The following is a 57,671-nucleotide window of genomic DNA, read 5'->3' as shown; positions in this document are numbered from 1 at the left end:
AGCCTCGGACGAACCGGTCAACCTGTACAAGAACAACACCGATTCGAAGGGGGCGTCCTACGGCACCCACGAGAACTACCTCGTCGACCGTTCGGTGGAGTTCGACGCCCTCGTTTCGGGGCTGATCCCGTTCTTCGTCACCCGTCAGATCCTCTGCGGGGCCGGTCGGGTGGGAATCGGGCGCGAGGCCGAGACCGCGGGCTTCCAGATCTCTTCGCGTGCGGACTTCTTCGAAGCCGAGGTGGGCCTCGAGACCACTCTGCGCCGACCGATCGTCAACACCCGCGACGAACCCCATGCCGATCCCGCGAAATATCGCAGACTGCATGTCATCATCGGCGACGCGACGATGGCCGAACCGGCCACACTGGTCCGCTTCGGCTCGACTTCCCTGGTCCTCGGCCTCATCGAAGCCGGACTGGCCCCCAGGATCGAGCTCGCCGACCCGCTGCAGTCGCTGTGGGACGTCAGCCATGACCTCAGTCTGAGCACGAAGCTGCCTCTGTCCGACGGCACCTCGATGACGGCTCTCGAGATCCTGGACATGTATCACGTCGCCTGCCTCGAACACGCAGGCGACGACCCGGACACTCGCGAGGTCCTCGGCGAATGGAAGCGGCTCCTCAACGGCTTGGCCACCGATCCCCGCAGTCTTGCCGACTCGATCGACTGGGTCGCCAAATGGGTCCTGCTCGAAGGCTACCGGCAGAAGGAGAACATCGAGTGGGACCACCCGAAGCTTGCCCTGGTCGACGTCCAGTACCACGATGTGAGGCCGGAGAAGGGGCTGTTCCACAAGCTGGAGAAGGCCGGACGGATCCGGAGGACGACCACCGACGAAGAGGTCGCCGCGGCTGTGCGCAGCGCACCCGACGGAACCCGCGCCTACCTGCGGTCCTTGGCCGTGACCCGATTCTCGGACTCGCTGGTGGCAGCGAGTTGGGACTCGCTGGTCCTCGACGCGGGGGAGTACGGGATCGTGCGTCTGCCGATGGGCGAACCTCTCAAGGGCAATCGCGAACTCCTCGAAACCAGACTGGCCGATGTGCACGACGCGGAAGCGCTGCTGCGTGCGCTCGGAGTGGATAGACTGACAGCGAAGAACGAGAAAGAGGTGTGAGATGAGTTCCCAGGAGCAGGTGAACAAGGACCACTCGGCCGGCGGCGGAGAGCCACCGGCTGGCCCGCCCGAGGCTGTGCAGGGTCAGGTCAACACGCAGAACGTCGACTCGATCCTCGACGAGATCGACGGCGTGCTGGAATCGAACGCGGAGGAGTTCGTGCGCAACTTCGTCCAGAAGGGCGGCCAATGAGATGTCGGGGTTCTCTCCTGCATTTCTGAGTTCGACGAGCCATTCCTTCGTCGTCCTCGCCCGGGCGGGGACGACGATGCAGCGGTGCTCGACCGGAGCGCCAACCGTCACCGCACCTTCAGACGACTCGGAGACCCCGCGATGACCCGACTGTGGGAGGGCTGATGGCCAGGATCTACGGACTCGAGACCGAATACGGACTCGCTCATTCGGCCGGCGCGGGCGACCGCCGCATCGGCCCGGAGGAGATCGCCAGATATCTGTTCCGGCCCATCGTCGAATGGGGACGCTCATCGAACGTGTTCCTGCCCAACGGCTCCCGTCTCTACCTCGACGTCGGGTCCCACCCCGAGTACGCCACCGCCGAATGCGACAACCTGACGGACCTGCTCGTTCAGGACCGCGCCGGCGAATCCCTGATGATCGACCTGCTGGATCAGGCACAGGCGAGCATCGAGGACGACGGCCTCGGCGGTCGCATCCACATGGTCAAGAACAATACGGATGCGGCGGGGAACTCCTACGGCTCCCACGAGAACTTCCTGATCCGCCGCAACCTCGACTTCAACCGCCTGACGACGGTGCTGCTGCCGTTCCTCGTCTCCCGCCAGCTGCTCGTCGGCGCCGGTGCCATCATCCCCGCGCAGTCCTCGATCCAGCCGGACGCGGAGGTCAACCGGTCAGAGATGATGTTCGGACTCTCGGGCCGCTCCGATGTGATGTGGGAGGGACTGTCCTCGGCCACGACACGATCACGTCCGATCATCAACGCCCGTGACGAACCGCACGCCGACGCGGAGAAGTACCGCCGCCTCCACGTCATCGTCGGTGACTCCTCGATGTCGACGGCCACCTCGGCGCTCAAGATCGGCTCCGCCGTCCTCATCCTCGATCTCATCGAACAGGGCGCACGTATCCCTGAACACGGACTGCGGCACCCGGTCCGCGACATCCGCCTCGTCGCCAGGGATCTCACCGGATCGGTGCCGCTCGAACGCACGGACGGGACGACGATCACGCCGCTGAACCTGCTCACCGACTACCGCGACCGCGCTCAGCGCCTCGTGGAGAACGGCGACCACAGCCTCGGCGACGATGGGATGGCCGAATACGTCATCGACCTGTGGTCCCGGATGCTCGAGGCCGTCTCGGCTCAGGACTTCTCGACCGTCGACCACGAGATCGACTGGGTGATGAAGAAGGCCCTCGTCGACCGGGCGATGGCGCGCGGCATCGACGATGTCACCGATCCGCGGATCTCTCGGCTCGACATCGCCTACCACGACATCACCCCGAGCACGGGCCTGTTCCCCAAATTGGAGCGGTCGGGGATGGCCAAGAACCTGGTCTCGGGCGAAGCCCGCGAACGTGCCAAGGACATCCCACCGGCGACGACCCGAGCGGCTGTGCGCGGTGAATTCGTCCGAGCCGCGCACGAGGCACGTCGTGACTACACGGTCGACTGGGTGCATCTGCGGCTCAACGACGAATCCGGTCGGGCCGTGGCGCTGAAGAACCCCTTCGAACCGACGCACCCGCAGGCGCAGGCACTCATCTCCGGCCTGTAAGATCTCAGTGATCCGGTCTTGAACGAAAGGAACCACGTGCGCTCAAAAGTGCTCGCCGTCATCGCGGCCGCCACCCTGGCACTGTCCGCCTGCGGGCAGGGGGACGAGGCGGAGGACACCGCAAGTGCCCCGGCATCCGTCGCACCTCAGGACGCGAAGTCGAGCAGCCTCGACGACGTCACGGTCGAGGGCGAGTTCGGCGAGAAGCCGAAGGTCAGCTTCGAAGCGCCCCTGGTCGTGGACGAGACCGGCAAATCGGTCATCAGCGAGGGCGATGGGGACACGGTCGCAGACGGTGAGCAGGTCACCGCACAGATGACCCTGGTCTCGGGCACCAGCGGTGAGGAGATCGAGTCGAGCTATGATTCGAAGTCCCCGGCCGGTTTCCCCATGGACAAGGGCCAGATCTCCGAGGAACTCTACAATGCCCTCATCGACACCAAGGTCGGTTCGCGGGTCCTCATGTCCCTCAACGGCAGCGCACAGCAGGGCCAGCCGGCGCAGACCCTCGTCTACGTCATCGACATCGAGAAGACCACCAAGCCGCTGACACATGCAGAGGGCGAGAAGGTCGACCAGTCGGACAACCCCGTCACCGTCACCCGGGCCGACAACGGCGAGCCCTCCATCTCGAAGCCCAAGGGCAAGGCCCCGAAGGAGCTCGAGACCTACACGACGATCGAGGGTGAGGGTCCGAAGGTCAAGGAGGGCCAGAGCGTGGCCGTGCACTACTCCGGCTGGCTCTGGGACGACAATTCGAAGTCCTTCGACTCCAGCTGGCAGGATGGACGCGGGCCCTTCGCCGTCGACCCGGTCGGACAGGCCCAGGTCATCGACGGCTGGAACGAAGGCCTGGTCGGGACCAAGGTCGGCAGCCAGATCGTCCTCGTCGTCCCACCGGACAAGGGGTACGGGGAACAGGGCAGCCCGCCGAACATCCCCGGCAACGCCACCCTCGTGTTCGTCATCGACGTCCTCTCCGCCCAGGGCTGAGACGCGACGAGCACCACAGAACCAGAAGATAGGGAGACACCATGAGCAAGCAGAAACCAGAAGTCGACTTCCCAGGCACCGAGGCTCCGACCGAGCTCGAGATCGTCGACGACATCGTCGGTGACGGCGCCGAGGCGGGCCCCGGGGACACCGTGAGCGTGAACTACGTCGGCATCGCCCATTCGACCGGTGAAGAGTTCGATGCCTCCTACAATCGGGGCGCCCCACTCGAGTTCCGTCTCGGGTCCGGCATGGTCATCTCCGGTTGGGACCAGGGAATCCAGGGCATGAAGGTCGGTGGCCGGCGCACCCTGCAGATCCCACCGCACCTGGCCTATGGCGATCAAGGTGCCGGCGGCGTCATCATGCCGGGTGAGTCCCTGATCTTCGTGTGCGACCTCGAGGACGTACGCTGAGGCCTGACCGAACGTAGGCCGTCGAGACTCAGATCTCGACGGCCATTCTGCCCGCCGATGCGGCAGCGAGGAACGCTGCCGCATCGGCGGGCAGTCTGCGTCCCATCGTCGACAGGCTGACGGGCGTGGACTTGAGCTGGGACCACAGACCTTCGAGACTCACATCGATCTGCTCATGCATGTGCAGCAGCGGCAGCTGGGAGGCGACGACCTCGGCCACGGCGGACGGGTCGGGGTCCATCTCACTCAGCTCCACCTCGGCGAGGGTGGAGAAGTCCGGGACAGCGACCCTGACTCCGGGGCGGGCGATCTCGGCCAAGGAGGTCAGCGAGTGGTGGGAGATGCCGAAGTGCCTGCCGCGGGCATCGGCATTGGACATGCGCAGAACGCCGACGGGGATCCCGTCCAACAGGGCGGCCGCGTTGAGATGGTCACCGGTGACGAGGCCCGAATAGCCGTACTTCGTGCCGGTGCCGAGATTTCCCGGCCCCTGCGCGACGATGGTGATGTCGGCATTGAGCACATGCTTGGCCGCCAGCAGACCGGTGTGGACCGTCACGGCCTCGAGATCGGCGCCCCAGGACTGACCGGTGCTGATGGTCCCGTAGAGCCAGCCGGCCTCCTTCAGCCCCGCCGCGGCCTGTGAGAAGCTCGCGGGCAGGGCAGCCCCGTCGCTGAGCACATAGGCGATGCGCAGCCCCGGATCGACAGCGCGGATTCCGGCGATGATCGCCGGCAGAGTCGAATGCAGATCGGCCACGATCACGGGCATCCCATGAAGTGAGTCCTCGCCGGCGAGGGTCTCATGATGCTCGGACTCCTGATCGTCGACGCCGAGAACCATCGTCTGCAGAGGCGAATACCGGTCCTTCACCAGATGCCCCGGCCCCTCGGGCGGATCGGCGGGAAGCGCATCGGGCAGAGCCACGACCAGGCCGAAACCGCCGGTGCCCAGGCGTTTGGCCAGGGCCGAGACGTTGAGCAGGACGGTGTCACCGACGCGGGGATGACCGACCGCCTCGGTATAGGCGACGGCTCTGATGGCGGTGATCGTCGTCGACGGCAGCGGCCGGCCAATATCGGCCTCGACCTCTGTGTATCCTGGCCGGGTGGAACGAATCGTCGTCACGATTCCTCTGCGCCAATGAATCATGGTCCCAAGACTATCGCCCGCGTTAGGTTACGGTGGAATTGTGAATACACCCCGCCCCAGCAGACAGAGGCAGCAGACCGAACGCCTGATGAACCTGCTGATCGCTCTGAGAGCCGCCCGTGGATGGGTCTCGCGCAAGACCCTGATGGGGGCCATCGACGGGTACGCGGATCTCGACGACATCGCCTTCGACCGCAAGTTCTCCCGTGACAAGGAGCTCCTACGGCACATGGGGATCACGATTGCGACCCGTGCCGAGCACGACGCCTACTCCGACGCGGGGGAGACCGGCTACCGGATCTCCGCGGCCGACTATGCGATGGACGATGTCGAGCTCACCACCTCCGAAGCGGCCGCCGTGGCGGTGGCCGCGCAGTTCTGGTCGGACACCGAGCTCGGCGAGTCCAGCTCGCAGGCACTGACGAAGCTGCGCGCCCTGAGCATCGACCTCGCCGAGGCGGGACCGGGGCGCGTCGAAGCGAACCAGGGGCCCGCTGCCCGCAAACTGGGCAGCGCGAACTTCGCCACCGCGCTCCACCACATCAACGCCCGTGAGGCGATCGGCTTCAAGTACCACAAGCCCGGCCAGAGCCCCCGCAAGGTCAAGCTCGAACCCTACGCCCTACTCAGCCGCGGCGACCGGGTCTATCTGCTCGGCCACGACATCGACCGCGGCGCCGAACGCACATTCCGGCTCTCCCGCGTCGAGGGCAAACTGACGAAGCTCAGCGGTCGTGACCCGGGCGACTACGAGATCCCCGCCGACTTCGCCCCGCACGTGACTCTGAATTCGAGCGCTGAGATGGCAGTCGTCGCCGAGGCGAAGCTGCGCATCCGTGCCCACCGAGCCGACCCGCTGCGACGCCGACAGGTCCGCGCCGAGGGCGACGCGACCATCGTCGAATACACGGACGCGGCATCGCTGGCCGCGGAGATCGTGAGCTTCGGCAACGTCGTCGAAGTCCTCGCACCGGAGGAGCTTGCCCAAGCCGTCGAGGACCGGCGCCGCACGGTCAGGGAATCACTCGAACGACTCGGAGGTCGCAGTGTCCTCAGCGCGTGAACGACTCACCCGGCTGCTCAGCCTGGTTCCCTACCTCGACGCCCATCCCGGAGCGGACCTCGAGGAGACGGCTGCCTACTTCGCGATCGACTCCGATACCCTCATCGATGATCTGCAGCTGCTCTTCGTCACGGGCCGGCCCGGTCATATGCCCGATGACCTCATCGATGCCTCGTGGGAGGGCGGGAAGATCTTCGTCTCCAACGCCGAAGAGGTCTCCGTGCCCGTGAGGCTCAGCGCGGAGGAGGCAGGAGTCCTCGTCCTCGCCCTCGACCTCATCGACACTTTGCCCGGACTCGATACCGAAGCGGTGCGCACGGCGGCTGCGAAACTGCGGCGCGCGGCGGGGGAGAACCTGCACACGCCGGTCGAAGTCAGCCCGATCCCCGCAGACGAAGAGCTCATGGCGTTCTTGAGACAGGCGATCGATGGGCAGTCGGCGGTGACGATCGACTACTACGTCGGTTCCCGGGACGAGCTGACCACACGGACCATCGCCCCCAGCAGGCTGGTCCCCGGCGCGGACTGGTATGTGGACGCCTGGTGCTACGCGGCCCAGGCTCCCCGCCGATTCGCCCTGAGCCGCATCCGTTCCTGGGCCTCCGCCGCCCATCCGCCCCTGAAAGTCGGCGAATCGGGCACCGAGCCGAGAGAGGTCACGATGACCCTGTCCGCGGCCGGAGCATGGCTGGCGGATGAACTGGAGCTGAAGGAGCGTGAATACTCGGACAACGGCGAACCGAGCGTGCGAATCAGGTTCCTCGTGCATTCCGTGGACTGGTTGAGTCGGTTCCTGCTCTGCCATGCCGATGTCATCACCGACATCGACGACAGCGAAGCGGTGGAGGCCGCTGCCCTGCGATTGGGCTGAGACCTGCCTTCGAGGACCGGTGAAGTCGGGCGTCGAGGATGAAAGGCTCACTGACACAGCGTAGAATCTTTCAGAGCAGACAACAGTCAAGGAGTTCCCATGAAACCGAGTTTCGTGCAGATCGCGATCGTCATCCTCATCATCGTGATCATTTTCGGCGCGCCCAAGCTGCCGGGACTGGCCAGAAGCCTCGGCCAGTCGATGAAGATCTTCAAGTCGGAGGTCAAGGATCTGCGCAAGGACGACGATGAGGAGCCCAAGACCACGGAACCGGGCGAACTCAACCGCGAGGCCACCGAGAACGACACCTCGTCGACCGCATCGAACGGGTCGAGAGCCGAGGCTGTTCGAGATTCCGAGCAGCCTGCGAAGGATAAGCAGGATCCGCAGTCTCACGAGAAGTGAAGGAACACGACGACGGGCGATCGTTCTCAGGACGCAGGAAGAACCCCGAACGGAAGATGCCCGTGGTCGGGCATCTCGTCGAACTGCGCAATCGCTCCTTCATCGCGGCGATCGCGATCATCCTCGGTGCCGTCGGTGGCTGGTTCCTCTACGATCCGGTCCTCGACATCCTGCAGGAGCCCATCCGCAACATCCGCGCCTCGGGCGACCGCACGGCTGAGATCAACTTCGCCGGAGTCGCGTCACCATTCGATCTCAAGATCAAGCTGGCGTTCTTCATCGGCATATTCATATCCTGCCCGATCTGGCTCTACGAACTGTGGGCCTTCATCGTTCCGGGACTGACCAAGAAGGAGAAGCTGTACTCGGTCGGCTTTCTGGGCGCGGCGATCCCGCTGTTCCTGGCCGGATCGACCATGGCCTTCTTCGCCCTGCCCAACGCGGTCAAAGCACTGACGTCGTTCACCCCGCAGGGCGGGACGAACATCATCCCGGCTCAGGACTATCTCAGCTTCGTGATGGTCATCATCGTGGTCTTCGGCCTGGCCTTCGTCCTGCCCGTCCTCATGGTCGGTCTCAACATGCTGGGGATCCTCTCTGCAGTCAGGATCCAGAAGTCATGGCGGGTGATCGTGATGATCGTGTTCCTGTTCGCCGCCATCGCCACACCCACCCCCGACGCACTCTCGATGTTCTTCCTCGTGATTCCGATGATGACGTTGTTCTGCGTGGCCTGGGTGATCTGTGCGCTCAACGACGGCAGACGCAAGAAGAGACTCATCGCTCAGGGCCTGTGGGTCGACCCCGACGATCCGATTGACTGAAGGAAACATGACTGAATCCGCGAACCCGATCGACTCCACGGCGTCCACCGAAGCTCTCAGCCCCTCAGCGGCCTATGCGAGATACAAGGACAGGAAGACACAGGCGCAGACTCCGCTGGGACGATTCAGCGCCAGGACCGACTTCGAGCTCGACGATTTCCAGGTCGAGGCGTGCACTCAGCTGCAGGAGGGCAAGGACGTCCTCGTCACCGCCCCCACCGGTGCGGGAAAGACCCTGATCGCCGAGTTCGCCGTCGAGCTGGCCAGGGACGAAGGCAAACGCGTCTTCTACACCACGCCGATCAAGGCGCTGAGCAATCAGAAGTTCGCCGATCTCATGGACGTCCACGGTGTGGAGAACGTCGGTCTGCTCACCGGTGATACGTCGATCCGGCGGGATGCGCCGATCATCGTCATGACCACCGAAGTTCTGCGCAACATGCTCTACAACGACCTGTCCGGGCTGTCCGACCTCGGCTTCGTGGTTCTCGACGAGGTCCATTACCTCGCCGATCGCTTCCGCGGACCGGTCTGGGAAGAGGTGATCATCCACCTGCCCGACCGTGTGCAGATGGTGTCGCTGTCGGCCACCGTGTCCAATGTCGAGGAATTCGGCGCCTGGCTGAGCGAGGTGCGCGGTCCCACGACGGTCATCTCGACGACACATCGGCCGGTGCCGCTGGTCAATCATGTCCTCGTCGGCCACCGCATGTACGATCTGTTCACCCACCACGACTCCGACCGGATCGATCCGGCGCTCAATCACGCGACACGCACCCACGGAGGCCCACGGTCGAAGCGCGAGCGAGCGACCCGCGCGCGATTCCGCAGACCCAGTCGGACCCAGGTCGTGTCGTCCCTGTCCGAGACCGGAATGCTGCCGGCGATCATGTTCATCTTCTCTCGGAACGCCTGTGATGAGGCGGTGGAGCAGTATCTGACTTCGGGCATCGACCTGAACTCCCGCGATGAGAAGGTCATCGTCAACGCCGAACTCGAGAAGCTGCGCGATGAGCTCGCCAGCGAGGACCTGGGCATCCTCGGTTTCCATTCGTTCCGCGAAGGTCTCCTCCTCGGCGTGGCCGCCCACCACGCGGGAATGATCCCGCAGTTCAAACAGCTTGTCGAGGACCTGTTCTCGCAGGGCATCGTCAAGGTCGTCTTCGCGACGGAGACTCTGGCCCTGGGCATCAACATGCCGGCACGCACCGTCGTGCTCGAGAAGCTCGTGAAGTTCAACGGGGAGGCCCATGTCTCGATCACGCCGGGGGAGTACACGCAGCTGACCGGGCGCGCGGGTCGGCGCGGCATCGACCAGATCGGTCACGCCGTCGTCGTCTGGCATCCCAGCTTCGAGGTCAACGAGATCGCCGGTCTCGCCTCGAATCGCTCCTACGCGCTGAACTCGGCATTCGGCCCGACATACAATATGACGGCGAACCTGTTGTCGCGGATGAGCTCCGCAGAGGCCGCAAAGGTCCTCGAAACCTCGTTCGCGCAGTTCCAAGCCGACAAGGCCGTCGTGGGGCTGGCGAAGAAGGTGCGCAAGAACGAGTCGACGATCGAAGCCTACGAGAAGTCGATGCAGTGCGAACTCGGGGACTTCGCCGAGTACGCTCGGCTTCGACAGGCGATCAGCGACACACAGAAGCAGGAGACGCGGACCAAATCGAAGAACCGGCAGCGTGACATCGTCGAATCCCTGAGCGCACTCAAGATCGGCGACGTCGTCACGCTGCCCGCGAAGCGAGTCGAGGGCGCGGCCGTCATCATCGCCCCCATGAGTTCCCGCGACGGCGGGTCACGACTGCCGACGGTGCTGACCGAACAGGGCAAGGTCTGGCATCTGCGACCCCACGAGGTGACCGAACCGCTGGCGGCACAGGGCCGGGTGCGGGTGCCGAAGAAGTTCAACCACCGGCAGGCCGGCGATCGCAGGCAGCTGTTGGCCATCCTCAGCGACGCCAAACACGACGGCAGGGTCGACCCCGACGCTCACTGGGAATCCGCGCCGAAGTCCTCCAGCGTCAGCTCGAGCGTGGCGGAGATGACCGCACAGATGCGCGCCCATCCCTGCCACGACTGCCCGGACCGGGAGATGCACGCCCGGTGGGCCAACCGCGCGGCCAAACTGGTCAAGGACAACGACTCTCTCATCGCCCGGATCGAGGGCAGAACGACATCCATCGCACTCGTCTTCGAACGCGTTCAGGACGTGCTGCGCACACTCGGCTTCGACCCGGAGCACTCCGATATGCTGCGTCGGATTTACGGGGAGCGGGACCTCCTGGTGGCGCTGACCATCCGGGCGGGTCTGTGGGACAAGCTCGTCGAACCCGAACTCGCGGCATTCGCCTCGTGCTTCGTCTTCCAATCACGGCGCGGTGACACCCTCCATCCCGAACGGGCACCGACCCGCGACCTCAAGGTCAACGGCGATGAGGCGGTGACGATCTGGCGCCGACTCTTCCAATTGGAGGAGCAGCAGGCTCTGTCGACGACGCAGGAGCCCGACCGGGGTCTGTTCAAGCCGATGTACCGCTGGACCGAAGGCAAGAATCTCGCCGAGTCCCTGCGCGGAACCGACATCGCCGCGGGCGACTTCGTGCGCTGGGCCAAACAGAGCCTCGACCTCCTCGGTCAGGTCGCCGAGGTCACCGAACCGGAGACTGCTGTGCGCATTCGCCGCACCATCGAAGCGATCCGCCGCGGAGTCGTCGCCGACTCCTGACCGCGGCCCGCCTCAGACGTCAGTCACGGAGGCGGGACCACGAAGCCCTCAGCGCTTGACCTTCTTGACGATGTTCTCGATGTCGGAGCCGAAAGCGCTCTCCGTGGTCAGATAGGTCCACGTCGAGGAGGGTCGTTTGAGCCCGTGCGAGGCCAGGTCGATCCCGGTGTCTGTGAACTCCGCCTCCTCGACCGTCGACGCCGAATCTTCGACGACATCCGACCAGAACGACGAGAAGATGCGGATCGACTCCGCATTGAATGCCTCGTGCGGCTTCTCCCTCGCAAAGGTGCGCAGATGGATGCCTTCGCGCAGATCGTTGAGGAAAGCGAGATGGTCGACCCAGCGTGCGTCGAGATGGAAGAGCATGACCTCGCGCAGCGTCGAGTCGACGAGGTCCTGCGGATGCTCCTCGGCCAGGTTCGCGGCGACTTCCGAGAGCCGGTCCTTGAGCTCGTCGATCGCCGCATCGTCGGTCCGCAGCTCCCGGCGTCGGGTGAGGACGAGTTCACGCTGTTTGGCCATGAGCTCGTTGAACTTCCACGTGTCGCGGTGCAGGGCCGTGTTCTGTCCCTCGGAGATGCGCTGGGCGTGCTCGACGAGCCCCAGAGCACGCTTCGACTCGATCCATCCCGTCTCATCGCCTTCGGAGACGAACCGTTGGATCTCCGGGACACGGGTGAGCAGTTCGTCCTCGAGACTGGTGAAGAACACCGATGTCCCCGGATCACCCTGACGCCCCGCACGGCCGCGCAGCTGGTCGTCGAGACGTGAGGACAGATAGCGGCCGGCCCCGATGACCAGCAGTCCACCGGCATCGGCGACCGATGCGTCGGCCAGGCGGATATCGGTTCCCCGCCCGGCCATCTGGGTCGAGACGGTGACGGCGCCGGGAGCGCCGGCGGCCGCGATGATCTCGGCCTCGAGTGAGTCGTCCTTCGCATTGAGGACCTTGACCTCGATGCCGCGATCGACGAGCCGAGCCGCCAGGGACTCGCTCTCCGCCACCGAGGAGGTGCCGATGAGCACCGGCCGGTCCTTGGCATGGTTGTCGGCGACCTCTTCGACGATCGCACGTTCCTTCGACTCCTGGTACGTGTAGAGCCGGTCGGGTTCGTCGGAGCGGATGACAGGCAGATGCGTGTCGACGGGGACGATCTCGAGGTTGTAGAACTCTCGCAGGTCATCGCCGACGGCCAGTGCGGTTCCCGTCATTCCGCAGACGGTCTCGTAACCGTGGATGAGCTCTTCGACGGTCATCTGGTCGAGGATCTCACCGCTTTCGGTGGTGCCGACTCCCTCCTTGGCCTCAACTGCCGCCTGCAGACCGTCGGGCCAGCGCTGCAGTTCGGCCACACGCCCCCGGGAGGCTGAGATGAGTTTGACCCGTCCGTCGACGATGAGATAGTCAACATCACGCTTGACCAGTGATTTCGCGTACAGTGCGAGATTGACGGCGGCGAGTTCGGACGCGTCTTCACCGAAAAGTTCGACGCCGAGCTCGGCTTCGACCCGGTTGATTCCCGCGTCTGTGAGGGAGACCGCCTGGTGATCCTGGCTGATCTCGTAGTCGATATCGGGGCTGAGCGTTTCGACGAGCACCGCGATCTGGGCATTGGCGTCTTCGACGCTGGCGGATCCGGCGAGGACGAGCGGGACGCGGGCCTCGTCGATGAGCACCGAATCGGCTTCGTCGACGATGACGACGTCACGGTCCGGGATGCGGATCTGGTCGTCATCGGTGACGAACCGGTCGCGCAGGACGTCGAAGCCGACCTCCGTCACCGAGGCGTAGAGGACTTCGGCGCCGTAGGCCTCCCGCCGTTCGGCCTCGGTCTGGGCTCCGGAGATGGATGCCGACTGCACACCGAGGAGGTCGAAGACCGGCTTCATCCAGGTCCGGTCACGCACAGCCAGATAGTCGTTGACGCTGACCACGTGGACCCGTCGACCCTGCAGCGCATATCCCGCGGCCGCCAGAGCGCCGACGAGGGTCTTGCCCTCACCGGTGGCCATCTGCACGACGCTGGCCTGCAGGAGCCCGACGAGCCCCTTGAGCTGCGTGTCATAGGCCCTCTCATCCAGGACGCGGTCCGCGGCTTCGCGCGCCAGGGCACAGTAGCGGACGAGGTTGTCCTGCACAGAGCCCGTCGTGAAGATCTCGGCCGCGGCCTCCGTCAGATCGCGGTCATCCAGCTCCGCGAACTCACGGCTCGCGGCCGCCAGATCGTCGGCGGCCCTGTCGAACCATCCCGTGGCTTTGTCAGCCTGAGCGCCGGGTCGGTTGAGCAGACGGGAAAAGAAACCCATTATCGTCCTTCGTCGAGTGATGGTCGCAGTTGATTCTAACGTTCAGGACAGGGGCCAGGCATCATCGACGATCGCCTCGGCGTTGCCCTTGCTGCGCAGCCAGGCCTGCAGATCAGCGGCCTGGACGCGTTTCCAGTCGCCCTGTGCCGCCATGATCTCGTCCCGAGTGAGGCTCGCGATCTCCGGCGCATTCTCGGCCAATGCCCGGGCAATGTCCAGCGCGGCCAGAGCGTCCGCGGCAGCATCGTGGGCATCGAGCAGACTCACCTTCCACCGTTTCGCGGTCTCGACCAGGGTCCTCTTGCCTCGCCGGAACTTCTCGACGCGTTTGTCCAGGACGAAAGTGTCGACGATCGTGGGCAGCAGCGCGACGAGGTCGATGTGGGGGTGGTGCCGGGTGACCTCGGCGGCCATGACGCTGAGGTCGTAGACGATGTTGTGACCGACGACGACCGCACCTTCGGACCTGAGCTCGTCGAGGACCGTGCAGAGTTCGCCCACCACATCGGCGGCCGGCGCACCGTTGGCCTGGGCGAACTCGGTGGTGATCCCGTGGACTGCCCTGGCCGGTTCGGGGATCTCGACTCCCGGGTCGGCCAGCCAGGTGCGGACCTTGTCGGCGGATTCGACGAAGGCAGCGGTCACGATCCTCGCGGTGGCCGGGTCGACCCCGGTGGTCTCCAGGTCGAATCCGACCAGTCGTGACCGTGACCAGGGAGCGGCAGCGGCCGCCTCCGGCCGCTGCGCAGGTGCAGGCGCCGGAGTCCGGTCCGCGTCGATGGGCGCCGATCGCTGCAGGGGAGCGGAGCGAGTCAGGGGTGCGGAAGCGTCGGCGGACGGTTCGCCACCGGCCGTCTCGAGCGCGGTCAGGAGGTTGTCCACGGAACGCCGCACGTTCTGCCCTCGCACCGCGGCCTCCACCGAGGTGCGGTCGAGCGGCCCGGGCACGGTTTCGAGATCGAGTCCGTGGGCGACATCGGTCAGGCAGCGCATGACCTCGATCGTCTTGTGCAGTGTCTCCTCTTCTGCGATCAACGTGTTCGCCCGCTTGGGGCTGAGCCCACCGGTCTTCACGCCTGCCTTGGCGGCCTTGACGATCGATTCGAGGGACCCGAAATTCGTCAGCAGCGTCGCCGCGGTCTTCTCACCGATGCCGGGCGCACCGGGAAGTCCGTCGGAGGGATCGCCGCGCATGGCGGCGAGCTCACGGTAGCGGGTGCCGTCGGGCACACCATAGGCTTCGGGCAGTTCGGCTTGAGTGATGGCTTCCCACTCCCCGCCCTTGCGCGGACGGAGCACGCTGACATCGGAGGCCGAGTCGATGAGCGCGAGAAGGTCACGGTCGGGGGAGACGATGACCACAGGGGATGTGGACTCCGCGGCCATGGTGGCGATCACGTCATCCGCCTCGGTGCCGTCCACCTCGGCGATGGGGATGCCTGCAGCGCTGAGGACCCGGGTCATGATGGGCAGCTGCACCGCCAGCTCGGGCGGGATCTCCGTGCCCGCCTCGGTGTCCCTGACGCGGGCTGCCTTGTACTCGGGCATGATCGCGGTGCGGAACGCCGGGCGCCAATCGGCGTCCATGGTGGCGACGACGCGGGGTGAGTCGAAGCGGCGGACCATCTGTGCGATCGCGTCGAGGACGCCGCGCACGGCATTGACCGGCTGGCCTTCGTCGTTGACGATCGAATCGGGCACCGAATAGAAGGCACGGTAGTACAGGGCTGGCGTGTCGATCAGAACCAAGGGCTTCACACTCGATGACGATACCCGACGCCGCTGACGCGAGTGCAAAGACTCGGAACTGGGAGGTGTAGCCTGTCGGCTGTGACTATGTACTTTGGTGGAGATGTGTACAGCAGTGTCGACCCCTTTGCGACTGCCCTGGGTACGAAGGACGGGAAGGTCTCGTTCATCGGATCGGATGAGGCGGCGCAGGCGCTCGACCCCGATGCGATCGACCTCGACGGGGACTTCCTCACCCCCGGCTTCGTGCATGCTGGGCTGCGCCTCGGCGCCGACGCGCCCAGCGGGGACCGACTGATCGAGCTCGGATTCACCCACGTGCACATCCTCGGCAGCTCCGAGGCGGTCGAACGGTTCCGTGCACACGCGCCGCAGAGTCTGACGGTCATCGCCTACCCGACGATCGAAGTCTCGTCGACGGATTCCTCATCGCCCGAATCGAGGCCGAGCAGGGCGAGCATCACCGCCGACGACTTCCTCAACGCCGACGCGATGCCCGAGACATCCCTCTACATCGATGTCGACTCGAACCGGCGCCTCGCCGAGGTGCTCGACCGGCTCGAGGACAACGCCGCGTCGGCCCAGCGCAACGGCTATCGGCTCCTGTTGGATTTCGGCGTCGATGATGAACTCGTGACGCGTCTCGGCCACTCGGGGATTGCGATCACGCTCGACCCCGCACTGCCGCAGCCTGCGGCCGAGATGCTGTCGGCCGGGGCCCAGGTGTCCTGGACCCATTCCCAGGAATCACCCTGGGCCAGCGTTCGCTCGGCGGTCGTCGGCGAACACGGAATCGGCGCCCGGGCGGCATTCAACGCGGCGACCCGATTCGCTCATCGAGCTGCCGGAGATCCTGACGGGGGAGTGCTGGCACCCGGAGCAGAAGCGGACTTCGTCCGTTGGCAGGTCGAACGACTCGTCGTCCAGGTCGCCGACCCGCGTGTCGCAGCCTGGAGCACCGACCCGCGGTCGGGCACACCCGGACTGCCGGAGCTCTCACCCGAGGTGGCCCTGCCCACCCGCATCCCGGTTGACGAAGACGACTGAATGCCGAACAGGCAGTCGCCCAGGGGGCCGCTGAGATCAAGACGACACGCCGAAAATCAGGATTTTTCTTGGCTCTGCCTCGCGCCTGACCTGCAGATTTGAACATATTCCCAGGTCAGGGTCATTTTGCAAAGTGTGCAGCTGCCACTAGATTCTCTGTTGACATCCCACACCAGCTGGGATGGAGTCGGCACCCCCGTCATTAGATAACTCGTTTCGCAACGTGGTCCGAAGGCGGGGGTGTCGGCTCATATTTTCACCCTGGCGCGGCGTAATGTGGTGGCCGTGGTTTCCAAGACACTGGTGGTCATCCCGACCTACAACGAACGCCTCGCTCTGCCCGTGACGCTGTCCGGACTGTTCGAAAATCAGCCCGAGGTCGACGTCCTCGTCGTCGATGACGGGTCGCCCGACGGAACCGGGGAATGGGTCGAAGAGCAGTCCCGCACCGATCCGCGTCTGCACGTTCTTCATCGCAGCGCGAAGTCGGGTCTGGGTATGGCCTACATCGCCGGATTCGAATGGGCGCTGGAGCGCGAATACGACATCGTCTGCGAATTCGACGCCGACGGATCGCATCGTCCGCTCGACCTCGGGCAGGTCTTGGCCGTCGCCCGGTCCGGTCGCGCCGATCTCGTCATCGGCTCCCGATGGGTCAGAGGCGGGGCGATCGTCGACTGGCCGCGGTCGCGGTTCCTGCTCTCCCGGGGCGCCAACATCTACGTCAACGCGGTGATGGGCCTCGGGGTCAAGGACGCGACAGCGGGGTTCCGTGCCTATTCGCGCAGAGTGTTGGAGGCCCTCGACCTCTCTGGTGTGCAGTCCCAGGGGTACTGCTTTCAGATCGACATGACCTACCGCACCGTGGAGGCGGGCTTCCATGTGGCCGAGGTCCCCATCGTCTTCGTCGAGCGCGAACTGGGGGAGTCGAAGATGAGCGGTTCGATCATCTCCGAAGCGTTCACGAAGGTCGCGGGGTGGGGATTGGTCAGGCGACGGAGGCAGGCGCGAGACGTGCTCGCGCGGATCGCCGCGCGCCGGTCGGCGACATGACAAGCTCGTCGGTCACCTGATGCGGAGACGAAGAGCGGGGTGCAGGTCCGATGACCTGCACCCCGCTGGCTGAAGCTCGAAGCTTCGGCCGATCGGTTCTCAGCCCTGGGCGGGAACCTCACCGCGGCGCACCGCGAGGCGCTCGTCGAGCAGAACCTGGAGCTCGTCGAAGGACCGGCGCTCGAGCAGCATGTCCCAGTGGGACCGCACGTGCTTTCCGGGCTCACCGTCGGCTTCGTTCACACCTACGCGGACCCCGATGCCGTGGAGGCCGGAGTCCCAAGTGGAGGGCACCTCGGCCTCGATCGAGAAGGGAACCTTGAATTTGGTCCCGTCCTCGCATTCGAATTCGACCATCTGACGAGGCGCCGGCTCGACGCCCTCTTCCGATTCCAGGCTGCGCGAGCCCAACTGTGTTCCGCGGAGACTGCGTTCGCTCATATCTCTGACCTTCCGACTCGACTGCAGACGTCTGCTACGGATCAACAGTCTACCGTGTGCGGCTATTCCCGGCACTCAGGTCCGTGCCGCGGCTTCCCGGAGCCCCAGCGCGACGTCATCGGTGACGATGGCATCGACACCGCGCTCGAGGAGCGCACGCATGTCCTGAGCCTCGTTGATGGTCCACACGTGCACCTGCAGCCCCGCCCGATGAGCCCGCGATACGAGCTCCCGGGAGGCGACCGGGACTCCCTTGTACGACATGGGCACCTGCAGTGCGTCCACGCCCGGAGGCGGGGGACAGGCGCCGGATCCGGCCGGGGCGAGCAGGCCGCCGAGGACGAACAGCGCGGTCTCGGACACTCCCGTCGAAGTCCGCACTCCCGGCAGCCCCGAGCGCAGCCTCCGCAGAGTCGACGAGGAGAATGAGGCGAGGCGGATCCGGTCCTCAGCGCCGAGCATGCGCACGACCCGGATCATCGGGCCTATGCTGTGGGCGGCCTTGACGTCGATGTTCCACCGCGCCTGCGGAAGACGCTCGAAGAGGTCGGTCAGGCGCGGCAGGCGTCCACCGGCGATCAGCTCGACGGAATCGAGTTCGTCGGCACTGAGATCCCTGATGCGGTGGGGGCGGCCGGCGATGCGGTCGAGGTCAGCATCATGGGCGGCGAAGAGGATGCCGTCGGCCGAGGCATGGACATCCGTCTCCATCCACTCCACGCCCGCCCGGTGCGCGGCGGCGAAGGCCTCGAAGGTGTTCTCGCTCATGCCGGGCCACAGTCCGCCTCTGTGCGCGATGATGTCTGCCTGGGAATTCATGGTCCAATCCTATGTTGCTGTTGACCTGGCGGGCCGGGTCGACAACGATGGTGTCATGAGCCGAACACACGATCCGATCGAACCCGACTACGTCATCGATTCCACGAAGAGGACGCCGACCGAGAAGGTGCGCTCCGCTGCCACGAAGGCATACGGTGCCGCCAGCAGCAGCGTGAAGAGCGCACGCGAGGCGACATCGGGTCCGCGACTCATCGAGGCCACGGAGTCGACCGTGAAGAAGGCGCTGGGCAATGTCTCCCATGCGATCGACGATGCCGTGCGCAGCGGCAAGGTCGAACGTGCCTTCGACAAGGCGCAGGACACCGTGACCACCGGTGCCGACGGCATGCGCAGGTGGGTCACCCGCAAGTCGGAGTGATCGTCTTCCCACCGCTGCGGCGCACTCTGGCGAGTGTGCCGCATTGCATTTGTAACAGTTCCTTAATTAGACTGTGTTCAGGTAACGATCCGATAACTTGGAGCCGACGGTGAGCTGCTGACGTTCAATGCCGCTCCGTGTTGCCGAGAACTCTGACTACGAGGACTGACAGTGGGAAAACATTCTTCACCCCGTTCGAAAACGACGGGCTCGCTCTTCTCTGCGCTCAAAGCACCGAAGAGGAAATCCGGACGGCATTCTCCGCAGCGAGCGGTGAACACGGCCGGGGGAGTGCTCTCATCGGTGCGCTCTCGCCCGGTCCTCTCCGCATTCATCGTGCCCACCGTCGCAACGGCCGCGGTCGTCGCGTCGAGCCTGGCGATGGTTCCCGACAGCACGAGCGGCGGCCAGCAGGTGGTTGCAGAGTCCCCGGTCGTCTCCGAAGCAGAGGTGACGCAGTCATCGGATGAGTTCCTCGCCAAAGCGAAGAAGCAGGCGAAGGAGAAACCGGGCGAAATGTCGATCGAGACGAAGACCGAGACCCCGAGCCCCAAACCCGCCGAGTCCGAGAACAAGGACTCTTCTTCCGAGAAGGCCTCGACCGACGGCTCCGACACGACGAATTCGAACGACAGCGATGAGCCCTCCAAGTCCGGGGACTCCGCGGGCCAGTCCGGGTCGTGCCCCATGTCCTACTACGGTGGTGGGGACGGCTTCGACGGACAGCAGACAGCCAATGGCGAGACCTTCGACACCAACAAACTGACCGCGGCCCACAAGACGCTGCCCTTCGGCTCGAAGGTGAAGATCACCAACGAGGCCAACGGCAAATCCGTGACGGTGCGCGTCAACGACCGTGGACCGTACCACGGCAACCGCTGCTTCGATCTGTCCAAGGCGGCCATGGAAGCCGTCGGAGGCGTCGGCACCGGCCAGATCACCGGCAGCTACGAAGTCCAGTGACGCCGTCGACCGGCGATCAGGGCGGATTCGACGACGGGACCTGACGTGCGACCTCGGACGCTTCCATCGACTGCTCCTCGGAACACGTAAGCGGACGCTGACAGACCGGATGGAGCGTTCGAACTCGCACCTGGGAACGGGGCGAACACTACGACGTCGACGATATCGATGGGCCTCGGCCCGATTCCTGGTCATTCATGGCGGCGAAGAAGGCCGACCCGGGCGCGGACGCGCGGGACTTCCGCTGAAACCGGATTCGCATCGGACCCACTCCTCGCAGTTTCACCTTGGCAGGCCGCCGATCCCTGGCTACGGTGATCACACAGGTGGAACTTTCGAAGGAGTGCAGCATGTCCGATCTCGCATGCGATGTCGTCATCGTCGGAGCCGGCCCGACCGGCTTGAGCGCCGCTCGCAGGCTCAAAGCCGAAGGCAGGGAGGTCCTCGTCCTCGAAGCCAGGGATCGTGTCGGCGGTCGGACATGGACCGATCGCATCGATGGCCAGATGTACGAAATCGGTGGCCAGTGGATCTCACCCGACCAGTCGGCACTTCTCGAACTCGTCGATGAACTCGGCAAAGAGACGTATCAGCGTCACCGTGACGGTGACAGCGTCTACATCGCTCCCGACGGCACACGCACCGTCTACAGCGGCGACATGTTCCCGGTAGGGGAGTCGACCCAGACCGAGATGGAACGTCTGATCACCCAATTGGACGAACTCGCCGCCCGCATCGGCCCCACCGCGCCCTGGGAGGCCGAAGACGCCGCCGAACTCGACTCGGTGTCATTCCACCATTGGCTGCGGCAGCAGTCCCACGACGATCTCGCCTGCGCCAACATCGGCATGTTCATCGCCGGCGGGATGCTGACGAAGCCGGCGACCGCCTTCTCAGCGCTGCAGGCGATCCTCATGGCCGCCTCGGCGGGATCCTTCTCGAATCTCATCGACGACCATTTCATCCTCGACCGTCGCGTCGTCGGCGGAATGCAGTCGGTGTCCGAGCAGATGGCCGAAGAGCTCGGCGAGGGCGTCGTCCACCTCAGCAGCCCGGTCCGCACGATCGAATGGAGCGACGACCGCGTTGTGGTCGGCACCGACACGATGACCGTCAGGGCCGGTCACGCCATCGTGGCCGTCCCACCCAACCTGTATTCGCGCATCACGTACACGCCCCATCTGCCGCGACTGCAGCAGATCTTCCACCAACACCAGTCGATGGGACTGGTGATCAAGGTCCACGCGACGTATCCGACTCCGTTCTGGCGTGAGGACGGTCTGTGCGGCACGGGATTCGGTGCCGGGCAGCTGGTGCAGGAGGTCTATGACAACACGAACCACGGGGAGGACCAGGGGACCCTCGTCGGATTCATCTCCGACGTCAATGCCGATGCCATGTTCGCTCTCGACGAGCACACACGAAAGCAGCACATCCTCGAATCACTCGCCGACTTCCTCGGCCCGAAGGCCTTGGACCCGTCGGTGTTCTACCTCTCGGACTTCGGGGCCGAAGAATGGACCAGAGGCGCCTACGCGACGAGCTATGACCTCGGGGGCCTCCACCGCTGGGGACGTTTCCAGAACGACCCGGTCGGACCCATCCACTTCGCGAGTTCGGACATCGCCGCACACGGCTACCAGCACGTCGACGGTGCGATCAGGATCGGCCGGGACACCGCCGAGAAGATCCTCAGTGCCTGAGATCACGCCTGAAGGGAAGAGCTGATGGCCTCGGGGCTGAGCTCCAAGGGACTGTCCGCGGGAAAGATCGGTGCGATCGGCGGCGCCATCATCGGCGTCTCCTGCATCGCTCCCGCCTACACACTGACCTCTGGCCTCGGGCCGACGATCTCGCAGGTCGGAGTGCACACTCCCGCGATTCTGCTCATCGGCTTCGTCCCGATGCTCCTCGTCGTCTTCGGCTACCGCGAACTCAACACGGCCATGCCCGATTCGGGCACTACCTTCACCTGGGCGACGCGAGCGTTCGGGCCCTGGCTCGGCTGGATGGGAGGGTGGGGACTGATCTCGGCCACAGTCCTCGTGCTGTCGAACCTCGCCGCCGTGGCCGTGGACTTCCTGTTCCTGCTGCTGGCCCAGATCTTCGGTGACCCGGGCATCGCCGACCTCACCCGAGTGCTGTGGATCAACATCCCGGTCACCATCGTGCTCACTGCCGCCGCCGCTTGGATCTCCTACCGCGGGGTCGAGGCCACCGAGAAGATCCAGGTGTGGCTGGTCGCATTCCAAGTTCTCGCTCTCGGATGGTTCGTCGTCGCGTCCCTCGTCCACGTGTCCAATGGGACGGCCTTCGATCCCACACCCGTCGAAATCGGCTGGTTCAACCCGGCAGAGGCCGGAGACTTCTCGACGATCGCGGCGGCGGTGTCCCTGTCGATCTTCCTGTTTTGGGGCTGGGACACGGTCATCACGATGAACGAAGAGGCGAAGAACCCGGAGAAGACGCCTGGCCGCGCCGCGATACTCACAATCATCGCGATCGTCATCATCTACATCGCGTGCACCGTCGCGGTCATCTCATTCGCCGGTGTCGGCACCGAGGGACTGGGCGCAGGAAACCCGGAGAACCAGGAATCGATCTTCGCGGCTCTGGCAGGGCCCGTGATGGGCCCCTTCGCCGTCCTCGTCTCCATCGCCGTCCTGTCGAGTTCGCTGGCCTCGCTGCAGTCGACGATGGTCTCGCCCTCGCGCACGATCCTGGCCATGGGCCACTACGGTGCCCTGCCGAAGAGGTACGGCAACATCTCGCCCCGCTACAAATCGCCCTCGGTGGCCACGATCACCTCGGCGGCGGCCGCGATCATCTTCTACGTCGTCATGCGGCTGCTGTCGGAGAACGCACTGTGGGACACGATCACCGCGCTGGGCCTCATGGTCTGCTTCTACTACGGCGTGACCGGTCTGGCCTGCATCTGGTACTTCCGACGGTCACTGTTGGCAGGACCGAAGAACTTCTTCTTCAGATTCCTGTTCCCGCTCGTCGGGGGAGTGACCCTGTTGGTCATCTTCGTCACCACCGCGATCGACTCCTTGGACCCGGACTACGGATCGGGATCCTCCGTGTTCGGCATCGGTCTCGTCTTCGTCCTCGGCATCGGAGTCCTTCTCCTCGGTGTGCTCGTGATGATCGTCCAATCTCGCAGGCATCCCGACTACTTCCGGGGCGAGACCCTCGCACAGGGGGTCGACCCAGGGTGAGCGCATCGGGCAGCGACCGGGTACCGGTGCGCCAGCTGGTGGTTCTGCGACGTGTCCGCGACCGGATCGACCGGGAATTCGACCTGCCCCTCAACGTCGAGAAGCTCGCGGCCGGGGTGCACATGTCGGCCGGTCACCTGAGTCGTCAGTTCCGGGCCGCCTATGGCGAATCGCCGTACTCGTATCTCATGACCAGGCGGATCGAACGGTCCATGGCGCTGATCCGCCGCGGTGATCTCTCGATCACCGAAATCTGCTTCTCCGTCGGATTCTCGTCGCTGGGCACGTTCAGCACTCGATTCAGCGAACTCGTCGGGCTCTCGCCTTCTCGCTATCGTGCCGGCGTGACCGAAGGCGACCATGATCTGCCCACATTCATCGTCAAGAATGTGCTGCGTCCCGTCAGGAATCGAGAAGTCCCACACGACGGCCCGCAGTAGGATGACGATCATGAATGTCTCCATCAACGCCAGTTTCCTGCCCCACACGGACGCCGAATCCTCTCTCGCCTTCTACCGCGATGTCCTCGGGTTCGAAGTCCGCCTCGATGTCGGATCCGGCCAGATGAGGTGGCTGACCGTGGGACCGGAGGATCAACCCGACACCTCGATCGTGCTCACTCCCGCCATCACCGACCCGACCGTCAGCGACGCCGAGCGCACAGCCATCGAATCGCTCATGGCCAAGGGCAGCTACGCGGCCGTCGTGCTCGCCAGCACAGACGTCGATGAGGCCTTCGCCGAGGTGGAAGCCAGGGGAGCGGACATCGTGCAGGAGCCGATGGACCAGCCCTACGGACTGCGCGACTTCGCGCTGCGCGACCCGGCCGGCAATATGATCCGCGTCCAGCAGCGAGCCTGAGCGCCGTGGAGCACCGAGCCGACGCCCACGAGCTGATACGCGTCCGTGGAGCCCGCGAGAACAACCTGCACGACATCTCCGTCGACATCCCGAAACGACGACTCACGGTCTTCACCGGCGTCTCCGGATCCGGCAAGTCCTCGCTGGTCTTCTCCACGATCGCCGCCGAGTCCCAGCGTCTGATCAACGAGACCTACAGCGCCTTCGTCCAGGGCTTCATGCCGGCGATGGCACGGCCCGAGGTGGACGTCCTCGAAGGACTGACCACAGCAATCATCGTCGACCAGGAGCGGATCGGAGCCAACCCTCGCTCCACCGTCGGCACGGTCAGCGACATCAACGCAAAGCTGCGGACGCTGTTCTCCAGGCTGGCCCAGCCCCATCTCGGATCGACCAACGCCTATTCCTTCAACATCGCCACGATCAGCGGCAAGGGGGCCGTGACGATCGAGAAGGGAGTCGACAAGCAGGTCGAGCGGCGGACGTTCACCGTCAACGGCGGAATGTGCCCGCACTGCGAGGGGATGGGCACCGCCACTGACATCGACATCGCCGAGGTCGTCGACGAGTCGAAGTCCCTCAATGAGGGTGCGATCACCATTCCCGGGTACAAGCCGGGTGGCTGGAACGTGCGCTTCTACTCGGAATCGGGATATTTCGACCCGGACAAGCCGATCGGTCGATACACCGAAGATGAGAGGCACACCCTCCTCTTCGCGGAGGGCGAGAAGATCGTCATCAACGGCACGAACATGACCTTCGACGGCCTCATCCCTCGCATCCGCCGCTCGTTCCTGTCGAAGGACCGCGACGCGATGCAGAAGCACGTCCGCGAGTTCGTCGACCGAGCCGTCGTCTACGCGCAGTGCCCCGAGTGCGAGGGCACAAGGCTCAACGCCGCAGCACGAGGATCGAAGCTGGCCGGACTGTCCATCGCCGAGGTGTGTGCGATGCAGATCTCCGACCTCCTCGACTGGCTCACACAGATCGAGTACGAAGGAGCCCGCCCGCTCGTGGCATCCCTGACCGCGGATGTGCAGGCGTTCGTGACCATCGGACTCGGCTACCTGTCCCTCGACCGCTCGGCCGGGTCCCTTTCCGGGGGTGAGGCACAGCGGATCAAGCTCGTGCGCCACCTCGGCTCCTCGCTGACCGATGTCACCTACGTCTTCGACGAGCCCACGATCGGACTGCACCCTCACGATATCGAGGCGATGAACGGACTGCTGATCGAGCTGCGTGACAAAGGCAACACCGTCCTCGTCGTCGAGCACAAACCGGAGACGATCAGGATCGCCGACCACATCATCGACTTGGGGCCGGGAGCCGGCACCGACGGCGGACGGATCTGCTTCACCGGCAGCGTCGACGAACTCACGGCAAGTCCCACGCTGACCGGTGCGCACTTCAACGATCGTGCGCTGCTGAAGGCGGCCACTCGCGAGCCCACCGGGCGGCTGCCGATCAGGGGAGCGAGCAGCCACAATCTCCGCGATGTCGACGTCGACGTCCCGACGGGTGTGATCACCGCGATCACCGGAGTCGCCGGTTCGGGCAAGAGCACACTGATCGAAGGCGCGCTGCGCGATCGCGACGGCGTGATCATGATCGATCAGGCGGCCATCAAGGGATCCAAGCGCAGCAACCCGGCCACCTACACGGGCATGCTCGAGCCCATTCGCAAGGCCTTCGCGAAGGCCAACGGGGTCAAACCCGCATTGTTCAGCGCCAACTCCGAAGGGGCCTGCCCGGTGTGCAACGGGTCCGGGATCATCTATTCCGACCTGGGCATGATGGCCGGGATGTCGGCACCCTGTGATGTCTGCGAAGGCAAGGGCTTCCAAGCCGAAGTCCTTGAGTACACCCTGGGCGGCAAGAACATCCGCGAGGTCCTCGATCTGCCCGTGACCGCGGCCATCGAGCATTTCGGTACGGGGGAGTCTCGCCTACCTGCGGTGGCCAGGATCATCGGCAACCTCGCCGAGGTGGGACTGGGGTATCTCAGTCTGGGCCAACCGCTGACGACCTTGTCGGGCGGCGAGCGGCAGCGGCTGAAACTGGCCACGCATCTCTCGGCCAAGACAGCCGACGCGGCGCCCGTGATCATCCTCGACGAGCCGACGACAGGGCTGCATCTGGCCGATGTGGAGAACCTGCTCGACCTCCTCGACCGTCTCGCCGACTCGGGAAGGACCGTCATCGTCATCGAGCACCATCAGGCTGTGATGGCCCACTCCGACTGGATCATCGACCTCGGCCCGGGCGCCGGTCACGACGGTGGTCGAATCGTCTTCGAAGGTTCCCCGCAGCAGTTGGTCGAATCGGCTGGAGGCTCCGCCGCGACCCTGACCGCCAGACATCTGGCGGCCTATGTCGGGGGAGGAGCGCCCAGTTCGTGTTGAGAGTACTGTAAGTCGACTATGAGTGAAGTGCTGTTGATTTGGGTTCACTCGAAGCAACAGATCCGTTACAGTGTATAACGGCTCGGTAACGACCGGGTTACAAAACCGAAATGCAGTCGTATTACGGAGATGAGACAGTGAACCTCTACAGCACAAGCCTCCGCAAGGTCGCACTCGTTGCCGGGGCAGGCGCGGTCGCCGCGGCCGGTCTGACGGGAATGAGCGGGCCGGCCCAGGCCTCAACCGGGGCTCAGTCCTCAGGGGGAGTCTGGGACAAGGTCGCCGAGTGCGAGTCCGGCGGTGACTGGCACATCAACACCGGCAACGGCTACTACGGCGGCCTTCAGTTCTCCCAGCAGACGTGGGAGGCCTTCGGCGGTGAGGGAATGCCTCACAAAGCCAGCAAGGCTGAGCAGATCGATGTCGCCCAGAAGACGCTCAAGGAACAGGGCCCGGGCGCATGGCCGTCCTGCGGTGACGAGGCCGGCCTGACGAAGGCCAACGGCGCCGCGGACGACGGCGGCGGATCCGGGGATGACGGCGGATCCGACGATGGCAAGGTCGGGCTCGGCGGCAGCTGAGTCGAACTCTGACTCACAGGCAGCACATGACGGCCGCGATCGGCAGGATGCCTTTCGCGGCCGTTGCTGTGTCCGCTCCCGGGCCTTGCGTCTAACGCCGATAATATACATTATGTTAAGTAAAGACATTCGCGACCACTCCTCTCGCTCACCCGGATCGGCTCGGCGGCCGACCTGACGCTTCGGCGGCCGAGGTGCACCGACGAATCAGTGTCGCCTGCGGGACTCGAGGTGCCATCGGTCGCTGCCGTGCCTCATCGGCCTCCGGGGTGATTTGCTTCGGCGCACCCGTCGACTGAAGCGCTTGTGAGGCGATTGACAATTCTATCGAACGTTCAATATTGTCTATGTGATCGTCCACACAAACTCAGGTTCGATTGTCACGATAGTCGCCACGACGCAAGGAAGCATCATGGTCCCATCCAAGCTCACCTCTCCCCCGGCCGCAGCTGTTGCACCTGGCACCGAGTCCCGACGCAAGGCGTGGTCCCTGACCGCGCTGCTCGTCGTCCTGTACGTGGTCAATTACGGAGACAAGGCCGCATTCGGCATCATCGCTCAGTCCCTCAAGGACGAACTGGGGATCAGTGCAGCTCAGATCGGGCTCGTGGGCAGCCTGTTCTTCTTCGCATTCACCATCGGCGGATTCTTCGCAGGAGCACTGAACAGATGGCTGTCCCTGCGCTCTGTTCTCATCGTCCTGTCTCTCGTGTGGGCACTGGCGATGCTGCCGTTGGTATTCTCGGCCACCTTTGCGGTCCTGGTCGGGTCCAGAATGCTCCTCGGGTTCGCCGAAGGACCCAGCTCGGCCCTCATCCACACGGCCACCTACTCATGGCACACCCCGCAGAAACGCGGATTCCCGGGAGCCCTGCTGGCCAGCGCCGCATCCATCTCCAAGATCGGTCTGGCTCCGCTGCTCGCCTACCTGTCGGTGACGTTCGGATGGCGCAGTGCGCTCGTCACGATGGCCGTCATCGGTGTCGTATGGTGCTTCTTCTGGATGCGGTATTGGGAAGTCGGCCCCTATATTCCGGCCAAGGCTGCGAAAAACGCAGTCGATCCGCATGAAGAACCGCGAGTCCCCTGGCACACGATCCTCCTGACCAAAACGTTCATCAGCGGTGCACTGCTGGTCGCCAGCATCTACGCGTTGGTGACCGTGGTCCTCACCTGGCTGCCGTCGTATTTCGAAGTCGGTCTCGGATACAGCCGCCTCCAGTCCGGTTCCATGTTGGCCATTCCCTCGATTGCCGGTCTGATCAGCCTCCTCGGCGGAACTCTGCTCTCTGATCGGCTGCTGGCAAGAGGCTGGTCGTCCAGGTTCGTGAGAATCATCGCGCCTTCAGCCTGTGTGGTCGTCGGCGGAGGAATTCTCTGCTTCCTCCCGACGATCTCGAACTCTCCCGGTGCGGTTGCCATCGTGTCCATCGGATATGGCGTCGGCGTCGTGGTTCTGCCCCTGTGCAACGCTGCCGTCTCGGAGATCTGCCCACCCCGGCAGACTGCAGGAACACTGGGCATCTTCCTGGCGCTCATGGCCGCGGGAGGACTCATCGGTCCCTATGTGACCGGCCTCATCGTCGATGCGGCCGCAACACCGGGCCTCGGCTACGCCAAAGCGTTTCAGGCACTGGGAGTCGCCTCTGCCGTCTGTGCGACGATCACCCTCATCTTCGCCGACCCCGAGAGGGACAAGGCGCTCGTTCGCACCGAGTCTCAGGCTTCATGACACATGGGCCTACTTCATCACACAGGGGGCGAGCAAAGCCGCTGGCGGGAATCTCTGACCTCCGCGACTGTTACTGTGGAGTAATCTAGTCCATGACCAGGGAACGATCCGCGGTGGGCCCGATGTCACAGAAACCGTCTGCCCGGACGATCGAAAGGACGATTCCATGACCGTCGACACCGCAGCCTCGGGAAAGATCTTCCAGATCTGGCAGAAACTGCAGGAAGTGCCATTCGGCAACTGGCTGTTCACTCGAGCCGTGTGCTTCAAGGCCCCCTATTTCCGCACGGTTCATCCGCTCATCCACGAGCTGCGGCCCGGACTGTGCCGTGTGAGCGCCCCGAATCGTCGCGGAGTGCACAATCACCTCGGCACCTACCATGCAATCGCATCATGCAATATGGCAGAGATCGCCGGTGGCATGATGACCGAGGCGACCGTTCCGTCCACGCATCGCTGGATTCCTGTCGGCATGACTGTCGAGTATAGAGCGAAGGCCACCACGGGGGTCACCTCGATCGCTCGGCTTGACACGATCCCGGAGTTCGGCGGCGAGCCGATAGAACTGATCGTACCGGTCGACGTCCTCGACGCTGACGGGAATGTGTTCGTCTCTGCAGAGATCACCATGAAGGTCTCCGAGAAGCAGACGCGGTAGACAGGAGCCAAGGATGAGCCGGCCAGCGTCAGCACTCGCTGCGCATGTGAGGCACCTGCTCGTCGAGTTCGCACTCCCCCTCCCTGCACCATCACCCAACAAGGCGCTGCCCGGTCGAGATTGAGATCGATGCGCGGGTCGTCCATTGTTCGAGTCGGACGGCATACTCATTGACGATGCTCATCGAATTCGTTGATGGCCGACATTGAGAAGTCTCTTCTCGCCAATCGGGAAGTCATGCCGAAGATCGCCGCTGAAGGCCCGTGTCGGGATACGTTACTGACACGGGCGATTCGGGCCACATCGCAGTGGGACGGTCGTCGTGTGCAACTCCGACAAGGAAGTGAGGAGCCACGTCATGGTGATGGCAAGTGAAACGGCCGACTACATCGGCCTCGCGAACGCCCCAGTCCTCTGGATCTTGGCGATGGCGGTCATGGCCGTCGTCGTCGTGCAGTCGCTCATCTACATGGGTGCGGTGAAGAAGAACGCCGAATCGGCGGGCATGAGCCAGAAGGACGTCAAGACCGCGTTCAGGGCCGGCGGCGTCGCGGCCATCGGACCATCGCTGTCCGTTGTTCTGGTTGCCATCGCGCTGCTCCCGCTCTTCGGCACTCCCCCGGTCGTCGTCCGTGTCGGACTCATCGGATCCGCGGCCACAGAGGTGGCCTCCGCCTCGATCGCAGCGGGGACGATGGGGGCGAACCTCGGCGATGAGACGTTCACCCGAGGCGTCTTCATCGTCGCCCTCATGGCCATGAGCCTCTCGGGCGCCGGATGGATGATCTCCACCCTGATCCTGACTCCGATCTTCAAGCGCAGCTCCCACAAACTGGAGAAGGTCAACCCGGCGCTGATGTCGATCATCCCCGGTGCCGCACTGCTCGCGGCCTTCGCCGCGCTGTCATTCCGCGAGATCCCGAAATCTCCGACGCATGTCGTCGCCGTCCTCGTGTCTGCCGTGGTGATGGCGATCTGCCTCTCCTTGGCGAAGGCCCTCAAAATGCCGTGGCTGAAGGAATGGGGCCTGGGAATCTCACTCCTGGTGGGGCTCGTCGCGGCCTACTTCGCCCATTATGCCGGCCTCGGCGCCCCGGAAGAATGAGGAGAACATCATGTCGAACATCGTCACATCCCCCTCCCACGCGGCATTCGAGAGGACGACGACCAAGTGGGGATCGATCACCCTGTTCATCGGGTTCCTCATCGCCACCTCGGTGCCCTTCTACCTTCTCTTCGTCGCGGATGCCGCCATCGACTTCGGCGACATCCTCACGGGCTTCCTCGCGGTCTTCGCCGTCTACGGGGTCTTCTACATCGTCGAGCCGCTGACCTATTTCCCGATCCTGGGTCCGGCCGGCATGTATCAGGCGTTCATGATCGGCAATGTGTCGAACAAGCTGCTGCCGTCGGCCATCGTCGCACAGGACACGATCGGAGCGAAGCCGGGCACGCGCAGAGGCGAATACGCCGCAACCATGGCCATCTGCGGTGCGGCTCTGATCCACGTGTTCTCCATGGTGCTGTTCGTCGGCATCCTCGGCACATGGCTGGTCACCTTCATTCCCGACCCGGTGACGCTCATCGCCAAGCTCTACATCCTCCCTGCCATCCTCGGCGGAGTCACGGTCCAGCTCATCGCCTCGCTCAAACAGGTCAAGTCCACCCTCATCGCCCTGGGTGCCGCTGCCGCGGTCATCCTCGTCCTCATCCCCCTCGTCCCGGTCCTCGCCTCCGGTGACGTCGCCATCGTGGTGATATTGACCATCGCCATCACATGGTTCACCCGCAACAGGGCCGTCACCGACCAGAAGAGATCCGGAGGCGACGACAACGTCGGAATCAACTGACGAACACCTCCCCCGCAGAACCCCGATGTCTGAGAGCATCGAAGACAACCACCACGAAAGGACATCATGTCGCTTGACACCAGTCTCCGGGACGCGATTGCGGCCGATCTCGCTGAGACCGTCTCAGATTACGAAGACTTCCACCGCAGCCCCGAGCTGTCTATGCAGGAGACGCAGACGGCCGCAACCATCGCGGCGAAGCTGCAGGGTCTCGGTCTCGACACGCACGCCTTCGGCGGGACCGGCATCGTCGCGGTCATCGAGAACGGTCAGGGTCCGGTCGTGGCCTACCGTGCAGACACCGACGGCCTCCCGATCGCCGAGGACACCGGATACGATTACGCATCGGCAGCGGAAGGCACACTGCCCGACGGCTCGACGACGAAGGTGATGCACGGCTGCGGCCACGACACGCACATCACGGTCGGCCTCAGCCTCGCCCGCTATCTCGTCGACCACAAAGACCTGTGGCAGGGCACCGTCGTGATGATCTTTCAACCTGGTGAGGAGACCGGCGAGGGCGCTCGGGCCATGCTCGACGATGGACTCTGGGACTCCATTGCGAGGCCGGAGGTCGTCTACGGCCAGCATGTGTGGCCGGGCAGGGCCGGTCACATCTATGTGGCCAAGGGAACAGCGATGGCGATGTCCGACTGCCTCAAGGTCACGGTCACAGGCAAACAGGCCCATGGTTCGCAGCCGGAGAACTCCGTCGACCCCATCGTTCTCGGCGCCTATATGATCACTCGGCTGCAGAGCATCGTGTCCCGCGAGATCTCGGGCCGAGAAATGGCAGTGGTGACCGTGGGCACGTTCCACGGCGGGCTGAAGGAGAACATCATCCCGGATTCCGCCGAATTCAAACTCAACATCCGCACCTTCAACGAGGAAGTCCGTGCTGTCGTCCTCGACCGCATCGAACGGATCATCGTTGCCGAGGCACAGGCTTCGGGAGCTCCGGAGCCGATGATCGAAGAGATGTATCGCTTTCCACGCTGCTACAACGATCCGGCCACGACCGATCGCCTCCTCGAGGTGTTCGGGGCCGAACTCGGCGAGGACCAAGTGCATCTGGATCAGCCCGTGACCGGAAGCGAGGACTTCGGAGCCTTCGGCGACGACATCGACGTTCCCTACGTCTATTGGTTCTTCGGTGGGTACTCCCCCGCCAAGTTCGACGGTGACGAACCACCGGCCGGCAACCACTCCCCGTTCTTCGCCCCCGATGACGTCGAGACCACCCTGGAGACGGGAATCCGCGCAGCACTCACCGCAGTCCTCAGCTCGGTCGGGAAGTGAGACGATGAACGAAGAACTGCGCTGGCTCTCGACACGCGAACTGGCTGCCGGAATCGCAGCCCAGGAGATATCGGCCCGGGAGGCGCTGAGCGATCACCTGGAGCGCATCGATGCGCTCAACCCGGCCATCAACGCCGTTGTGACCAGAGACGACGAAGCAGCGATGGTGCGGGCACATGCCGCCGATGAGGCCGTGGCCAAAGGCGAGGAGATCGGGCCGCTCCACGGGGTGCCCATGACCCACAAGGACACTCACGACACCGCGGGCATGCGTACGACCTGGGGCTCGCCCATCATGGCCGATCGCGTCCCGGACGCCGATGCACTCATCGTCTCCAGGCTGAAGAGGGCGGGGGTCAATACGACGGGCAAGACGAATGTGCCGGAATTCGCGGCGGGGTCGCACACCTTCAACCCCGTCTTCGGCACAACGGTCAACCCCTATGACACGAGCAAATCGGCGTCGGGGTCATCGGGAGGAGTCGGTGCTGTGCTGGCCGCGGGCATCCAGGCGTCCGGAGACGGTTCGGACATGGGCGGATCCCTGCGCTCTCCTGCCTCGTTCAACAACGTCGTCGGCTTCCGTCCGTCGAACGGTCGGGTTCCGCACACGCTTCCGGGAAATCCGTTCGCATGGCTGGCCCAGAGTGGGTTCATGGCCCGGACGGTCTCCGATGTGGCATTGACGATGCAGGCGACGGCCGGGCCGCAGCCCGGTGGCCCCCGCTCGATCGACGAGCCGGGCAGTGTCTTCGATCTGCCCGAGTTCGCGCTCGGATCCCGTAGTGAGCCTGATCTGCACGGTGCCAGAGTCGGATTCTGCCCGGACTTGAACGGTCTGCTGCCCGTCGAGGGTGAAGTCAAGGAGATCGTAGCTGGCGCCGCGAACGTGCTGACCTCGCTCGGTGCTCAGGTGACCGACACGATCCCCGATCTCGCCGACGCCGACGAGGTCTTCAACGTTCGACGCGCGCTCGACTTCGTCCATTCCTGGGGGCCTCTGCTCGAGAGACATCCGGACCAGATCAAGGACTCTGTGGTCTGGAACATCGAGATGGGGCTGAAGCTGACCGGCGCGGATGTGGTCTCTGCCGACCGTGCTCGTGCGCGTCTGCACGGGGAGGTCGAACGGTTCTTCGGCGATCACGATCTGCTCGTGCTCACCACCTGCCAGGTGCTGCCCTTCGACGCGACGCTCGAGTACCCTGCGGAGATCAATGGGTTAGCGCTCGAGAACTATCTCGATTGGATGCGTTCCCTGTGTCTGATCTCAGCCACGGGATGTCCGGCGATCTCCGTACCTGCCGGATTCTCGTCGTCCGGGCTGCCCGTGGGCGTCCAGTTCGTCGCCAAGCCGGGCGCAGATGTGTCACTGCTGCGCATGGCTCACGCGTTCGAAGCCGCGACGCAGTTCCATCTGCGCCGTCCTCAGCTGTCGGCGTCGATGCCCTGATCCTTCGCGATCCGCGAGATCTCCTCGGCCAGGTCGATGTCCTTGTCGGTGATCGAGCCGGCGTCATGCGTCGTCAGCGAGATGTCGACGTGGGGGAACCGCAGGTCCACATCGGGGTGGTGGCCTGCGGCCTCAGCGGCGTCGGCGATCGCGTTGATGAACGTCACGCCGCTGACGAAGGATCCTGTGAGGAAGCGCGCGTGGAGAGCGTCGTCAGCTGATTGCCAGTGGGTGAGTCTGTCGATTCTGTCCTGCATGGTCCCAGCCTCGCACCGGAATCAGCGCGGTGTCTATAGACAGGGCATCGACATTCCCGTCGAATCGGCTGGGTCCGATCCGAGTGATCGGGCCCAGCCGGCCGCCATCGGGCGAGTGCAGGTATGCCATACCTCATCATTGTTTGCCGAGCCTTCCCACACTGGAACCGTTCTAGAAAAGGTGTCAGGCTATTGTCTATGAAGGCGGAACGAATCCGCCTCGTATCGCGAAGGAGAAACACATGCAGTTGAGCCCCGCTATGCAGAAGGTCCTCGGCGAACAGGTCACCCTTGAGCTCGAAGCGTCGATGGTCTACCTTCAGCTGTCCATCCAGCTCGATGCTCTCGACCTCCCCGGAATGACACGCTGGATGCGTGCACAGTCCGAAGAGGAGCAGGTCCATGCAGCGAAATTCATCCAGCACTGCCAGGATCGTGACTTCGCTCCGCAGGTCGGAGACATCGCGGCTCCCAAGGTGTCGGGCTCACAGCCCGTCGACTTCTTCAAGGCAGCCCTGGCGCACGAGGAGAAGGTCTCCGAATCGATCCGCAATCTCTACCGCACCGCGCAGGAAGAGGGCGACATCGACGTCCTGCCGCTGCTGCACTGGTTCATCGACGAGCAGGTCGAAGAGGAATCGACCATCTCGGAGATCATCGGTCGTCTCGAGCATGTGGCAGACAGCGGGTCCGGACTGCTCCGGATCGACTCGGAGCTCGGGTCCCGTCACCCTGACATCAAGGCTGACAGCGAGTGATCTCGACGCTGTGAGCATCACCGGATGACCACAGGTCACCGAACGCAGGCGAGCGGCCGGGCCCCAGGCAGGGGCCGGCCGCTCGCCTGTGCTCAGAGGCCGAGCACAGCCTGCGCACCGAGCAGGACGAGTGGAGATGTCAGGAGCATGAGGACGGTCTGGGCCGCGATGAGGGCGGCCATCAGGTCCGCATTGCCGCCCAGCTGCCGGGCCATGACGTAACCGGAGCTGGCCGTCGCGATCGACTGGAAGACGATGGCGATCAGAGCCGCCGTGGCCGGGATGTCGAGCAGCACGAGGGCGGCCAGCGTCAACGCCGGCAGGAGGACGAGCTTGGCGAGGCTCGAATACACCATCGCCACGGCGTGCGTCCGCAGAGAGATCCGCCGCAGTCCGGCGCCGACGCACAGAAGACCGACCGGCAGGGCGGCGGCCGCCAGAGGAGACAGGACCGAGTCGAGGAGCGCGGGCATCGGCGCGCCGGTGAGGTTGAACAGTCCCCCGGCGGCACAGCCGAGGACCAGGGGATTCGTCACGACGACACGCAGGATTCCGACAACGGAGCTCGGTCCCGTGCGGAGGAATTCGAACCCGAGGCTGGAGACGATATTGACGGTGGGAACGAGCACGGCGGCCACGATCGCGGCGAGAGCGCTGCCTTCGGCGCCGAACAGGCTTCCCGAGATCGACAGCCCGATGTACGTGTTGAAGCGAATTCCTCCCTGCAGAACCGAGGTGAATGAGGAGAGATCACCGGCGATGACCCGACGCAGAAGGATGATGAGGATCGACACGAGAACCGTTGGTGCGATGAGCGCCACCGCCAGGCGGCCCAACGGCACATGCGCAACGCTGACCTCGGCGACGGAGGAGAACAGCAGCACCGGCAGCAGACAGAAGTACGCGAGCTTCTCCGCCCCCGACCAGAACTCCGGGCTCGTGAACCCCGGCAGTCGTTTCAGTCCGACTCCGAACAGGATCAGAGCGGCGACGGGCACCAGCGCCAGGAGGACCGGAATGAGGCTCACGAGACTGAGAATTTCATGAGACGGGAATCAAATCAAAGTTGAGTGTGTTTGACTCAATGTAACGACGTAACGAAAGGAAGCTCATGGCTACACGTTTTGACCCTATCCGTGACCTCGATCGATTCTTCTCGGAGGTGACGCGCACACCCAACTCCACATCGCTTCCCATGGATCTCTATCGCGATGGCGAGGTCTTCGTCGCCCGCATCGACATGCCGGGCGTCGACCCGTCGAGCATCGATGTCGACGTCGAGGATCGGACCTTGACCGTCCGTGCTCAGCGCCGGTCCGACATTGAGGACAAGGACGTCAAGTGGTTGACCCGGGAGCGGACGACCGGCACGTACGCCCGTCAGCTGACCTTGGGCAACAGGGTCGCCCTCGACCGGATTCGGGCCGACTACCAAGATGGAGTGCTGACGCTGACGATTCCGGTGGCCGAGGAGGCACGACCACGCAAGATCAATGTCTCACATGCCTCACCGGCCACGGCCACCGAGGTTGTCGAGCCCTCTCCCGCCCAGGACGAGGACCCGGTCGGGACCTGATCGAAGGCTCATTCCGGGAAGCGGGTCGTGCCAGAGGGTGCGGCCCGCTTCGCCTATCTCGCGGCCGAAAGCGCCCCACGACTGGTGGGGCCCGTGCTCAATCTCCGAGCCGGAGCAGGTGGGCCAGGCACATATAGGGCAGTTCGAATTCCCCTTCGACTTGGAGTTCGCGGCAGAGGTAGTCCCGCAGATTCGCCTCGACCCGGTTCCGGGTCGCCGGGCTCGACCGCAGCCAGTAGGACCGGGTCCTGGTCAGGTCGACGACGCCGTCGACGGTGCTCGGTGTGGAGAACTCGACAAGTCGATGGCCCACACGGTCGAAGCCGACGGGGGCCGGTCTGTACCCGGGGCGATAGACGTCGCCGGCGTGCATGATCCGACTCAGACGCAGAACCCAGGCGACGCGAACGTCGAGCTGATTGATGAGGATGAGCAGGTGGCCGCCCGGGCGAAGGATGCGAGAGATCTCTGCCGCGGCTGCGCCTTCGTCGAACCAGTGCCAAGCCTGTGCCACGGTGACGACGTCGACGGAATCGGATGGAAGGCCGGTGTCCTCAGCGCTGCCGAGGATGCTCTCGGCAGGGTTGCTCGCCAGCGCCGCCTCATCCGGGTCGACCGCGATGACGTGCGTGCCGCGGTCGAGCAGTGCACGGCTGAGTATGCCCGTTCCGGCGCCGAGGTCGCAGACGTCGAGACCGGCCCATTGGGTGGGCACCAGGTCGACGGCGGCGATGGGGTACCCCGGCCGCACATCGTCGTAGAGCTGGGCCAGGCTGCCGAAACTGCGTCCGTGGGCCGATTGCGCACGTGGTCTCACAGTTCGCCCACCTTGCCTCATGGAGTTGATCGATCGGGGACAACTCTAGTCCGCCGGGCATATCGCCCGCACCTGCGCACGCGGACTGCGAAGTGATTAGGATGGACATAACGGTCGAACAACAGTGACAAGGAGCATCGATGTCCCGCACGTCAGAGCTGCAGGCAGAGTTGGAGAAGGCGTCCACCACCTACGAGGAATTCGCTGCCAGAGGGTTGAAGCTCGATATCACCCGAGGCAAGCCCGCGAGCGAACAGCTCGACCTCGCTGCCGATCTGCTGACCGCGGTGACCGGCGACGATGCGAGCACTCCCAGCGGCGTCGACACTCGCAACTACGGGGGTCTGGACGGGATCATCGAGCTGCGTGAGCTCTTCTCCCCTCTGCTCAAGGTCCCTTCCGACCAGTTGATGGCCGGTGGCAATGCCTCGCTGACCCTCATGGCCCAGGCGCTGACGTTCGCCCTCCTGCACGGGACCGCCGTCGACTCGCGCCCCTGGGGACAGGGGCCGCACAAGATCATCTGCCCCGTACCCGGCTATGACCGGCACTTCACCCTGGCCGAATCTCTGGGCTTCGAACTCCTCAGCATTCCCATGGACTCGGACGGTCCGGTCGTCGCCGAGGCGCAGCGTCTGGCCGAGGACGAAACGGTCAAGGGCATGTGGTTGGTACCCATGTACTCGAATCCGACGGGCGTCACGATCACCGAGGAGCGGGCCCGAGAGCTCGCCGCGATGCCCGCAGCCTCGGCCGACTTCACACTGCTGTGGGACAACGCCTACGGCCTGCACCACCTGCGCGAGCACCATCCCGAGGTCCTCGACATCCTTCGCATCTGCGCCGAGGCGGGGCATCCGGAACGGCCATGGATATTCGCATCGACGTCGAAGATCACCCATGCGGGCGCCGGGGTCTCATTCTTCGGTGCGGGGCCGGAGACGATGAGCTGGTTCCATGCGAACCTGGCAAAGATCTCGATCGGGCCCGACAAGGTCAACCAGCTGCGTCACCTGCGCTTCTTCAAAGATCCGGCCGGTGTCGAAGAGCATATGCGCAGGCACGCCGCGATCATCGCCCCGAAGTTCGATGCCGTTCTCGACACCCTTGAACGGGAACTCGGCGGGACCGACCTGGCACGGTGGACCCACCCGGACGGTGGGTACTTCATCACCCTGACCACCCTGGAGGGCACGGCGGACCGAATCGTGAAGTTGGCCGCCGAGGCGGGGGTGAAGCTGACTCCGGCAGGTGCCACGCACCCCTATGGTCTGGATCCGGCCAACAACGTCATCCGCATCGCACCGACCATGCCGACGGCCGAGGACGTGGAGCTGGCAGCCCAGGGACTCGTCGCCTGTGTGAAGTTGGCCAGCTACGAGAAGCTTCTGGCCGGCTGAGCTCGGCTCGAGAGGCCGCCAGGCCCTGGTACGAGAAGAACTCCCGGTCGGTCGCGATGACCTGACCGGGAGTTCTTCCCATATGCGGTGCGGGGAGCGGATCAGTAGTCGTAGAACCCGCGGCCCGACTTCACTCCGAGCAGCCCGGCATCGACCATGCGTGAGAGCAGAACCGGAGGTTGGGTGGCCGGATCACCCGTCTCCGCGTACATGCTCTGAGCCGCGTACAGACACGTGTCGAGGCCGACGAGGTCGACGAGCGAGATCGGTCCCATCGGGTGGGCGCAGCCGCCGACCATTCCGGCGTCGATGTCCTCCTTCGTCGCGAACCCGGACTCGAGCATGCGGACCGCACTGCACAGGTACGGGATGAGCAGGGCGTTGACGATGAACCCCGGACGATCCTGGGCCTGAATCGGATTCTTGCCCAGCACCTCGGCGACGAACCCGGTGACCGTGTCACGGACCGAGTCGGCCGTGGTCACCGAGGAGACGATCTCGACAAGCGGCTGAACCGGAGCCGGATTGAAGAAGTGGACCCCCAGGACCCGTTCCGGTCGTGAGGTCGACTGTGCGAAACGGATGATCGGCATCGAGGAGGTGTTCGAGGCGAGGATCGCTTCGGGATCGGTGACGACCTCATCAAGTTCCGAGAAGATCGACTTCTTGATGTCCTCGTTCTCGCTGGCGGCCTCGATGACCAGTTGGCGGTCGGAGAGGTCTGTGATGTCGGTCGTGAAGCTCAGTCGTCCCAGGGCCGCATCGCGGGCCGCGGCATCCAGCTTGCCTTTGTCCACGGCCTTTGCGAGGGACTTCTCGATCCGGCGCCGCCCAGCGGCGGAAGCTTCATCGTTGATCTCGCGGACGATGACGTCGAGTCCCGCCTTCGCCAGCACCTCGGCGATGCCGGCGCCCATGAGTCCGCTTCCGATGACGGCGGTGCGTTGAATGCTCATCTGCTGCTCCTTCTACTGTCTCTGTGTCTGTGTTCGTCCATGCTCACGGCTGTTTGGCCAGGAACCAATCCGAACCGCGGATGGCCTTCATCGCTTCTCGACGGCGGTCCGTGGGCAGGGTCTGGATGTAGACCTGACCGTCGAGGTGGGCGACCTCGTGCTGGAGCATCTGCGCGAAGACCTCCGTGCCGGAGATCTCGACCGGGGAGTTGTCCGCATCCACACCGCGCACACGGGCGAACTCGTAGCGCGGTGTGGGGAAGAACAGGCCCGGCACTGACAGGCACCCTTCCTCGATGTCACGTAGCGCTCCGCCGACCTCGACGACTTCGGGGTTGATGACGTACCCCGTACGGCCGTCGAGGTCGAAACCGAACGCCCGGACTCCGACTCCGATCTGTGGCGCCGCCACGGCAGCCCGTCCCTCTGGCAGAGACGTGTCCACGAGGTCCTGGGCCAAAGACTCCAGGCCCTCGTCGAAGACGGTGACCGGTGCGCACGGGCTGCGCAGCACCGGATCACCCCACAGTCGGATGTCGCGTTCAGCCATCGATGACCACCACGAGGTCGCCTCCCTCGAGCTGCTGGACGTCGCCGATCGCGACTCGGGTGACCGTGCCCGCGCTCTGGGTGGTGATGGAGGCTTCCATCTTCATGGCCTCGATCGTCGCAACCGCTGCACCGGCTTCGACCCGGTCGCCCTCTTTGACCTGCAACGTGACGACTCCGGCGAAGGGGCTGGCCACATGGCCGGAGTTCGACGGATCCGCTTTCTCCGCGGTCTTGACTTCGCTTTCGACGGAATGGTCTCTGACCTGCAGAGGACGCAGCTGACCGTTGAGGGTGAACATCACCGACCGCATTCCCCGTTCGTCGGTGCCGCTGATCGCCTGCACCCCGATGAGGAGGTCCTTGCCCTTCGCGAGTTCGACCGCGTGCTCTTCGCCTGCGGTCAGACCGTAGAGGTATTCGGAGGTCTCGACGACGGAGAGATCGCCGTAGTTGGCCCGCATCGACTCGAATTCCCTCGTCGGTCCGGGGAACAGGAGAGAGTTGAGCTTCGCCTGTCGTTCAGCGCCCGGTGTCTCCAGCGCCGCAGCATCCTCGGGATCGAGGTCTTCGGACACGGCTTTGTGCGCGCGCCCGGCCAGAGCCTTCGAACGGAACGGCTCGGGCCAACCGCCGGGGGGATCGCCGAGGTCGCCGTTGAGGAAGCCGATCACCGAATCCGGAATGTCGAACCTGTCAGGGTTCTCAGCGAACTCCTCCGGATCGACGCCGGCTCCGACGAGATGGAGAGCGAGGTCGCCGACGACTTTCGACGACGGGGTGACCTTGACCAGGTGGCCGAGGATCGAATCGGCCGCAGCGTACATGCGCTCGATCTCCTCGAACCGCTCCCCCAGGCCCAGCGCCACGGCCTGCTGGCGCAGGTTCGACAGCTGGCCGCCCGGAATCTCGTGCCGGTAGACGCGCCCCGTCGGTCCCGCCAATCCCGATTCGAATGGTGCATAGACCTTGCGCACCGATTCCCAGTACGGCTCGAGGTCGCTGACGGCGTCGAGGCTGATGCCCGTATCGCGTTCGGTGTTCTCGAACGCCGCGACCAGGGCCGACAGGCTCGGCTGGCTGGTGGTGCCGGCCATGGCGGCAGAGGCACCGTCGACTGCATCGGCACCCGCGGCCGCTGCGGCGCACAGAGTCGCCAACTGACCACCGGCGGTGTCGTGGGTATGGACGTGGACGGGCAGATCGAAGTTCTCCCGCAGCGCCGTGACGAGTTTCGTCGCGGCGGCCGGGCGGAGCAGGCCGGCCATGTCCTTGATCGCGAGTACATGGGCACCGGCGTCGACGATCTGCTCGGCCAGATTCAGGTAGTAGTCGAGCGTGTACAGCTCTTCGCTCGGATCGAGGATGTCCGAGGTGTAGCACAAGGCGACCTCGGCGATCGTGGTGTTCGTGGCCCTGACGGCGTCGATGGCCGGACGCATCTGCGAAACGTCGTTGAGGGCATCGAAGATGCGGAAGATGTCGATGCCCGTACGAGCGGCCTCGTCGACGAAGGCGTCGGTGACCTGAGTCGGGTACGGGGTGTAGCCGACGGTGTTGCGCCCGCGCAGGAGCATCTGCAGATTGATGTTGGGCACGGCCGTCCGCAGTGCCGCCAGCCGTTCCCAGGGATCCTCGCCGAGGAAGCGCAGTGCCACATCATAGGTGGCACCGCCCCAGGCCTCGATGCTCAGCAGCTCGGGCGTCATCCGGGACACGTGGCCGGCGACGGCCAGAAGATCACGGGTGCGCACGCGAGTGGCCAGCAGAGACTGATGGGCGTCGCGGAATGTGGTGTCGGTGACCGCCAGAGGGGTCTGGTTCCGCAGAGACTGAGCGAAGCCGACCGGTCCGGCCTCGAGGAGATGATCGCGGCTTCCCGGCCTCGGGTCCGTGCCGAGGTCGATATCGGGCAGCTTCTCGCCCGGGCGGATCCGGACGGTGGGCTCCCCATTGGGTCGGTTGACCGTGACGTCGGCGAGGTAGTCGAGGATCTTCGAACCGCGGTCCGCGCTCACACGAGCGTCGAGGAGATGCGGACGTTCCTCGATGAAGGAGGTGGCGAGGTCACCGGCGATGAACGAGTCATCCTCGAGCACCGCCCGCAGGAATCCGATGTTCGATGACACGCCACGGATGCGGAACTCTGCCAGAGCCCGTCGTGCGCGGGAGATCGCCTGACCGAAGTCGCGCCCACGGCACGTGAGTTTGACCAACATGGAATCGAAGTGGGCGCTGACCGAAGCACCGGCATGGACGGTTCCGCCGTCGAGACGCACGCCGGCTCCGCCTGCAGAGCGATAGGCGGTGATGGTCCCCGTGTCGGGCCGAAAGGCGTTGGCCGGATCTTCGGTGGTGATGCGGCACTGCAGGGCGGCGCCCTTGATCCGCATCTCGTCCTGGGTCAGACCGATCTCAGCCAGGGTGTCGCCCGAAGCGACGCGCATCTGGGATGCGACGAGGTCGATGTCCGTGATCTCCTCGGTGACGGTGTGCTCGACCTGGATGCGGGGGTTCATCTCGATGAAGACGTGCTGGCCCTTGCGCGGCCCATCGGTCTCGAGGAGGAACTCGACGGTTCCCGCGTTCTGGTACCCGAGTGCCTCGGCGAACTTCAGCGCATCTGTGTGAAGCGCATCGGCGATTGCCGGATCGAGATTGGGAGCCGGGGCGATCTCAACGACCTTCTGGTGGCGGCGCTGGACCGAGCAGTCGCGTTCGAAGAGATGAATCGCATTCGAATCGTTGTCGGCAAGGACCTGGACCTCGATGTGACGGGGACGCTGCACGGCCTGTTCGATGAAGACCGTCGGGTCGCCGAAGGCGCCCTCGGCTTCGCGCATCGCCGCCTTGAGAGCGTCTTCGAGCTGCGAGGATTCGGCCACGCGTCGCATTCCGCGACCACCGCCGCCTGCGACCGCCTTGACGAAGAGCGGATATTCCATGGATTCCGCGTCCGCGAGCAGCTGTGCGACGTCGGCAGAGGGACGGGTGGAGTCGAGTACGGGAATTCCGGCGCTGCGTGCGGCCGCCAGGGCCTGCACCTTGTTGCCGGCGAGCTCGAGGACATCGGCCTCGGGGCCGACGAAGGTGATTCCCGCCTCGTGACACGCACGTGCCAGATCGGGGTTCTCCGACAGGAAGCCGTAGCCGGGGTAGATGGCGTCCGCCCCGCACTCCCCGGCGACGCGAAGCATCTCCTCGACGCTGAGATAGGCACGCACGGGGTGCCCCTCCTCGCCGATCATGTAGGCCTCGTCGGCCTTCATCCTGTGTTCGGAGTTCCGATCCTCGTAGGGGAAAACAGCGACAGTGGAGGCACCGAGTTCGTACGCTGCACGGAACGCACGAACGGCGATCTCTCCACGATTTGCCACAAGAACTTTAGAGAACATCTGTGTCTCTCACTTCTGTATCGATCGCTCTTCGGCGATGTTCGACGGGCTGTCGAGGAACCACTCTACTCAGTGACCTGGAGCACTCTGATGCAGGGGGTCCCATTTCCGGTCGACTGCCACGCCCGGCGTGGTCGTGACGGCTCAGCCGCGCCCGATACGTTAACGTAGGAGGGTGCTTGTCCTAAGTATCAGCAGCCTCAAAGGCGGAGTCGGTAAGACGTCCGTGACACTCGGTCTTGCCTCGGCCGCTTACAACCGAGGAATTCCGACCTTGGCCGTCGACATAGATCCGCAAGCGGATTCGTCGACCGGCCTGGACGTCCCGACCTCGACACGGGTCGATATCGCCGATGTGCTCGCTGCCCCCAAGTCGGAGAAGATCCTGTCCGAGGCGATCATCCCCTCGGGGTGGGTGGGCGACAAGCTCGGTCATCTCGACGTGATCTCCGGCTCCCCCAGGGTCGCGGAATTCGATAGGCCCTCTTTGTCCGAGCGCTACCTTCGACGTCTCGAAGACGCTCTGAGCCGCGTGGCCAAGGGCTATCGCCTCGTACTCATCGACTGCCCGCCCAGCCTCAACGGACTCACACGAACCGCCTGGACGGCCAGCAACCGCGTCGCGGTGGTGACTGAGCCCAGCCTGTTCTCAGTGGCGGCGGCGGACCGTGCGCTCCGAGCGGCGGATGAGCTCCGCCAGCGGGGCACTTCGGAGATTCAACCGTTGGGACTCGTCATCAACCGGGTCCGTTCCGGATCCAATGAACACGACTATCGGATCGGTGAGATGCGGGAGATGTTCGGGCCGCTGGTCCTCAACCCTCCTCTGGCCGAACGTGCAGTGATGCAGCAGGCGCAGGGCTCGGCTCGCCCCATCCACTCCTGGCCGGGAAAACCGGCCGAGGAAGTGGCGACGTCTTTCGACACACTGCTCGAACGCGCCCTGCGCTCGGAGAACATCCGTTCACGCAAGGACACGAACCAATAAGTTCTGCCGGCTGGCAGAGACCCTGCCGGAATGCGCTGGTGCTGAATACGTTGATGGCCCGTCCGTTCGGACGGGCCATCAATTTCAGTCCCCCACTGCGTCCCATCAGGGACTGCCCTGACTTCGGGCGACGGTCGGTCAGCCGAGCTTCTGTGCCCTTCGCTGAGCGAGTTCGTCCATCTCCACGACGGTGGAGTCGTCTTCGGGGATGCGTTCGCTCGGCAGTTCCGAGAGGCTTCCCTCGACTTCGTTCCAGACGCGTCCGACGGCGATGCCGAAGACACCCTGTCCGCCCTGCAGAAGGTCGACGACCTCATCGGGCGAAGTGCATTCGAACACGCTGGCCCCATCCGACATGAGAGTGATCTGTGAGAGATCGCGGACACCGCGTGATCGCAGATGGTCGACCGCTGTGCGGATCGACTGCAGACCGACGCCGGTGTCGAGGAGCCGCTTGACGATCTTGAGGACGAGGATGTCACGGAAGCTGTAGAGCCGCTGACTGCCCGATCCCGTTGCATTGCGGATAGACGGAGCCACCAGGTCGGTGCGTGCCCAGTAGTCGAGGCGACGGTAGCTGATGCCGACGACATTGCACACGGTCGGACCACGGTAACCCGCCTCTTCGTCGAGGACGGGCAGATCGTCGTCGAACAGCAGTCCTTGGGCGGCTGGCGGTATCGGCGTCGTCTCGACGCTTTCATGACTTGAGCGGTTCACACCGACTCCTCCTTATAGTCCCTGGGGGAAGCGAGGTCGCTTTGAAGGGCAGAGAACATATCCATTCTAGCTCTCTTCTCAGCGAACCTACAGTGGGATTCAACAACTCCAAGCTATTCTCCCCGTCCGTCCAGGACAAACACCTCAAGGTAACGATTTGTGCGTGTCGCTGTTATCGCAGTATTCGAACAGAGCGATGGCGGAACCGGGACACTGCGAAAGCGCGGAAGAGAGTCCTCAGTCGGACTCGTCAGGGGCCTCATCGGCGCCCTCGGCGGTGGACCCCTTCTTCCGCTGATCGGCAGGCTTCGACCCCTCGGTCCTCTTCGGCTTGGAGCTCGTGAGCAGCTTCGTTTTGACGCTCGACGCGTATTTGTCCACGTATTCCTGGCCCGAGAGCCTCATGATCTCGTACATGATCTCGTCGGTGACCGAACGCAACAGGAACCTGTCCGCCGGCAGGCCCTCGTACTTCGAGAAGTCCATCGCGGAACCGAAGACGATTCCGACGCGCCGGAATTTCGGGATGAGTCGACCCGGGGGCTGGATCTTGTCGGTGCCGATGATCGCCACAGGGATCACAGGGGCGCCGGATTCGAGAACGAGGCGGGCGACGCCGGTGCGTCCACGGTAGAGCTTGCCGTCCGGTGAACGTGTCCCCTCTGGGTAGATCCCGAGGGAATTCCCCTCCCCGAGCACCTTGAGACCGGACTCCAAGGACGCCTGGGATCCGGTTCCGCCAGCTCTGTCCATCGGCAGCTGATTGTTGAGCTTGAAGAACCAACGGGTGACAGCGCCCTTGAGGCCGCGTCCCGTGAAGTAGTCCTTCTTGGCCAGATAGACCACCGGGCGAGGAGCGAGTAGGGGAACGAAGATCGAGTCCATGAAGTGGTTGTGGTTTCCGGCGATGATCGCGGGCCCGTCGGAGGGGAGGTTGTCCAGTCCCCGAACCCAGGGCCGGAAGAGCATCCGCAGTATGGGTCCGGCCAGGACTCGCTTGAGAAACCAGTAGAACACGAGCACCCTTCCCTGTCACGACTCTTTGTCGTCCTCGGACATCATATATCGACACCATAGGTGCGGATTCATGCCATGCTGAAGCTATGGAGATCGACTACTCACCGCAATCGGTGCCCACTGCACCTTACCGGCAGATGGCTGAGGAGTCAGACACTGCAGTGCTGTTTCTCCACGGGATCACCGGGTCGCCCGCCGCCTGGTTCCCCATCGCCCGAGCTCTCAGCGTTCGCCGACTCAGCGTCAGCGCGCCGCTGCTGCCGGGCCATGGCACTCGCTGGCAGGATCTCAACGCCACGACATGGTCCGACTGGCTGGAAGCGGCGAGGGTCGAGTTCGACGCCCTCTCGCGCGAGCACTCACGCGTCGTCGTGTCAGGACTGTCCATGGGCGGGGCTCTCGCACTGGCGCTCGGTGCCGGGGACTCGTCCCCTGCCGAACTGGTCCTGGTGAATCCGGCGCTGCACATCGACTCTCCTCTCACTCCCTTCCTGCCCGTTCTCAAGCACGTCGTGTCGTCGGTGCCGGCGATCGCCGGAGACATCGCCCATCCTGACCGATGCGAGTACGCCTACGACCGCACCCCCGTCGCGGCCATCGCCTCGTTCGCCTCTGCGCAGAGAAGGCTGTGCGAGGACCTGTGGCACGTCGAGTGCCCCGTCACCCTCCTCGTCTCCGGCCGCGATGGCGTCGTCGGCCCACGTACTCTGAGGACCCTGCGTGCCCACCTGCCCCGACGTCCTGAGATCGTGTCCTTGCGACGCTCCCAGCACGTGGCCACCTTGGACAATGATGCAGAGCTGATCGCCGAGGTGATCCTGACGAAGGCGAGGCCCTCCACTGCCGCACCGGAGGGCACCGCGGAGCACAGGGAATAGAGTCACCGAAGAGATTGCTGATAGAGGACATGGACGACGAGAAGAACGAGGACTGGCGCAACCAGGTTCCCGAGTCCGAACGGCTCGGCGATTCGTCGCGCGTCAGTGACCGTGATTGGGAGGACCTCGTCAATCAGATCGCCGAACCCAGCGCCATGATGGGCGACATGCCCGTCGATGAGGTCCGGGAACGCCTTGAAGAGGAGGAGCGGTGGGAGCCGGGGCCTGCAGAACCGATCGGTTGGCGCACCGCTTCACCGACCCTCGTGCTTTCAGTGATCGCGACCTTCGGAGCCGTCCTGCTGCTCCTCATCGGCACCGTCTTCTTCCGTCCGCTGCCAGGATGGTTCCTCCTGGTGGGCATCGCCGTCGGCCTCGGCGGGGCGGTGGGGCTCTTCTTCCATCTTCCCTCCAGTCGCTCGGGCGACGGTGACAACGGCGCCTCCGTGTGATGACACAGCCTCCGTGTGATGACACAGACCGGCGCCACGCCTTCTGCCGCGATGTCAGAGCCGGGTGACAGACTGTAGCCCATGTCCATCCCATTCGACCGAGCGCCCACAGCAACAACGGATACCCAACTGTCATTCGACAGCCTCGGCGCCCCGTTGCACGAGGTCACCTTCGTCATCGTCGACCTCGAGACGACCGGTACCAGCGCCGGAAAGTCGGAGATCACCGAGATCGGCGCCGTCAAGACCCGCGGGGGCGAGGTCCTCGGTGAGTTCCAGTCCCTGGTCAAGCCCGAGGAATCGGTGATCAGCCCGTTCGTGGCACGGCTGACCGGCATCACTCACGCCATGGTCGATGACGCGCCGTCGATTCGCTCGGTCCTGCCGAGCTTTCTGGAGTTCTCGCTCGGCTCGGTCCTGGTCGCCCACAATGCGCCCTTCGACATCGGCTTCCTCCGCTCGGCGTGTGAGAGGCTCGACTACCACTGGCCCCAGCCGACCGTCCTCGACACGGTCACCCTGTCCCGACGAGTCGTGGGCCGCGACGAGGTCCGCAACCACAAGCTGTCGACTCTCGCCGCCCATTTCGGAACCGAAGTCTCACCCGACCACCGAGCACTCTCCGACGCCCGGGCGACCGGCGAGCTGCTCCATCGTCTGCTCGAGCGCTTCGGCGGATACGGGATCACGACGCTCGAAGATCTGGCCGCGGTCAGACAAGCCGGGTGGGCGAAGCGGCAGGCCAAATCGCATCTGGCGAAGGGAGTGCCGGCCGAGCCCGGTGTGTACATGTTCCTCGATGGAACCAGGCGGGTTCTCTACATCGGAAAGTCGGGAAACATGGCCCGCCGTGTCCGTGGCTACTTCAATGCGTCGGAGAATCGCGGACGGATGGCTGAGATGATCACGGCAGCCCAGGAGGTCAGCTGCTTGCCGTGCGCCCATGCGCTCGAGGCCGAGGTTAGGGAGATCCGCCTGATCGGGGAACTCGCACCGCCGTACAATCGCCGGTCGAAGAATCCCGAACGCAATTCCTGGATCGTTCTCAGCGATGAGGAGTACCCGCGTCTGTCGGTCGTACGCTCGACCACGGCCCTTGAGAAGTCATCGGCCATACCCCTGGGCCCGTTCCGATCCCGCAAATCGGCCCAGGCGGTCAAGGAGCTCCTCGATACTCTCTACCCCGTCAAACGCTGCACGGCCAGGGTCACAGCTGCGACGCTCGCCGCGCACCGTCCATGCGTGAGTTCACAGGTCGGTCAGTGCGGAGGCCCCTGCGCAGGCGTGACCGACAGGCAGACGTACCTGTCCGGCATCGCGGATCTCTTCGACGCCATGGGCGGAGACTTCTCCTCGCTGCGCAGACTGTGCACCCAGCGCATGACCAGGCTGGCGTCCGAAGCCAGATATGAAACCGCCGCCGAAGTTCGAGACGCGATGCGCTCGGCCATGTCGACGGCGGCACGAGCCGAGTCCGCTCAAGCGCTGAGGGCCGTGCCCGAGATCCTTGCCCACTCCCCCGGGCCCGACGGCGGACTCGACCTCGCCGTCATCCGCCACGGCAAGCTGGCCGCCGCCTCGCACGTCCGTGGTTCTCGGGCAGTCGCGGATTCATCGGCGGCGATACGGGCGACCGCGGAATGGGTGCCTGCACCCGGTCCGTTCCCGGCGGACACCGATTCCCTGCCGGAGGAGACGCGCGTCCTGTCGCAGTGGCTGCAGACGGCCACCCTGATCACCGAGCAGGGAGCGTGGTCGCTCCCACGCTCCGGTGCCAACTTCCATGCACAGGAGTCAGGAACGGTTCGTCTCGGCGACGCGGTGTGAGACGGCGATGAGCTGATCGAGCTTCTGGGCACCCAGCCCCGCCTCGACCGTCTCCTCCGCGACGGTCAGTTTCGACGCCATCCGCTCGGTCAGCGTCCCCACGGCGGACTCGTCGGCGGCGACAAGCGCGGCTGCGGTGTTGATGAGGACGATATCGCGGACAGCGGACCTCTCGCCGTTGAGGACCGAACGGGTGATCGCCGCGTTGTCCTCGGGTCCACCGCCGCGCAGATCGTCCTTCGTTGCACGGGCGAAGCCGAGGTCCAGCGCATCGAAGGTCGTGTGTTCGACCTCGCCGTGACGAATCTCCCAGACGTCGTTGACATCGGTGTTGCTCAACTCGTCCAATCCGTCGCGGGAACGGAACACGACCGCCTGGTGTCCCCTCTTCGCCAGTGTGCCGACGACCAGCGGCGCCATCTGCGCATCGGCAACTCCGATCGCGGTGTGGCGGGCACGAGCAGGGTTCGTCAGGGGGCCGAGGATGTTGAAGGCGGTCGGGACGCTGATCTGTCGTCGAACCGCGGCAACGAACTGCATCGACGGATGGAAGACATTGGCGAAGCAGAACGCCAGACCGACCTCCTTCGCGATGATGCCCGTCTGTTCCGGCGTGATGTCGAACCGCACGCCGAGGGCCTCGAGGACGTCGGCCGAGCCCGAAGCGGAGGATGTCGCTCGATTGCCGTGTTTGACGACGCACTGACCGCTGGCGGAGATGATCATCGCAGCCGTCGAGGAGATGTTGGCCGTCTTGGCCCGGTCCCCTCCTGTGCCGACGATGTCGACGGAGTCCTCAAGACCCGGCAGCTTCACGGCATGGTCCATCATCGCGGAGACCAGACCTGCGATCTCCGCCACGGTCTCACCCTTGGTGTGGTGTGCGGCGAGAAATGCGGCCATTGTCACATCGGGCGTCTGACCGGACATGATCTGATCCATCGCCCATGACGCGGCGGACTCTTCAAGGTCCTGCTGATGCATCAGCGACATCAACAGCTCGGGCCAACTGTAGGTGGTGCCCTCAGGTGAGGTTCGGGACCCGGAAGCCGGTGCTTCCGGGGCTGTCGTGCGCGGTGTCTCCGTCATCCGAATGAACTCTCCTTATGAGCTGCCGCCACCCCCGACTGCGAGGTGGAACTTACCTGCGGCATCCTATCCTGTCTTCGACACGCGGATGCACGATGGAGAGAATACGAGACTCCGGCACCAAATCAAGGATTTCGCTACACGATGTAGAAAAATATTCACCGATTGCTGGGCAAAAGATGAAAACTCACCCCGAGACGAGTAATAATGGGGGTGTGTCAACTGCCACTGCATCTCAAACAGCGCCAGCACATCCGGTTGTCAATCGTCCGAATGTGACCACGGTGGGCTTCATCGTGTTCCTCGCGAGCGACCTGATGTTCTTTGCCGCGCTCTTCGCCATGTACTTCACCATTCGATCGGTCGTGCCGGAACTATGGGAGACTCAGACTCAGCTCCACGATATTCCCTATGCGCTCGGCAACACGCTGATTCTGGTGTCGTCTTCGTTCACATGCCAGCTTGGCGTCTTCGCGGCAGAGAGGTTCCGGCCGCGCCGGACAGGCTCTCTGTTCAACATCTCCAAATGGGGAATGGTTGAGTGGCTGTACCTCACATTCCTGCTGGGCGCGGTCTTCGTCGCCGGCCAGGTCATGGAGTACGCCACTCTGGTCAGTGAGGGCCTCTCCATCAACACGGATGGTTACGGCTCGGTCTTCTACCTGACAACCGGCTTCCACGGTATCCACGTGACCATCGGGCTCATCTGCTTCCTGCTCGTGATCGGACGCGCATACGGAGCCAAGAAGTTCGGTCATCACGAAGCCACATTCGCGATCTGCGTGTCCTACTACTGGCACTTCGTCGACGTTGTCTGGGTCGGCCTCTTCGGAGTCATCTATCTGCTCCAGTAGTCGGCTCGAGATGCTCGGCCCTTCGGACTCACAATATTTCAAGCAAAGGACGATCACGTGAAGCTTTTAGCAGATCGCCGCAGGCACCCCATGGCACTGGTTGTGCTGCTTCTGGTGGGCTTGCTGCTCACCGGCGGAGCTTATGCTCTCTTCACCCAGACTTCGAGCGCAAAGGCCGAGACAGCCAGTGCTTCGGACATCGACGCGGGCAAGAAGCTGTTCGCCGCCAACTGCGCAACATGTCACGGTCTCAACGGCGAGGGGTCGAAGTCAGGACCGGGCCTCGTCGGTGTCGGTGCCGCTGCCGTGGACTTCCAGGTCGGCACCGGCCGTATGCCCCTGCAGGCCAACGGTCCGCAGGCGCGCGCCAAAGAACCGCAGTTCGATGAGGAGCAGACCGCGCAGCTCGCCGCGTACGTCGCTTCCTTGGGGCCCGGACCAGCGATTCCAGAGGACGAGAACCTCGACGCTTCCAAGGGCGACCCTGCTGCGGGCGGCAGCCTGTTCCGCACCAACTGTGCGATGTGCCACAACGTGGTCGGTGCCGGCGGCGCTCTGACGCGAGGCAAATACGCTCCGAATCTGTCGGAAGTGTCCGACAAGCACCTCTACGAGGCAATGCAGACCGGACCGCAGAACATGCCGATCTTCAACGACGCGAACCTGACACCCGACGACAAACGCGATGTGATCGCCTACGTCAACGAGGTCACCGGAAAGCCCTCTCCCGGCGGATTCAAGCTCGGATCGCTGGGGCCAGTGGCCGAGGGCCTCTTCATCTGGTTCTTCGGACTCAGCGCGGTCATCGGACTGACAGTGTGGCTGTCATCCAGGTCGAAGTGAGTCTGTCAATGTCGTTCAGTAACCACCACGAGAAAAGACGGGGAATTCAATGACCTCGAAAGACCACTTCGGCGGCGGCAGCCAGCTCGAGGAATTGAATGGGTTCACGAACCCGGGGCTGCCAGAACACAAGCCGCGGATCGCCGACAAGGATCCGAAGGCTGCGAAGGTCGCCGAACGCCAGGTGGCGTTGTGGTTCGTCCTGTCGATGGTCGGAACCATCTGGTTCATCGTCTCCTACTTCCTGTTCACCCCGGGCGAGACGATGCAGAGCATCCGACTGCACAACACCTCGGTGGGTCTCGGTGCCGCCGTGGCGATGTTCTCCATCGGTGCAGGCGCTGTGCTGTGGGCGAAGAACCTCATGAGCGACCACGAGGGCATCGACGAACGCCATGACATCGGCGGCAGTGAAGAGGATCAGGCAGTTGCACTCGAGATCCTCCATCAGGCCAAGGAGGAGTCGGGAATCGCTCGCCGCCCTCTCCTGCGCAATACCCTGATCGCCGCACTGGCCATCGCACCCCTGCCCGCTGTCCTCGTCTTCCGCGACCTGGGCCCGCTGCCCGGCGACAAGATGTTCACTACGCTGTGGGACAAAGGTGTGCGCCTGATTCAGGACCCGGGCGGGGTTCCGTCTGCCGAATCCGAACGCCCCATCAAAGCGGACGACGTCACCATCGGCTCTGCCTACCATGTGCTGCCTTCGGGCATCGGCGATGAAGAGGCCAGCGAGCACCCGCTCAATGAGAAGGCCAAGGCCGCAGTTCTCCTCATGCGCATTGACCCCAAGGAACTCCACGAGGATCCGGATCGCAAGGATTGGTCTCACGACGGCATCGTCGCGTACTCCAAGATCTGCACCCACGTCGGTTGCCCTGTCGCACTGTATGAGCACCAGACGCACCACCTGCTCTGCCCATGCCACCAGTCGACATTCGATGTGACCGAACACTGCAAGGTCATCTTCGGCCCGGCCAAGCGTCCATTGCCACAGCTGCCCATCTCGGTCGACGGCGAAGGCTACCTGGTCGCACAGTCGGACTTCCCTGAGCCCGTCGGACCTACGTTCTGGGAGATCAATCACCCATGAGTACTACACAACCCACAACTACAGTCGGGAAGGCCGCGAACTTCACCGAAACACGAGTCGGGGCTTCGGTCCTGGTGCGCGAATTCGGGCGGAAGATCTTTCCCTCCCACTGGTCGTTCATGCTCGGTGAGGTTGCCCTCTACAGCTTCGTCATCGTCATTCTCTCCGGAACGTTCCTGACCTTCTTCTTCACTCCAGCAATGGGCGAGATGCATTATGAGGGACCGTGGGCACCGCTGCGCGGTGTCGAGATCTCGGAAGCATACAATTCGACCCTCGCGATCTCGTTCGAGATCCGCGGAGGCCTGTTCATCCGCCAGATGCACCACTGGGGCGCACTTCTGTTCGTGGCCGCGCTGAGCATTCACATGCTGCGTGTCTTCTTCACCGGCGCCTTTCGCCGTCCCCGCGAACTCAACTGGATCGTCGGCGTACTCTTGGTCATCATGGGCATGGCTGCCGGTTTCACGGGCTATTCGCTGCCCGACGACCTGCTGTCAGGAAATGGCCTGCGAATCATCGACGGCATCGTCAAATCGTTGCCCTTGGTCGGCACGTACCTTTCGTTCTTCATCTTCGGCGGAGAGTTCCCGGGCACCGACATCGTCGCACGGCTCTATTCGCTGCACATCATGATCGTTCCTGCGCTGCTGATCGCTCTGATCGGCATTCACCTGGTGTTCGTGGTCGTTCACAAGCACACGCAGTATCCCGGAGCCGGCAACACCGAGAAGAACGTGGTGGGAGAGCCGGTTATGCCGACGTTCGCCGCCAAGGGCGGAGGATTCTTCTTCCTCATCTTCGGTCTCATCTCACTGATCTCGGCCCTGTTCACGATCAACCCGATCTGGAACTACGGTCCCTACGATCCATCACCTGTGTCGGCAGGCACCCAGCCCGACTGGTACATCGGCTGGGCGGACGGGTTCCTGCGCATCGTTCCGGGCTGGCTCGAGTTCTACATCGCCGGATGGCCGATCTCGCTGAATATCAACAGTGCCGTCATCGTCATGGGTGGCCTCTTCGCCGTGATGTTCGTCTATCCGTTCTTCGAGTCCTGGCTGCTCAAGGACAAACGCGAACATCACATCCTGGATCGTCCGCGCAACAACCCGACGCGCACGGCCATCGGAGTCGCAGGAGTCATCTTCTATTGCAACATGTGGGCTGCGGCCTCGGGCGACATCATCGCTGTCTTCTTCCAGATGTCACTCAACGACATGATCTACATCTTCCGTGCCGTGTTCTTCCTCGGGCCGATCATCGGCTACCTGATCACGAAGCGCATGTGCATCGCTCTGCAGCGCAAGGATCGCGAAATCGCCCTGCACGGACGAGAGACGGCGAACATCATCCGACTCCCCCATGGCGAGTTCCTGGAGCGTCACGAGGCACTGCCTCCGCACAAGCTCTGGAAGCTGACCGCATTCGAATCGCCGACCTACACTCCGGCCGAGCCGAACGCCGAAGGCAAGATCACCGGTTTGGAGAAGTTCCGAGCGCGACTGTCGAAGTTCTTCTTCGAAGATCGCGTGGCGCCTGTGACCAAACAGGAGCTCGAAGCCTCGCATCATGACCATGACTCCGTCGAGAGTGGCGGTCAGGGCCAGCTCGGATACTGATCATGTGATTGTTCAGGCTCGATTCCTGAGCACGCGCCATTGAGCCTGAGGGCCCAGCAGATTCTGCTGGGCCCTCAGTGCTGGCAGATCTCCCCTGGCACACGATGGGCATGGTGATGTGTGGTTTCCCGAAATGGCCTGTGGGCACCAGCGCCGTTGTCTTTCGGTGTCACCGCACCCAGCACCGGTGCCACCACACCCCGTACGACCCCACTGTTAGCGGCCATGGAAAACTGCCCATAGGCGGACAGTAGAATCGCCCACTCCTGGCCAGTAGAACTGCCCAGTGGCGGCCATATTTTCTGCCCATCCGACTCACGAAGAAGCCCTTGTGACAAGGGCACGGCCCCGAACCGTTTCTCGGAGATGATGACGGTGTCTAATCGATCAGCATCACCACGGGAGGGGCCGGGGCCGCATATGAAGTCTGACGGAGAAATCATGGAAATTCTAGAAGCGTTCGACACGACAGGGTCGTACCGGGCAGCCGCGGAACTGGCGGGATGCTCTCATCACACAGTCAAAGCCCACGTGCAGGCCCGTGACCGGGGCCGGCCCGTGGCAACACCAACCCGACGTGAGCGTGTCACCGATGCGTACATGGACAAGGTCATCGAACTCGTGACTCGTTCAGGAGGAAGAATCCGAGCCGATAAGGTCCACCAGCGACTGGTCAAGCTCGGCTACCCGGGGTCGGAGAGGTCGACGCGTCGGGCGGTCGCCGAAGCGAAACGCACCCATGAGAAGGCCGGGCGGCGGGTGCATCGGCCCTGGGTGGCAGAGCCCGGGCTATGGCTGCAATACGACTATGGTGACGGGCCTGTCGTCGCGGGAGTCAAGACGGTGTTATTCATCGCCTGGCTGGCGTTTTCGAGATTCCGAGTCGTGATCCCGTTGCGGGACAAGACGCTGCCATCGGTGTTCATGGCCCTGGACCGGACGTTTCGGCTCATCGGTGGCATCCCGACTTATGTCCTCACGGATAACGAGAAGACGGTCACGACGATGCACATCGCCGGGGTGCCGGTGCGCAATCGCGACACGGTTTCGTTCGCCAAGTACTACGGGGCCACGGTGCTTACGTGTGAACCGGCTGATCCCGCGTCGAAGGGCGGGGTCGAACGGTCAGTGCAGATCGCGAAGGCAGATCTGGTGCCCACAGCCACGAATCTCCTTCACGGCTACGATTCATTCGCCGAGCTCGAAGCCGCCTGCCAGGCATTCATGACCGAAGTCAATGGGAAAGAGCATCGGGTGACGAAGAGACGCCCGATCGATCTGGTCGATGATGAGCGGTCGGTGATGCATGCGGTGCCCGGGCGGGCACACACCATCGCGTTCGGCCTGTCGCGGAAAGTGCCGACCAATACGCCGATGGTGGCCTTCGAATCGGGCCAGTACTCGGTACCGCATGCGCTGATGGGCAGCGAGGTCTTCGTCCGGGTGCAGGGAGTCGCTGATGGTGAACAGATCGTCATCGTCGCACCAGGATCCGATGGGTTTGAGGAAGTGGCTCGCCACGGGCGAGCCCGGCCAGGATCGCCGAAGATCAATGACCGGCATTTCCCGACCGATGCCACCCAGAAAGTGCCGGGAGTCTACGCGATCAGGGCGAAGAATCAGGACGAAGAAGAGTTCCTGGCCATTGGGCATGGCGCGCATGAATGGTTGAGAGAGGCTGCCGCGGTTGGAGCATCGCGGATGCGGCAGAAGATGACAGAGGCGGTGGCGTTGTCCCGGTTGCACGGCGGTGACGTTGTCGACGAGGCGTTGGGCACTGCTGCCGCCTATGGACGATTCGCCACCGGTGATGTGGCATCACTGCTGGTCAACCGGGTCGATGCGCATGCCCGAAGTGCTGATGAAGAGTCCTCCCTGGCTCAGGGCACCGGCGGGTGGCAGGCGATGGGCAATCAGCGGGTCAGCGCCGATGGCGGGGAGGTGTGATGGCGATCATTCATGAAACGCCCGTGTTGGATGCTGAGGTCGAGGCGCTGATGCGGCGGCTGAAAATGCCGTATGCGCGCACCCTGGCCCCGGAGCTGCTGGCCACGGCGAAAGCTCAACGGTGGGAGCCTGTCGAAGTGGTGCGGGCCCTTCTGGTTGAGGAGTCTCGTGGCCGGTCGGCGGCGATGCTGGCCAACCGGCGCAAACAGGCCGGTTTCCCCACGGGCAAGACGTTTGAATCCTGGGATGAGGACGTGTCATCGATTCCGACACCGACGCAGCAGGCACTGTCGACACTGGAGTGGGTGGCCCGGAAGGAGAACCTGGCGGTGTGTGGGCCGGCCGGGACGGGTAAATCGTTCTTCCTGGAAGCGCTGGGGCACAAGATCATTGATGAGGGCGGGCGAGTGTCCTGGCTGAGGTTGGAGGACTTGGGCGCGCTGATCCGTGCTCATCGTCCCGATGATGCGGTGACGAA

53 protein-coding genes (2 of these 53 cut by a window edge) are annotated in these 57,671 nt (G+C 64.1%); 39 read left to right on the top strand and 14 right to left on the bottom strand.

All coding sequences use genetic code 11. The features are described 5' to 3' along the window. The 5 genes from dop to BKA07_RS12230 all read left to right on the top strand — a co-directional run. Positions 1-1,120, top strand: the 3' portion of a protein-coding gene (gene dop / locus BKA07_RS12250) for a depupylase/deamidase Dop (protein ID WP_167951130.1). Its footprint begins 416 nt before the window's first position; only the last 1,120 of its 1,536 coding nucleotides appear in the window; its start codon lies off the left edge, out of view; its stop codon occupies positions 1,118-1,120. 1 nt (position 1,121) lies between these two features. Beyond that, the gene (locus BKA07_RS12245; RefSeq protein ID WP_167951129.1) at positions 1,122-1,313 is read left to right on the top strand and encodes a ubiquitin-like protein Pup; all 192 of its coding nucleotides are present in this window, start codon (positions 1,122-1,124) and stop codon (positions 1,311-1,313) included. A gap of 164 nt (positions 1,314-1,477) precedes the next feature. Then, complete coding sequence (gene pafA, locus BKA07_RS12240) at positions 1,478-2,881, top strand: Pup--protein ligase (protein WP_245161936.1); 1,404 nt, start codon at positions 1,478-1,480, stop codon at positions 2,879-2,881. 36 nt (positions 2,882-2,917) lie between these two features. Then, positions 2,918-3,874 (top strand): FKBP-type peptidyl-prolyl cis-trans isomerase, encoded by a 957-nt coding sequence (locus BKA07_RS12235; protein WP_342449055.1) that lies wholly within the window; start codon positions 2,918-2,920, stop codon positions 3,872-3,874. 41 nt (positions 3,875-3,915) lie between these two features. Continuing rightward, the gene (locus tag BKA07_RS12230; protein WP_167951128.1) at positions 3,916-4,290 is read left to right on the top strand and encodes an FKBP-type peptidyl-prolyl cis-trans isomerase; all 375 of its coding nucleotides are present in this window, start codon (positions 3,916-3,918) and stop codon (positions 4,288-4,290) included. A 28-nt stretch (positions 4,291-4,318) separates the two neighbouring features. On the opposite strand, the gene BKA07_RS12225 is transcribed toward BKA07_RS12230, so the two are convergent. After that, a complete protein-coding gene (locus BKA07_RS12225) occupies positions 4,319-5,443 on the bottom strand; it encodes a DUF3866 family protein (RefSeq protein ID WP_167951127.1) in 1,125 nt (374 codons plus the stop codon). A gap of 40 nt (positions 5,444-5,483) precedes the next feature. On the opposite strand from BKA07_RS12225, the gene BKA07_RS12220 reads away from it, so the two are divergent. From BKA07_RS12220 to BKA07_RS12200, 5 genes are all read left to right on the top strand, one after another. Then, positions 5,484-6,506: a helix-turn-helix transcriptional regulator gene (locus BKA07_RS12220; protein ID WP_342449054.1), complete on the top strand. Its 1,023-nt coding sequence runs from the start codon at positions 5,484-5,486 to the stop codon at positions 6,504-6,506. Beyond that, complete coding sequence (locus BKA07_RS12215; RefSeq protein ID WP_167951126.1) at positions 6,490-7,377, top strand: WYL domain-containing protein; 888 nt, start codon at positions 6,490-6,492, stop codon at positions 7,375-7,377. The genes BKA07_RS12220 and BKA07_RS12215 overlap by 17 nt, the downstream gene beginning before the upstream one ends. A gap of 99 nt (positions 7,378-7,476) precedes the next feature. Next, the gene (gene tatA / locus BKA07_RS12210; RefSeq protein ID WP_167951125.1) at positions 7,477-7,782 is read left to right on the top strand and encodes a Sec-independent protein translocase subunit TatA; all 306 of its coding nucleotides are present in this window, start codon (positions 7,477-7,479) and stop codon (positions 7,780-7,782) included. After that, positions 7,779-8,606 (top strand): twin-arginine translocase subunit TatC, encoded by an 828-nt coding sequence (gene tatC / locus BKA07_RS12205; protein WP_342449053.1) that lies wholly within the window; start codon positions 7,779-7,781, stop codon positions 8,604-8,606. The genes tatA and tatC overlap by 4 nt, the downstream gene beginning before the upstream one ends. Before the next feature lie 7 nt (positions 8,607-8,613). Beyond that, the gene (locus tag BKA07_RS12200; RefSeq protein ID WP_167951124.1) at positions 8,614-11,337 is read left to right on the top strand and encodes a DEAD/DEAH box helicase; all 2,724 of its coding nucleotides are present in this window, start codon (positions 8,614-8,616) and stop codon (positions 11,335-11,337) included. 48 nt (positions 11,338-11,385) lie between these two features. Here BKA07_RS12200 and secA2 read toward each other — a convergent pair whose 3' ends face one another. Continuing rightward, entirely contained in the window at positions 11,386-13,647 is a 2,262-nt protein-coding gene (secA2, locus tag BKA07_RS12195) for an accessory Sec system translocase SecA2 (protein WP_167951123.1), read from the bottom strand. A 42-nt stretch (positions 13,648-13,689) separates the two neighbouring features. After that, positions 13,690-15,396, bottom strand: a complete 1,707-nt coding sequence (locus BKA07_RS12190) for a 5'-3' exonuclease H3TH domain-containing protein (protein WP_167951122.1) — start codon at positions 15,394-15,396, stop codon at positions 13,690-13,692. 87 nt (positions 15,397-15,483) lie between these two features. Between BKA07_RS12190 and BKA07_RS12185 the strand changes: the two genes are divergently transcribed. Together BKA07_RS12185 and BKA07_RS12180 are read left to right on the top strand one after the other, a co-directional pair. Next, positions 15,484-16,443: an amidohydrolase family protein gene (locus BKA07_RS12185; RefSeq protein ID WP_167953165.1), complete on the top strand. Its 960-nt coding sequence runs from the start codon at positions 15,484-15,486 to the stop codon at positions 16,441-16,443. A 279-nt stretch (positions 16,444-16,722) separates the two neighbouring features. Next, a complete protein-coding gene (locus BKA07_RS12180) occupies positions 16,723-17,496 on the top strand; it encodes a glycosyltransferase (RefSeq protein WP_167951121.1) in 774 nt (257 codons plus the stop codon). Positions 17,497-17,595: 99 nt separating this feature from the next. Here BKA07_RS12180 and BKA07_RS12175 read toward each other — a convergent pair whose 3' ends face one another. Together BKA07_RS12175 and BKA07_RS12170 are read right to left on the bottom strand one after the other, a co-directional pair. Then, positions 17,596-17,937 carry an RNA polymerase-binding protein RbpA gene (locus BKA07_RS12175; protein WP_167951120.1) on the bottom strand — a complete coding sequence of 114 codons (342 nt, stop codon included), beginning with the start codon at positions 17,935-17,937 and terminating at the stop codon, positions 17,596-17,598. 75 nt (positions 17,938-18,012) lie between these two features. Continuing rightward, entirely contained in the window at positions 18,013-18,756 is a 744-nt protein-coding gene (locus tag BKA07_RS12170; protein WP_167951119.1) for a glycerophosphodiester phosphodiesterase family protein, read from the bottom strand. Between the two features lie 55 nt (positions 18,757-18,811). Between BKA07_RS12170 and BKA07_RS12165 the strand changes: the two genes are divergently transcribed. The 14 genes from BKA07_RS12165 (at position 18,812) to BKA07_RS12100 (ending at position 34,155) form a co-directional block, all read left to right on the top strand. Then, positions 18,812-19,135, top strand: a complete 324-nt coding sequence (locus BKA07_RS12165; protein ID WP_245161935.1) for a hypothetical protein — start codon at positions 18,812-18,814, stop codon at positions 19,133-19,135. Between the two features lie 171 nt (positions 19,136-19,306). Next, a complete protein-coding gene (locus tag BKA07_RS19815; protein ID WP_342449051.1) occupies positions 19,307-20,098 on the top strand; it encodes a septal ring lytic transglycosylase RlpA family protein in 792 nt (263 codons plus the stop codon). A 350-nt stretch (positions 20,099-20,448) separates the two neighbouring features. Further along, complete coding sequence (locus BKA07_RS12155; RefSeq protein WP_167951117.1) at positions 20,449-21,801, top strand: flavin monoamine oxidase family protein; 1,353 nt, start codon at positions 20,449-20,451, stop codon at positions 21,799-21,801. Between the two features lie 24 nt (positions 21,802-21,825). Further along, complete coding sequence (locus BKA07_RS12150) at positions 21,826-23,319, top strand: APC family permease (protein WP_167951116.1); 1,494 nt, start codon at positions 21,826-21,828, stop codon at positions 23,317-23,319. After that, positions 23,316-23,759: a helix-turn-helix domain-containing protein gene (locus BKA07_RS12145; protein WP_167951115.1), complete on the top strand. Its 444-nt coding sequence runs from the start codon at positions 23,316-23,318 to the stop codon at positions 23,757-23,759. Before BKA07_RS12150 ends, BKA07_RS12145 begins: the two co-directional genes overlap by 4 nt. 1 nt (position 23,760) lies before the next feature. After that, positions 23,761-24,180 carry a VOC family protein gene (locus tag BKA07_RS12140; protein ID WP_209043957.1) on the top strand — a complete coding sequence of 140 codons (420 nt, stop codon included), beginning with the start codon at positions 23,761-23,763 and terminating at the stop codon, positions 24,178-24,180. Positions 24,181-24,185: 5 nt separating this feature from the next. Next, complete coding sequence (locus BKA07_RS12135) at positions 24,186-26,582, top strand: ATP-binding cassette domain-containing protein (RefSeq protein ID WP_167951113.1); 2,397 nt, start codon at positions 24,186-24,188, stop codon at positions 26,580-26,582. Between the two features lie 137 nt (positions 26,583-26,719). Next, complete coding sequence (locus BKA07_RS12130; RefSeq protein WP_342449049.1) at positions 26,720-27,163, top strand: transglycosylase family protein; 444 nt, start codon at positions 26,720-26,722, stop codon at positions 27,161-27,163. A gap of 412 nt (positions 27,164-27,575) precedes the next feature. Then, on the top strand, positions 27,576-28,895 hold the full coding sequence (locus BKA07_RS12125; RefSeq protein WP_167951111.1) for an MFS transporter: 1,320 nt from the start codon (positions 27,576-27,578) through the stop codon (positions 28,893-28,895). A 166-nt stretch (positions 28,896-29,061) separates the two neighbouring features. After that, the gene (locus BKA07_RS12120) at positions 29,062-29,553 is read left to right on the top strand and encodes a hotdog fold domain-containing protein (protein WP_167951110.1); all 492 of its coding nucleotides are present in this window, start codon (positions 29,062-29,064) and stop codon (positions 29,551-29,553) included. Between the two features lie 358 nt (positions 29,554-29,911). Further along, positions 29,912-30,658 carry a DUF5058 family protein gene (locus tag BKA07_RS12115; RefSeq protein ID WP_167951109.1) on the top strand — a complete coding sequence of 249 codons (747 nt, stop codon included), beginning with the start codon at positions 29,912-29,914 and terminating at the stop codon, positions 30,656-30,658. Between the two features lie 10 nt (positions 30,659-30,668). Next, positions 30,669-31,403, top strand: coding sequence for a hypothetical protein (locus tag BKA07_RS12110; RefSeq protein ID WP_167951108.1), 735 nt, complete (start codon positions 30,669-30,671; stop codon positions 31,401-31,403). Positions 31,404-31,469: 66 nt separating this feature from the next. Then, on the top strand, positions 31,470-32,702 hold the full coding sequence (locus BKA07_RS12105) for an amidohydrolase (protein WP_167951107.1): 1,233 nt from the start codon (positions 31,470-31,472) through the stop codon (positions 32,700-32,702). Between the two features lie 4 nt (positions 32,703-32,706). Then, a complete protein-coding gene (locus BKA07_RS12100; protein WP_167951106.1) occupies positions 32,707-34,155 on the top strand; it encodes an amidase in 1,449 nt (482 codons plus the stop codon). On the opposite strand, the gene BKA07_RS12095 is transcribed toward BKA07_RS12100, so the two are convergent. Further along, positions 34,131-34,412 (bottom strand): 4a-hydroxytetrahydrobiopterin dehydratase, encoded by a 282-nt coding sequence (locus tag BKA07_RS12095; protein WP_167951105.1) that lies wholly within the window; start codon positions 34,410-34,412, stop codon positions 34,131-34,133. The two genes, BKA07_RS12100 and BKA07_RS12095, sit on opposite strands and share 25 nt — an antisense overlap. Positions 34,413-34,654: 242 nt before the next feature. Here BKA07_RS12095 and BKA07_RS12090 point away from each other — a divergent pair, with 242 nt between their 5' ends. Then, positions 34,655-35,170, top strand: coding sequence for a ferritin (locus BKA07_RS12090; protein WP_167951104.1), 516 nt, complete (start codon positions 34,655-34,657; stop codon positions 35,168-35,170). A 92-nt stretch (positions 35,171-35,262) separates the two neighbouring features. Here BKA07_RS12090 and BKA07_RS12085 read toward each other — a convergent pair whose 3' ends face one another. Continuing rightward, a complete protein-coding gene (locus BKA07_RS12085; protein ID WP_167951103.1) occupies positions 35,263-36,198 on the bottom strand; it encodes an AEC family transporter in 936 nt (311 codons plus the stop codon). Positions 36,199-36,281: 83 nt separating this feature from the next. Here BKA07_RS12085 and BKA07_RS12080 point away from each other — a divergent pair, with 83 nt between their 5' ends. Then, a complete protein-coding gene (locus BKA07_RS12080) occupies positions 36,282-36,746 on the top strand; it encodes an Hsp20/alpha crystallin family protein (protein WP_167951102.1) in 465 nt (154 codons plus the stop codon). A 97-nt stretch (positions 36,747-36,843) separates the two neighbouring features. On the opposite strand, the gene BKA07_RS12075 is transcribed toward BKA07_RS12080, so the two are convergent. Next, positions 36,844-37,563 carry a class I SAM-dependent methyltransferase gene (locus tag BKA07_RS12075; RefSeq protein WP_342449048.1) on the bottom strand — a complete coding sequence of 240 codons (720 nt, stop codon included), beginning with the start codon at positions 37,561-37,563 and terminating at the stop codon, positions 36,844-36,846. Between the two features lie 140 nt (positions 37,564-37,703). Here BKA07_RS12075 and BKA07_RS12070 point away from each other — a divergent pair, with 140 nt between their 5' ends. Beyond that, on the top strand, positions 37,704-38,963 hold the full coding sequence (locus BKA07_RS12070) for an aspartate aminotransferase type Ic (protein ID WP_167951100.1): 1,260 nt from the start codon (positions 37,704-37,706) through the stop codon (positions 38,961-38,963). A 101-nt stretch (positions 38,964-39,064) separates the two neighbouring features. Here BKA07_RS12070 and BKA07_RS12065 read toward each other — a convergent pair whose 3' ends face one another. Genes BKA07_RS12065 through BKA07_RS12055 form a run of 3 tightly spaced genes read right to left on the bottom strand, consistent with a single transcriptional unit; the run spans position 39,065 to position 43,863 of the window. Next, positions 39,065-39,919 carry a 3-hydroxybutyryl-CoA dehydrogenase gene (locus BKA07_RS12065; RefSeq protein ID WP_167951099.1) on the bottom strand — a complete coding sequence of 285 codons (855 nt, stop codon included), beginning with the start codon at positions 39,917-39,919 and terminating at the stop codon, positions 39,065-39,067. A gap of 43 nt (positions 39,920-39,962) precedes the next feature. Continuing rightward, on the bottom strand, positions 39,963-40,469 hold the full coding sequence (locus BKA07_RS12060) for a peptide deformylase (protein ID WP_167951098.1): 507 nt from the start codon (positions 40,467-40,469) through the stop codon (positions 39,963-39,965). Beyond that, on the bottom strand, positions 40,462-43,863 hold the full coding sequence (locus BKA07_RS12055) for a pyruvate carboxylase (RefSeq protein ID WP_167951097.1): 3,402 nt from the start codon (positions 43,861-43,863) through the stop codon (positions 40,462-40,464). The genes BKA07_RS12060 and BKA07_RS12055 overlap by 8 nt, the downstream gene beginning before the upstream one ends. A 175-nt stretch (positions 43,864-44,038) precedes the next feature. Between BKA07_RS12055 and BKA07_RS12050 the strand changes: the two genes are divergently transcribed. Next, the gene (locus BKA07_RS12050; protein WP_167951096.1) at positions 44,039-44,851 is read left to right on the top strand and encodes an AAA family ATPase; all 813 of its coding nucleotides are present in this window, start codon (positions 44,039-44,041) and stop codon (positions 44,849-44,851) included. 138 nt (positions 44,852-44,989) lie between these two features. On the opposite strand, the gene BKA07_RS12045 is transcribed toward BKA07_RS12050, so the two are convergent. Then, positions 44,990-45,571: a MerR family transcriptional regulator gene (locus BKA07_RS12045; RefSeq protein ID WP_167951095.1), complete on the bottom strand. Its 582-nt coding sequence runs from the start codon at positions 45,569-45,571 to the stop codon at positions 44,990-44,992. Between the two features lie 237 nt (positions 45,572-45,808). Beyond that, positions 45,809-46,588, bottom strand: a complete 780-nt coding sequence (locus tag BKA07_RS12040; protein WP_167951094.1) for a 1-acyl-sn-glycerol-3-phosphate acyltransferase — start codon at positions 46,586-46,588, stop codon at positions 45,809-45,811. A gap of 86 nt (positions 46,589-46,674) precedes the next feature. Between BKA07_RS12040 and BKA07_RS12035 the strand changes: the two genes are divergently transcribed. From BKA07_RS12035 to BKA07_RS12025, 3 genes are all read left to right on the top strand, one after another. After that, complete coding sequence (locus BKA07_RS12035; protein ID WP_167951093.1) at positions 46,675-47,466, top strand: alpha/beta hydrolase; 792 nt, start codon at positions 46,675-46,677, stop codon at positions 47,464-47,466. A 29-nt stretch (positions 47,467-47,495) separates the two neighbouring features. Then, positions 47,496-47,918, top strand: coding sequence for a hypothetical protein (locus BKA07_RS12030; RefSeq protein ID WP_167951092.1), 423 nt, complete (start codon positions 47,496-47,498; stop codon positions 47,916-47,918). Positions 47,919-47,999: 81 nt separating this feature from the next. After that, the gene (locus BKA07_RS12025; protein ID WP_167951091.1) at positions 48,000-49,745 is read left to right on the top strand and encodes a DEDD exonuclease domain-containing protein; all 1,746 of its coding nucleotides are present in this window, start codon (positions 48,000-48,002) and stop codon (positions 49,743-49,745) included. On the opposite strand, the gene trpD is transcribed toward BKA07_RS12025, so the two are convergent. Next, on the bottom strand, positions 49,713-50,834 hold the full coding sequence (trpD, locus tag BKA07_RS12020) for an anthranilate phosphoribosyltransferase (RefSeq protein WP_167951090.1): 1,122 nt from the start codon (positions 50,832-50,834) through the stop codon (positions 49,713-49,715). The two genes, BKA07_RS12025 and trpD, sit on opposite strands and share 33 nt — an antisense overlap. Positions 50,835-51,013: 179 nt before the next feature. Here trpD and ctaE point away from each other — a divergent pair, with 179 nt between their 5' ends. The 6 genes from ctaE to istB form a co-directional block, all read left to right on the top strand. Continuing rightward, positions 51,014-51,688: an aa3-type cytochrome oxidase subunit III gene (gene ctaE, locus BKA07_RS12015; protein WP_209044249.1), complete on the top strand. Its 675-nt coding sequence runs from the start codon at positions 51,014-51,016 to the stop codon at positions 51,686-51,688. 57 nt (positions 51,689-51,745) lie between these two features. Then, the gene (gene qcrC / locus BKA07_RS12010; protein WP_167951089.1) at positions 51,746-52,531 is read left to right on the top strand and encodes a cytochrome bc1 complex diheme cytochrome c subunit; all 786 of its coding nucleotides are present in this window, start codon (positions 51,746-51,748) and stop codon (positions 52,529-52,531) included. Positions 52,532-52,580: 49 nt separating this feature from the next. Next, positions 52,581-53,624, top strand: coding sequence for a cytochrome bc1 complex Rieske iron-sulfur subunit (qcrA, locus tag BKA07_RS12005; RefSeq protein ID WP_167951088.1), 1,044 nt, complete (start codon positions 52,581-52,583; stop codon positions 53,622-53,624). Then, positions 53,621-55,246 (top strand): cytochrome bc1 complex cytochrome b subunit, encoded by a 1,626-nt coding sequence (gene qcrB, locus BKA07_RS12000; RefSeq protein WP_167951087.1) that lies wholly within the window; start codon positions 53,621-53,623, stop codon positions 55,244-55,246. The genes qcrA and qcrB overlap by 4 nt, the downstream gene beginning before the upstream one ends. Positions 55,247-55,666: 420 nt before the next feature. After that, a complete protein-coding gene (gene istA / locus BKA07_RS11995; RefSeq protein WP_167950410.1) occupies positions 55,667-57,193 on the top strand; it encodes an IS21 family transposase in 1,527 nt (508 codons plus the stop codon). Beyond that, positions 57,193-57,671, top strand: the 5' portion of a protein-coding gene (istB, locus tag BKA07_RS11990; protein WP_167950409.1) for an IS21-like element helper ATPase IstB. The gene runs 298 nt beyond the window's last position; 479 of the gene's 777 nt are visible here — the first part of the coding sequence; it begins with the start codon at positions 57,193-57,195; the stop codon falls past the right edge of the window. The genes istA and istB overlap by 1 nt, the downstream gene beginning before the upstream one ends.

Origin of the sequence: Brevibacterium marinum (genome assembly GCF_011927955.1) — a bacterium.
GTDB classification, from domain to species: domain Bacteria; phylum Actinomycetota; class Actinomycetes; order Actinomycetales; family Brevibacteriaceae; genus Brevibacterium; species Brevibacterium marinum.
This window is presented reverse-complemented; position numbering and strand designations above follow the sequence as displayed.

Bases quoted from the DNA above. Each gene is read 5' to 3' on its own strand.
- BKA07_RS12055 (WP_167951097.1), bottom strand. From the start codon at position 43,863: ATGTTCTCTAAAGTTCTTGTGGCAAATCGTGGAGAGATCGCCGTTCGT.
- BKA07_RS12115 (WP_167951109.1), top strand. From the start codon at position 29,912: ATGGTGATGGCAAGTGAAACGGCCGACTACATCGGCCTCGCGAACGCC.
- BKA07_RS12060 (WP_167951098.1), bottom strand. From the start codon at position 40,469: ATGGCTGAACGCGACATCCGACTGTGGGGTGATCCGGTGCTGCGCAGC.
- tatA (WP_167951125.1), top strand. From the start codon at position 7,477: ATGAAACCGAGTTTCGTGCAGATCGCGATCGTCATCCTCATCATCGTG.
- BKA07_RS12200 (WP_167951124.1), top strand. From the start codon at position 8,614: ATGACTGAATCCGCGAACCCGATCGACTCCACGGCGTCCACCGAAGCT.
- BKA07_RS12030 (WP_167951092.1), top strand. From the start codon at position 47,496: ATGGACGACGAGAAGAACGAGGACTGGCGCAACCAGGTTCCCGAGTCC.
- BKA07_RS12120 (WP_167951110.1), top strand. From the start codon at position 29,062: ATGACCGTCGACACCGCAGCCTCGGGAAAGATCTTCCAGATCTGGCAG.
- BKA07_RS12090 (WP_167951104.1), top strand. From the start codon at position 34,655: ATGCAGTTGAGCCCCGCTATGCAGAAGGTCCTCGGCGAACAGGTCACC.
- trpD (WP_167951090.1), bottom strand. From the start codon at position 50,834: ATGACGGAGACACCGCGCACGACAGCCCCGGAAGCACCGGCTTCCGGG.
- BKA07_RS12070 (WP_167951100.1), top strand. From the start codon at position 37,704: ATGTCCCGCACGTCAGAGCTGCAGGCAGAGTTGGAGAAGGCGTCCACC.
- BKA07_RS12225 (WP_167951127.1), bottom strand. From the start codon at position 5,443: ATGATTCATTGGCGCAGAGGAATCGTGACGACGATTCGTTCCACCCGG.
- BKA07_RS12035 (WP_167951093.1), top strand. From the start codon at position 46,675: ATGGAGATCGACTACTCACCGCAATCGGTGCCCACTGCACCTTACCGG.
- BKA07_RS12080 (WP_167951102.1), top strand. From the start codon at position 36,282: ATGGCTACACGTTTTGACCCTATCCGTGACCTCGATCGATTCTTCTCG.
- BKA07_RS12175 (WP_167951120.1), bottom strand. From the start codon at position 17,937: ATGAGCGAACGCAGTCTCCGCGGAACACAGTTGGGCTCGCGCAGCCTG.
- ctaE (WP_209044249.1), top strand. From the start codon at position 51,014: ATGAAAACTCACCCCGAGACGAGTAATAATGGGGGTGTGTCAACTGCC.
- istA (WP_167950410.1), top strand. From the start codon at position 55,667: ATGAAGTCTGACGGAGAAATCATGGAAATTCTAGAAGCGTTCGACACG.
- BKA07_RS12165 (WP_245161935.1), top strand. From the start codon at position 18,812: ATGAGCCGAACACACGATCCGATCGAACCCGACTACGTCATCGATTCC.
- BKA07_RS12245 (WP_167951129.1), top strand. From the start codon at position 1,122: ATGAGTTCCCAGGAGCAGGTGAACAAGGACCACTCGGCCGGCGGCGGA.
- BKA07_RS12025 (WP_167951091.1), top strand. From the start codon at position 48,000: ATGTCCATCCCATTCGACCGAGCGCCCACAGCAACAACGGATACCCAA.
- BKA07_RS12065 (WP_167951099.1), bottom strand. From the start codon at position 39,919: ATGAGCATTCAACGCACCGCCGTCATCGGAAGCGGACTCATGGGCGCC.
- qcrA (WP_167951088.1), top strand. From the start codon at position 52,581: ATGACCTCGAAAGACCACTTCGGCGGCGGCAGCCAGCTCGAGGAATTG.
- BKA07_RS12095 (WP_167951105.1), bottom strand. From the start codon at position 34,412: ATGCAGGACAGAATCGACAGACTCACCCACTGGCAATCAGCTGACGAC.
- BKA07_RS12150 (WP_167951116.1), top strand. From the start codon at position 21,826: ATGGCCTCGGGGCTGAGCTCCAAGGGACTGTCCGCGGGAAAGATCGGT.
- BKA07_RS12100 (WP_167951106.1), top strand. From the start codon at position 32,707: ATGAACGAAGAACTGCGCTGGCTCTCGACACGCGAACTGGCTGCCGGA.
- BKA07_RS12125 (WP_167951111.1), top strand. From the start codon at position 27,576: ATGGTCCCATCCAAGCTCACCTCTCCCCCGGCCGCAGCTGTTGCACCT.
- qcrB (WP_167951087.1), top strand. From the start codon at position 53,621: ATGAGTACTACACAACCCACAACTACAGTCGGGAAGGCCGCGAACTTC.
- BKA07_RS12105 (WP_167951107.1), top strand. From the start codon at position 31,470: ATGTCGCTTGACACCAGTCTCCGGGACGCGATTGCGGCCGATCTCGCT.
- pafA (WP_245161936.1), top strand. From the start codon at position 1,478: ATGGCCAGGATCTACGGACTCGAGACCGAATACGGACTCGCTCATTCG.
- BKA07_RS12155 (WP_167951117.1), top strand. From the start codon at position 20,449: ATGTCCGATCTCGCATGCGATGTCGTCATCGTCGGAGCCGGCCCGACC.
- BKA07_RS12230 (WP_167951128.1), top strand. From the start codon at position 3,916: ATGAGCAAGCAGAAACCAGAAGTCGACTTCCCAGGCACCGAGGCTCCG.
- secA2 (WP_167951123.1), bottom strand. From the start codon at position 13,647: ATGGGTTTCTTTTCCCGTCTGCTCAACCGACCCGGCGCTCAGGCTGAC.
- BKA07_RS12140 (WP_209043957.1), top strand. From the start codon at position 23,761: ATGACGATCATGAATGTCTCCATCAACGCCAGTTTCCTGCCCCACACG.
- BKA07_RS12110 (WP_167951108.1), top strand. From the start codon at position 30,669: ATGTCGAACATCGTCACATCCCCCTCCCACGCGGCATTCGAGAGGACG.
- BKA07_RS12185 (WP_167953165.1), top strand. From the start codon at position 15,484: ATGTACTTTGGTGGAGATGTGTACAGCAGTGTCGACCCCTTTGCGACT.
- BKA07_RS12170 (WP_167951119.1), bottom strand. From the start codon at position 18,756: ATGAATTCCCAGGCAGACATCATCGCGCACAGAGGCGGACTGTGGCCC.